Raw genomic sequence first — 54,565 nt, 5'->3', positions numbered from 1 at the left:
CGTCCTCGGTCGTGGCGTCCGGCTTCTTGTCTTCGGTGTTCATTGGATCAGTCCCCCGCGGCCGAATGCGCCGTTCCGGTCATGTCTCGCTTGGAAAAAGGGCCGCGCCCGGCGGTTTCGGGCACGGCCCCGGTCAGGTCGGATGCGCCACGCTGCGGGCGCATCCTGTCAGTGTGCCTTGCGGGCGATCACATCGCGCCGTGGATCATGTCGTCCGCGATGTCGGCACCGGCGTTCTCTTCGAACCAGCGGGCCGCACCGGGGTGCCACATCATGACCGTGTTGCGGTCCCAGAACTCGGGCAGGGTCGAGGCGGCGGCGCGGTGGGTGTTCACCATGCGCTCGTTGTCCGACATCACTGCGTCGACGACCGCGTAGACGAAGCTTTCGGGCAGGTCGCAGTTGGCGATGGCGAAGTTCCACATCGACACCGAGCGGGCCGGGGCCTCGAGCGTGGTGTAGGTGTTGGCTGCGATGTCGAAGCCCGCGACGGGGAAGGCCTCGATGATCTGGGCCTGCTCTTCCTCGGTGAACTCGATGATGTTGATCTCGGTCTGCACCTCGAGCTGCGACACCGCCGGAACCGGCACGCCGGCCGCGAAGGCGATCACGTCCAGAAGGCCGTCCTGCAGCTGACCGCCGAGGTCGGACCAGCCGCCGTTGCGGCGCTCGAACTCGACGCCGAGGGTTTCCATCATCTGCGGGAAGTAGGTGTCCGAGGTGGAACCCGCGGGGCCGAAGCCGATGCGCGCGCCGGCCGGGATCTCGGCGACCGAGGTGATGCCCGAGGAGGCCAGTGCCGTGATCGAGAAGGGCGTCTGGTACATCGGGAACATCGCGCAGGCGTTGGTCATCTGCAGGCCGGGCGCGATCGGGTTGGTGCCGTTGATCGATTCGGCGGCGGGGCCCATGGTGGTCATGCCGAAGGGCAGTTCGCCGGTGTGGACCAGCGCCATGTTCTGCATCGGGCCGCCGGTGACTTCCGCGCCGCCCGAGACGCCGAGAACCTCGGACACGATGCCGGCCCAGCCGGAGCCGTAGCCGAAATAGGTGCCGCCCTGCGAACCGGTGCCGACGGTGAAGCTTTCCGGCCAGCCGGTGCGGTCGGCATGGGCGTCGGCGAAGGCCGCGGTTGCGGTCAGCGCGGTGGTCGCAGCAAAGGCAGCGATACGGGTAAAGGTCATTGGTCTCTCCCTGTTGAAAGATAAGCGCCCGGCTCCCTCCGGGCCGCTTGGAGCAGGTCTGTGCGGCGCGAAACCCCGCCATGCAAGCACTGCATGGCCGGTTTGCGCTAACAGGAAGGGTTTATTCGCGGGCGATGGGTGGAAACCGACCCAAAGCGGCCCGCGGCATGTTCCGGTTTCGACACATGGGCCGGCACGGGGCCGGCACTGGATTGGAAAGGGGCCGGCACTGGACCGGAACGGGGCGGGCGCGAGTCACTCTTCGCGGAAGGCGTCGCGATTCAGGCCGTGTTTCTGCATCTTCTCGTAAAGCGCCTTGCGGCTGAGGCCGAGCGCCTCGTAGCTCGCCTTGAGGCTGCCGCCATGGGCCGCGAGCGTCGCGGCGATCAGGGCCTTTTCATGGGCGGCCATGCTGTCGGCCAGCGTGCCGCTTGCGGCGGCCTCGGGCGTGGGGGTGGGTGCGCTGCCCGCCTCGAGGCCCAGCGCCATCCGCTCGGCGGCGTTGCGCAGCTCGCGCACGTTGCCGGGCCAGTTGCGCGCCGCGAGCCGCGACAGGACCGCGCCCGGCACCTCGGGCACGGGGCGGCCCGCGCGCCGCGCGGCGGCCTCGAGCAGGGCGAGGAACAGCATCGGGATATCCTCGGACCGCGCCGAGAGCGGCGGCAGGCGCAGGGTGACCACGTTCAACCGGTAGAGCAGGTCGGGGCGAAACGTGCCTTCGGCGGCGGCGGCCGTAAGGTCGCGCTTGGAGGCCGCGACGACGCGCAAATCGAGCGCGACCGCGTCGTTCGAGCCAAGCCGCGTGACCGCGCGTTCCTCGATCACGTGCAAGAGCTTGGCCTGCAGCCCCATCGGCAGGCTGTCGATCTCGTCGAGGAACAGCGTGCCGCCGCGGGCATGTTCGAACTTGCCGTAGCGAGCGCGGGTGGCACCGGGAAAGGCGCCCGCCTCGTGGCCGAACAGCTCGCTCTCGATCAGCTCGGCGGGAAGGGCCGCGCAATTGACCGCGACGAAGGGCCGTTCGGCCCGGGCCGAGGCCGCGTGAAGCGCGCGCGCGGCGACCTCCTTGCCGGTGCCGGTCTCGCCCTCGATCAAGAGGTCGGCATCGGTCCCGGCCACGGCGCGCAACTGCGCCCGCAACCCGGTCATCACCTCGGAGCGGCCCAGAAGCCGCGCGCCGATCGGGTCGTCGCCCGGCGCGACCGTGCCCGCCCGCAGGCGGCGGTTCTCGAGCGTCAGGCGGCGCTTTTCCTGCGCGCGGCCCACCGCCTCGACCAGCCGGGCGGGGGCATAGGGTTTCTCGAGGAAATCATAGGCCCCGTCGCGCATCGACTGCACGGCAAGGTCCACGTCGCCATGCCCGGTGATCAGGATCACGGGCAGTTCCGGGTCGCGCGACAGGGCTTCGGCCATCAGGCCGAGACCGTCCATGCCGGGCATGCGGATGTCGGTGACAAGGATGCCGGGAAAGTCGCCGCCGAGATGGGCCAGCGCCTCGGACGCGCTGGCGCAGGCGATGACCTCGAGCCCGGCGAGCATCAGCGCCTGTGTCGCGGCATGGCGCAGCGCGGCCTCGTCATCGACGAAGAGGACGGGGGCGGGGGCCTTGGCAGGGGCCGTGGCAGGGGCGTGGGCGGGGGCGGTCATTCGGCGGCCATCTCGGTGGGGGGATCGGTCAGGTCCAGCTCGACCGTGAAGATCGCGCCGCCACTGTCGTGGTTCGCGGCGGTCAGGCGGCCGTTGAAGTCGCGCACGATGTTGTAGGAGATCGACAGGCCAAGCCCCAGTCCCTGTCCGGGGGCCTTGGTGGTGAAGAACGGGTCAAAGGCCTGCGCCAGCGCCTCTTCGCTGAGGCCGGGGCCGCGGTCGCGCACCGACAGGCGGCAGCGCGCCCCCTCGGTCTCAAGCGCCAGCGCGATCTCGGGCGCGTCGCGGCCTTCCATCGCGTCCAGCGCGTTGCCGATCAGGTTCACGATCACCTGTTGCAGCCGCACGCGCCCGCCGGTGACCCAGATCTCGCCCTCGGGCGGGGTGTAGTCCAGCTGCGCGCGCGCGCCCTGAAGCCGCGGGCGCATCAGCTCCAGCGCATCCTGAACCACGGCCAGCATCGGCACCGGCCCGGTGCGGTCCATCGGGCGGCGGGCGAAGTTGCGCAGGTGCTTGGAGATCGACGCCATCCGGTCGGCCATGCCCGAGATCAGGCGGATGTTCTCGCCCGCCTCCTCGGTGCGGCCAAGCCCGAGAAACGCCTCGGCATTGTCGGCATAGGCCTTCACGGCGGCGAGCGGCTGGTTGAACTCGTGACTGAGCGCGGCCGACATCTGGCCGAGCGCGGCGAGCTTGCCCGCCTGCACCAGCTCGGCCTGGGTCTTGCGCAGCTGTCCTTCCGTGCGAGCGCGCTCCTCGACCTCGGCGCGCAGTTGCGCGTTGGCGGTGTCCAGGTCGCGCGTGCGCTCGCGCACCCGCGCCTCGAGCCGGGCCTGGTCCTCTTGCTGCCGGGTAAGGCGTTCGACCAGCCGGATGCGCCGCTGCCAGATCGCCGCGGCGGTGAGCATGAGCGCCAGCGCCGCAAGCGCCGCGATGCCCAGCGCCGTCAGCGCCTGCGTCCGCGCCGGGGCGGCGGGCGACAGGATCGACACGCGCCAGCCCGCCGCGGCGACAAGGTCGGTCTGCATCACGAAGACCTCGCCGCCCTCGGCGGGGTCCAGCCGGATCAGGTCGTAGCCCGTGTCGCCCAGCGCCGTGCGGCGGGCGGGCAAGGGGGTGAGACGGGCGATCGGGTATTGCCGCGTGGTGGCGATGGCCTCGAGCCCCACCTCGGGGACGGGGCCGAGGGTGCGGAAATGCCACTCGGGCCGGTCTGACATGAAGATCACGTTCGAGCTGTCCTGCACGATGATCGTCGCGGCGCTGTCGGCCCATGTCGCCTCGAAGGCGTCGAGGGTGAATTTCACCGCCAGCACGCCGGTGATCTCGGTTCCGTCGATGACGGGGGCGGCGAAGAAGTAGCCCCGCTCGCCCGAGGTGGTGCCAAGCGCGTGGAACCGCCCGAGGCCACCGGCCAGCGCATCGGTGAAATAGGGCCGGTAGGTGAAGCTGCGCCCGACGAAGGACCGCTCGCTGCGATAGGAGGAGGCGGCGATGGTCAGCCCGCGCTCGTCCATCAGGTAGACATCCGACAGGTCGAGCGCCAGCGCGGTCTGGCGCAGCTGCTCGTTGACGAAGGGCACGAGGCCCGAATTGTCGGGGTCGCGCAGAAGCTGGGCGAGGATCGGCCGCTCGGCCAGCAGGCCCGGCAGCGCCTCGGTCCGGCTGAGCGCGCCGCGCAGGATCTGCGTGGCAAGGTCCAGCGTGGCGCGGTCGCGGTCTCCGATGGCCGCCTGGTAGGCGCGTTCGAGCCGCGGAAAGGCCAGCGCGGCCAGCAGCACCAGCAGCGAAAGCCCGAGGCACAACGCGATGTGCAGGCGCCGACGCTGGGCTGCGGCGCTGGTGCGGATCGCGGGATGCGGGGCGGGTTTGGCGCGTGTCATCGGGTCGGCAGTATGCGCGGCAGCGCGGCGCGTGACCAGAGGCTCCGCGCGGCGGCGCGCGCCGCCGGCTGTCCCGTCACGGGCGCGGCGCGCCATTTCGCTGGCCAGCCGGGCCTCCGCCTGTCTAGGATCGCGGGCAAACGCCCCCTTTCGCCGGGGCTGTGCCCGAGGACATTGTCATGCGTAACCCGTTGCCCGCCACCGCCGTTCCCGTCATCCCCGCCCCCCGCGCGCCTGTCGCCGTTCTCGCCCTGCTCGCAGGTCTTGCCGGGCCTGCCGCCGCGCAGGGGATTTCCTGCGGCGGGGTGGGCGACGGCGCGCCGTGGCTGGGCCAGACGCGGGCCGGTTCGGATATCGCGGCGGCCAGCGGGCCGCTGGCGCTCGGCGCGGTCGACGTGCAGCCGGGCACGCGCTTTGCCGCGCTCTTCACCCTCGGCGCGCCGATGGCCCTGCGCCTCGAGGCCGCGCCTGCCGATGCCGCGGGCGACACGGTGCTGGAGCTGTTCGACGCCACCGGGCGGCTGGTGGTGGTGGATGACGATTCGGGCGGCGGGCTGGCCAGCCGGGCCGAGCCCGATCTGCCCGCGGGCGACTACTGCCTTGCCGTGACCGGCTTCGGCGGCGCGGGCGTCCGGGCCGATCTGCAGGTCAGCCGCCTCGAGATGGCGGCGCTGACGCCGGGGCTTGCAGGCGGTTTCGCGGGGACCGAGGGGCTTGCGCCCTTCGTCGGGGTGCAGCCCTGCCTGCCCTCGACCCCCGCCGTCACCCTGGGCCAGGGGCCGGTCGATGCGCAGCTTGCGCAGGGGCTGCGCGCCGTGGAGACGGCCGCGGCCGCCCCCTACTACCGCTTCACGCTGGGCAGTGCGCAAAGCCTGACGGTGCGGGCCGAGAACCCCGCGGCCGATCCCTATATCTACGTCTTCGACGCCTCGGGCGCGCTTCTGGCCGAGAACGATGATCATGACGGCCTCGACAGCCGCATAGATTTCGCCACGCCGCTGCCGGCGGGGGACTATTGCATCGGGGTGCGCGCCCTGTCCGACCCCGGCCTGCCGGTCACGCTGACGCTGGGGGGCACCGATGCGCGCGCGATGCTGGCCGAGCAATATGCCGCCGGAGAGGTGCCGCCGCCGCTGGACGGGTCATGGCCGGTCGAGGATCTCGGCCTTTTGCCGCCGCAGCTGACGCGCGATCTGCGCGTGTCGGGCGACAGCGCGACATGGGTCGCCATGGAGGTGCCGGTGGCGGGCCTGATCCTGATCTCCGCGGATGAGGTCAGCGACAGCGACCCGGTGATCTCGTTCTTCGATGCGGAGGGCGAGATGCTGGGCTTCAACGACGATGCGAACGGCACGTTGAACGCGCAGCTGTCCGCCCCGGTCGAGCCGGGGCGCTACATGCTGGCCGTGCAGCAATACTCGGCCGACTACCAGGGCGTGATCCGCGTCGGCATCGGCCGCTACGTCCCCGCGACGGAGTGATCCGCCGCCCGCCTCAGGCCGCTTCCAGCGCCGCGATGATGCCCGAGAAATCGGCGGCCTTGAGCGAGGCCCCGCCGACCAGCGCGCCGTCGACATTGGCGATGGCGAAGATCTCGGCGGCATTGCCGGGTTTGACCGAGCCGCCGTAGAGGATCGACATCGCCCCCCCCTCGGGGCCGAACCGGTCGACCAGCGCCGCCCGGATGGCGTCATGCACCTGCGCGATCTGCGCGATCTCGGGCACGCGCCCGGTGCCGATGGCCCAGACCGGTTCATAGGCGACCGTCAGCGTTGCGCCCGTGACGCCGTCGGGGATGGAGCCCGCAAGCTGGCCGCCAACCACCTCGAGCGTCACGTCGGCATCGCGCTCGGCCTCGGTCTCGCCGACGCAGAGGATGACATGCAGCCCCGCGGCCATCGCCGCCTCGGCCTGTGCGCGGATCGTCTCGTTGCTTTCACCGTGATCGGCGCGGCGCTCGGAATGGCCGAGGATCACGTGGCTCGCCCCCGCCTCGGCCAGCATCGCCGCCGAGATGTCGCCGGTATGCGCGCCGCTTGCGGCGGTGTGGCAGGTCTGGCCACCGACCGCGACCGGGCCGCCCGCGATGCGGCGGGCCATGCGCTCGATCAGCGTGGCGGGCGGGCAGATCAGGATGTCGACGCCCGGAGCGGGATGGGCAGCCAGAAGCGCGTCGATCTCGGCCAGCGAGGCCCCGTCGCCGTTCATCTTCCAGTTTCCGGCGGCAAGCTTGCGGGGCATTGGGTGTTTCCTTCGGCCTATCTGTCGTCCCCGAGGCTTTGCAGGGGCGGGTCGGAAGGTCAAGGCGCGGCGGCACCGGCACCCTTTGGTTCAGGAGCCGAACGCCACTAAAATAAGGTCAATCGTGCCGTCAGGACGAAGGCCGCACCGATGATGATTGTCCATACAATCGCAGATAAAAAGGCCGCGACCTTATTAAAGTAAATCCTGTCGATATACAGAAAATCCAGGATCGAGAGAAAGAATCGTCTCAACAATTGCGCTTCTCCAACTCTGCTACCCTTATTGAGGCTGTGTCCGGGCCGCGAATCCTGTCAAATCACGGAAAAGTCTCAAGCTTGGAGATGGCGGATAATCGGTGCAGTTGACGAGCAAGGCCATGACCTTGGGCGGTCGGTCCACAACAACTCTCCATTATTCTCCAATTTCCGCTTCAAGCGCCGCCAGCGCGCGCCGTGCCCAGTCGCAGGCGATCTCCGGGTCGTCAAGCGCCGCGTCGGGCAGGGTCCAGTAGGGCATCCGCGTAGGCGTGTCGCGCCCCTCGCGCTGGTAGGACCATTGCGTGCAACCCGCGGCCTCCAGCTCGGCCACGACGGGACCCGCGCCCTTCAGGAAAAGACCGCCGTCACCCATCATGATCGCGAAGATCGTGCCCTCGTGATAGAGGCAGAGGCCCCCCATCATCTTGCGCGTGGTGATCTCGCCCAATCCCGCGAAGAGGTCGCGCGCGGCCTCGATCTCTTCGGCTGAGACGCTCACTGGCCGGTCGCGGCGCGTTCGGCCTCCAGTTCCTCGACATCCTTGAACTTGATCGACTCGCCGCAGCCGCAGGCGTCGGTCACGTTGGGATTGCGGAACTTGAAGCCGGATTCGAGCAGCGTGGTCTCGTAGTCGATTTCCGTGCCGAACAGGAACATCTGCGCCATCGGCGCGATCATCACGCGCGCGCCCTCGACCTCGACCACCTCGTCATGGGGGTCGACCTCGGTCACGTAATCCATGGTGTATTCCATGCCCGCGCAACCGCCCTTCTTGATGCCGATGCGCAGCCCCTGGTGCCCGTCCTTGTCCATCAGCCGGGAAATCTGGCGGATGGCGGCGGGGGTGAGGGTGACGGCCTGCTTGCCGGGAATGCCGAACATGGGTCTGGTCCTTCGGGGGCTTGGGTCCTTGTCGTCAATGTAAGACTGGCGGTCCGCTGTCTCAAGGACGTCTTGAGGTCGCGGTCGCGGCCGTCTTGCGGGGGCCGGGTCACATGAAACCCAGCTCCAGCCGTGCCTCGTCCGACATCATGTCCATGCCCCAGGGCGGCTCCCAGGTGAGGTCGACATCGACATGCTTCACCCCTTCGAGCGGCTCGACCGCATCGGCGACCCAGCCGGGCATCTCGCCCGCCACGGGGCAGCCCGGCGCGGTCAGCGTCATGATCACGCGCACCTCGTTCTCGGGGTTGATGTCGATCGTGTAGACCAGCCCGAGGTCGAAGATGTTCACCGGGATCTCGGGGTCGTAGACCGAGCGGCAGGCCTCGACCACCTTGTCGTAGAGCGGGTGATCGGTGCTGGATGGCTGGATGAGGGGTGTGCCCTCCAACTGCGGCTGCGCGTCTGACATCGGTCCGTCACCTTCGGGTTATTCCTGAGCGAAGATATAAGGAAAGCGGGCAGGGGCGTAAAGGGCGGGCCGGCCGCGACAGGCTCGCCATGCGGGCAGAAAGCTGGCAGCCTCGGGGCCGTCCCGGCCTCAGGAGTGTGCAGGATGACGTATGTTCAGGGGTTTCTGCTGGCCGTGCCCGAGGCCCGCAAGGCGGAGTATCGCCAACATGCCGCGGCCAGCTGGGCGGTGTTCCGGCGTCTTGGCTGCCTCTCGGTGCAGGAGAACTTGGGCGTGGACGGGGAACCGGGCAAGCTCACCTCCTTTCCCCAGGCGGTGAAGCTGGAGGAGGGCGAGGCCGTGGTCTTCGCCTGGATGATCTGGCCCGACCGTGCGACCCATGACGCCGCATGGGGGCGGATCATGTCCGACCCCGCGCTTCGGGCCGAGATGGGCGAGGAGATGCCCTTCGACGGCGCGCGGATGATGTGGGGCGGGTTCGAGCCGCTTTTCGTGGCCGGCGACGGGGGCCAGCCTGTCGCCTGCTGACTAGGGCAGGGCGCGGGAGAGATCGACGCCGGCACTCCGCAAGGCCTCGATCACCTCGTTCAGCTCTCCCACGAAATTGGCCCGCGACAGCAGGTTTCGGACAGTCGGGTCGTAGATCGGCGTGTTGGGCGAGTCTTCCGCCAGCAGCGCGATGGACATGCCCTGATAGTGCCGGAACGCCTCGCGCCAGCCTGTCCCCCCGCTTCGCGTTTCGAGATCGGCGAGGATTGCATAGGTGTAGGCGGTCACGAGGTCCGGACGATCCGTGGTCACGGATTCGAGCCGTTCGGCGAGTTCCTGCGTGTAGCCGAGGGCGCGATTGCGCTCGGCCATGTTCGCCGCCTGCGAATAGACCTGCGTCTGGGACTCCATCCCGGCCGAACCCACAAGGAGCAGCATGGAGTTCCATGCTTCGCTACGCACGGTCTCGCGCGGGGCGTCGTCGCGCACCAGCACTCCGCTTTCGATGCGATACCTGATGCCGAACATGTCTTCGCTGGCCAGCATCGTCGCCCGATGGTCGGGCGTGGGCCTGAGGCTGAAGGCGATGGTGCGCAGCTTTGCGGCTTCCGCTTCGAACCCCATGCGCGAGGCGATGATGCCGGAATTGAACACCTCGTTCGGGTCCATGCTTTCCTGCAAACCGGCATCTATCGCGCGCTGCAGGAGAACGGCCGCCTCGAAATACTGCTCGTCGGCGGGGCGGTCGACACCATCCGTCGCGCTTTCCCCCCAGAAGCCGTCCTCCAGCTCGCTCAACCGCGCGTAGATCGCGGGCGGAACCTCGTCGACGGGGCCTGTCGCGGTCTCGAAGAAGCTCAGGCGCTCGAGCGTCGCCTGCAATTCCGCGAGATCCTCGGTCGCTCGTCGGAAGGAAGACGAAAGTTCCTCGATATCCTTGAATCCTTGGGTCCCCTCGGTGATGACGCTGTTCACGTATATCGTAACAGCTTCGCGCAATTCGACCCGGATCGCGTTCAGGCTGCCGTTGAAGACAAAGGCCAGCACACCGCCGGCGATGACGACCAGCGTGAACCCGAGCGATGCCGCCCAGCGGAAAAACCGGATCTGGGTTTCGTTGCGCTCGCTGAGCTCGCGCATCATCATCTCGTAGCGATGCTCGACCGAGGTCATCTGCGGTTTCGAACCGGGATCGTCGCCCATGTCGGCCCCCTCTTGCGAAGGATTACCCTACGTCAAGACTACCCTGCCGAGGGGTTCTACGGTCAATGCAAGGGGGCTGCCTGATGGCTGAGGCGTTGCACCTGCGCCATGGACATGGCTGTGGTCGTGGGGTCACGCCCCGCCGCGCCGCTTCCTGACCGGGGCGGGGCGGACGCGTTTCTCGATGGCGTCGTAGAGCAGGGCGGCGATGTTCTTGCCCGTCGCCTCTTCTATGCCCTGCAGACCGGGCGAGGAATTGACCTCCAGCACCTTTGGCCCGTCATGCCCGCGCAACAGGTCCACCCCCGCCAGCCCGAGGCCGAAGACGCGCGCCGCGCGGACCGCGGTCTCGCGTTCCTCCTTGGAGATGCGGACGGCCTGCGCGGTGCCGCCGCGGTGCAGGTTCGAGCGGAAATCGTCGCCGCCCGCGGTGCGCTTCATCGACGCGACCACGCGCCCGTCCACCACGAGGCAGCGGATGTCCTCGCCCGCGGCCTCCCGCACGAAATGCTGCACGAGGAAATTCGCGCGCAGGCCGCGGAAGGCGTCGATCACCGATTGCGCGGCCTTCTTCGTCTCGGCCAGCACCACGCCCTTTCCTTGCGTCGATTCCAGAAGCTTGATGATCAGCGGCCCGGACCCCACCAGCCCGATCAGGTTGTCGGTGTCCTTGGGGCTGGCGGCAAAGGCCGTCTGCGGCATGCCGATGCCCTTGGCGGCAAGCATCTGGTGGGCGTGCAGCTTGTCGCGGCTGGCGGTGATCCCCGCGCTGCCGTTGATGCAAAGCGTGCCCAGCGTCTCGAACTGGCGCAGCACGGCGGTGCCGTAGCTGGTGACGCCCGCGCCGATGCGCGGGATCACCGCGTCGTAGCGCGGCAGGCGTTTGCCGTCGTAATGCACCTCGGGGGCCAGCGCGTTGATCGCCATGTAGCAGCGGGTGGTGTCGATCACCTCGACCGTGTGGCCGCGGGCCTCGCCCTCGGTGACGATGCGGCGGGTCGAGAAATTGTCCTCGCGGCTCAGGACCGCGATGCGCAGGGACCGGTGCGGGGCGGCAAGCTTGACCTCGGCGGTATGGTAGACCTCGTAGCTCAGGCGCGGCTGGCAGAAGCTTTCGGTGGGGCTGACACGCCAGTCGGGCTGGATCGCCTGCCGCCCGATCAGCATCCGGTAGGCCATGTTGGTGCGGTCGGTCAGCGTGACCTCGACCGGCACCTCGGCCTCGCCGATGCGCAGCGCGGTCTCGATGACGTAGCGCAGCTCGCTCTCGCCGTTGGACGAGGTCACCTCGCGCCGGTCCTTGATCGGGGCCGAGCAGGCGATGGTCAGGTCGGTGCGCCCCGGCACCGGATGCACGGCAAAGCGCAGCTTGGGCCGGTTGGCGGGGCCGAAGGGTTCGATGTCGAAGGCATGCAGCGCCGAGGTGCGCGCTCCGGTGTCGACCTTGGCCTTGAGCGCAGGCAGGCCGAGACCGGGCAGGGCGATCCATTCCTCCCAGCCGAGGATCAATCCTTCGGTCATCTTCAAGCCTTCCGTGTGCCTGTCATCGGACCCTGTCGGTCCTGTTGGTCCTGTTGGTCCGTGCGCCACCGCTATGGGCGACTCGCGGGTGTTCAGCGCGGCGCGTAGCACGGCTTCGTGACGGTTTGACAGGGGCGTTGCCGCGTCAGCCGTCGTGCCCCGCGGCGGGCGGGGTCAGCCTGACCGGGGCAGGCGCGGGCGCGATCCGGTCGGCCAGAAGCCGGGTCAGGGACAACCCGATATCGGGCTGCGTGTGACACAGGCGCAGGATGGTGTCGCGCTCGATCAGGCACAGCGTGCCCGCCCGTTTCATCACCGCGCTTGCGACCCGCCGACCCTCGCGGTTGAACAGCCCCACCTCGCCGAACAGCTGGCCCGGCGCGATCTCGGCCGCGAACTCGGGGATTTCCACGAGGCCGCTGGCCACGAAATAGAGGCAATCCGCCCGGTCGCCCTTGCGGAACACCTCAGCGCCCTCGGCCATGGGGCGTTCGCGCATGTGGGGCAGCAGGGTCTCGACCTGTGGCGGTGTGCTCAGGGCGGTCTCGATCCGCCGTCGCAGGCGCAGTTGCTCCCACGCCCGATAGAGGTTGAGCGGCAACAGCAGCAGGTGCAGCACCACGATGGGCATCAGTTCGGCGATCACGCCATAGCCCGCGAAGGCGATGTTCGAGCCGATGGCCACGAGGCGCAGCGCGATCAGCGTCTTCATCCAGAAGGTCAGGAAAACCAGCCCTGCGGCCAGGAACCCTATGGCATCGACGACAGTCATGTTGATCCTTTCGTCTCGCCCAAGCCTACCCCGGCAGGGCGCGAGGTCAATCACCTGCGCTTGCGCTGGCTTCGCTCAGGCTGTAGCGCCGTGCCCATGAGCGCGCGTTTCTCCTTCACCCTCTCCGCCACCTCGGGCAAGGCCCGCACCGGCGTCATCTCGACCCCGCGCGGCGAGATCCGCACGCCCGCCTTCATGCCCGTGGGCACGGCGGCGACCGTCAAGGCGATGTTGCCCGAAAGCGTCCGCGCGACAGGCGCCGACATCCTGCTCGGCAACACCTACCACCTGATGTTGCGGCCCACGGCGGAACGCATCGCGGCGCTGGGCGGGTTGCACCGCTTCATGAACTGGGAGCGGCCGATCCTGACGGATTCGGGCGGCTTCCAGGTGATGAGCCTGGCCGATCTGCGCAAGCTGACCGAGGAAGGGGTAAGTTTCCGCAGCCATATCGACGGCTCGCGGCACATGCTTACGCCCGAGCGGTCTATGGAGATCCAGAAGCTTCTGGGCAGCGACATCGTGATGTGTTTCGACGAATGCCCGGCATTGCCCGCCACCCGTGACCGCATCGCCGAGAGCATGCGCCTGTCGATGCGCTGGGCCGAGCGGTCCAAGGACGCTTTCGGCGACCGGCCCGGTCACGCGCTTTTCGGCATCCAGCAAGGTGGGCTTGAACGGGATTTCCGCGAGGAAAGCGCCGAGGCGCTCAAGGCCATCGGCTTCGACGGCTACGCGGTCGGCGGCCTTGCCGTGGGCGAGGGGCAGGAGGCGATGTTCGGCTGCCTCGACCATGCGCCAGACATGCTGCCGGTGGACAAGCCGCGTTACCTGATGGGTGTGGGCAAGCCCGACGACATCGTCGGCGCCGTGGCGCGCGGGATCGACATGATGGATTGCGTCCTGCCGTCCCGCTCGGGGCGGACGGGGCAGGCCTTTACCCGGCGCGGTGTCGTGAACATCAAGAACGCGCGCCACGCGGACGACCCGCGCCCGCTCGACGAAGAGTGCAGCTGTCCCGCCTGCACGGGGTATTCCCGCGCCTATCTGCACCACGTCTTTCGCGCGGGAGAGATCATCTCGTCCATGCTGCTGACCTGGCACAACCTGCACTATTACCAGGAGCTGATGCAGGGCATGCGCGAGGCCATCGCGGCGGACCGCTTCGCCGAGTTCGAAGCCGGGTTCCACGCGGCCCGCGCCGAGGGCGATATCGCGCCGATCTGAGACGGGTGGCACGCGACCTGCAACGCAATCCACAATATTTCGTGGGGTCCGCGGCGTGCGCCGCCATCCCTCCCTTGCACGTGGCCCGTGGCGGGCGCATGTTCATCCCGAGCACCGGGGCTGCGGGCGTGGTTGAAACACCCCGCTGCGCGCCCCAAGTTAGGACATCCTTACCCGGAAGGGGCCAATGGTGGCTGCCGAGCAGGGCCCGGCCCCTTTGCCAAGACCAAGGAAGGCAGAGCTGAATTGACCCAAGATACCTATCCCGTCCTTCCCCTGCGCGACATCGTGGTGTTTCCCCACATGATCGTGCCGCTCTTCGTCGGCCGCGAGAAATCCGTGCGCGCGCTGGAAGAGGTGATGCAGGACGACAAGCAGATCCTGCTGTCGAGCCAGATCGACCCATCGGTCGACGATCCCACCACCGACGGGATCTACCGCACCGGCGTTCTGGCCAATGTGCTGCAATTGCTCAAACTGCCCGACGGCACCGTGAAGGTGCTGGTCGAGGGCCGCGTGCGCGTCACGATCGAGGAGTTCACGGCGACCGACAGCTATTTCGAGGCGCGCGTCGCCCCGCTGGAAGAACGGCCCGGCGACGAGGCCTCGACCCGCGCGATGATCGGCGCTGTCGCCGAGGAGTTCGAGAAATACGCCAAGGTCAAGAAGAACATCCCCGAAGACGCCCTGACCTCGGTCGGCGAGGCGACGGACCCGGCGAAGCTTGCCGATCTCGTCTCGGGGCATCTCGGCGTGGAGGTGGGCCAGAAGCAGGAGCTTCTGGAAACGCTCGACATCTCCGAGCGGCTGGAAAAGGTCTACGGCCTGATGCAGGGCGAGATGTCGGTCCTGCAGGTCGAGAAGAAGATCAAGAGCCGCGTCAAGAACCAGATGGAGCGCACGCAGCGCGAATACTATCTGAACGAACAGATGAAGGCGATCCAGCGTGAGCTGGGCGATGGCGACGAGGGCGGCGAAGTGGCCGAGCTCGAAGAGCGCATCAACGCCACCAAGCTGTCGAAAGAGGCGCGCGAAAAGGCCGATGCCGAGCTGAAGAAGCTCAAGAACATGTCGCCCATGTCGGCCGAGGCGACGGTGGTGCGCAACTACCTCGACTGGATGCTGTCGATCCCGTGGGGCGTGAAGTCGCGCGTGAAAAAGGACCTCGGCCGCGCCGAGAAGATCCTCGATGACGACCATTACGGTCTGGAAAAGGTCAAGGAGCGGATCGTCGAATACCTCGCCGTGCAACAACGCTCGGCCAAGCTGAAGGGGCCGATCATGTGCCTCGTCGGCCCGCCCGGCGTGGGCAAGACCAGCCTCGGCAAATCGGTCGCCAAGGCCACGGGGCGCGAGTTCATCCGCATCTCGCTGGGCGGCGTGCGCGACGAGAGCGAGATCCGCGGCCACCGCCGGACCTATATCGGCTCGATGCCCGGCAAGATCATCCAGGCGCTGAAGAAGGCCAAGACGACCAACCCGCTGATCCTGCTCGACGAGATCGACAAGATGGGGCAGGATTTCCGCGGCGACCCGGCCTCTGCCATGCTGGAGGTGCTCGACCCCGAGCAGAACGGCACCTTCGTCGATCATTACCTCGAGGTGGAATACGACCTCTCGAACGTGATGTTCCTGACCACGGCGAACTCCTACAACATGCCGGGGCCGCTTCTGGACCGGATGGAGATCATTCCGCTGGCCGGTTACACCGAGGACGAGAAGCGCGAGATCGCCAAGCAGCACCTTGTCGAGAAGCAGATGAAGAACCACGGGCTCAAGGCCCGCGAATTCGAGCTGACCGAGGCCGCGCTGACCGACGTCATCCGCTACTACACCCGCGAGGCGGGGGTGCGGAACCTCGAGCGCGAGATCGCCAAGCTGGCGCGAAAGGCCGTGACCACCATCGTGAAGGGCGAGACCGACAAGGTTGTCGTCACGCCCGACAAGCTGGAGGACATGCTGGGCGTGAAGCGCCACAAGTTCGGCCTTGCCGAGAAGGAGGACCAGGTCGGCGTGGTGACCGGTCTTGCCTGGACCAGCGTCGGCGGTGACCTTCTGTCCATCGAGGCGCTGCGCCTGCCGGGCAAGGGCCGGATGAAGACCACCGGCAAGCTGGGCGACGTGATGAAGGAGTCGATCGACGCGGCGGCCAGCTATGTCCGCTCGGTCGCGCCCGCCATCGGGGTGAAGCCGCCGCGGATCGAGAAATGGGACATCCACGTCCACGTCCCCGAGGGCGCCACGCCCAAGGACGGGCCGTCGGCCGGTATCGCCATGGTGACCTCCATCGTGTCGGTGCTGACGCAGATCCCGGTGCGCAAGGACATCGCCATGACCGGCGAGGTCACGCTGCGCGGCAACGTGCTGCCGATCGGGGGTCTCAAGGAAAAGCTTCTCGCGGCGCTGAGGGGCGGCATCACCACGGTGCTGATCCCCGAGGACAACGAGAAGGACCTGCCCGAGATCCCCGACAACGTGAAGGAGGGGCTGACGATCATTCCGGTCGCCCATGTCTCCGAGGTGCTGGCCCTTGCGCTGACCCGTCAGCCCGAGGGGATCGACTGGGACGAAGAGGCCGAGGAAGCCGCCGCCGCGGCCCGTGCCGCCGGAACGGCGGGCGAGGGTGCCGTGGCGCATTGATCCACGGCGGCCGGTCCCCGGCCCCCGCATGATATGAAAAGCCCCCCGCGATCCCGTCGCGGGGGGCTTTTGCATGGAGCGACGGCCGCGCGACACGCAGCTGCCGGGGCATTGCCCCGGCGTGCCGCCGTCACTTCAGCGGCGTCTGGCTCGACGTGCTGGCGACCATGAGCATGATCATGGTGAAGATCGGAACGATCAGGTGGCTGTGATGCAGGCTTGTCTCGGCGGCCACGTCCTGCGCCGACATCTGCGGCTGCAGCGTCTGGGCCTGTGTCTGGGCGTGTGTCTGGGCGTGTGCCGTGGTCGTTGCGACCAGGGCGCCAAGCGCCGCGGCGAGTGCGATTTTCGTCATGTTACTTCCCCAACTGGTAATGGCAGACCGACAAAAGGCACCCGCCTCGGCGGGGCGGGTCAAGGGCCAAATCCCTGAAAAATCCCGACCGTGTTCGGTTCGGCGCGCCCAGCCGATGCGCGCGGCCCGCCGGGCGTGAGGGCTTGGGCGGCCGGGTCTTGGTGCATGCTGTGGACGGGCGGGCAAGGACCGCAAGATCTGGGTTCGGGAACGGGCGCGGGGCCGGGGGCTGTTGCGCGTCTGCTGCGGTTGCGAACGTGTCATCATTCCTGTGAGTAAATTCGCTTGGGTTCTCCGGCGCGGGCGTCACATTGGGCCCAACACGTCGAACGCAGCGGAATCGCGCCATGTCCAGACCCACCGGCCCCACCCGGCGCGCCCTGCTGCGAGGGGGGGCAGCCGCGCTGACGGTGCCCTTTCTCGCCCCGAGCGCGCTGGCCCAGACCGCGGCCGACCGCGCGCGCATGCCCGCCGCCCCGGTGCCCGACACCATCACCCGCGTGATGACGGCGCGGCCCGTCGTGGCGATGACCTTCGACGACGGCCCGCATCCGACGCTGACGCCGATGCTTCTGGACATGCTGGCCTCCCGCGGCATCCGGGCGACCTTCTACGTCATCGGCTGGCGGGTCGAGCGCGAACCCGCGCTGATGCGCCGGATCGTCGCCGAGGGGCACGAGATCGGCAACCACACATGGTCCCACCCCAGCCTGTTCGGCTATTCGGACGCCGCCGTGCTCAACCAGCTCGACCGGACCTCGCTGGCGATCCAGGACGCGGTGGGCCGGCCGCCTGTCACGATGCGGCCGCCCTACGGCAACCTCTACCCGCGCCAGCGCCGCATGGTGCTCGAGGCACGCAACATGCCGACCGTGCTGTGGTCGGTGGACCCCGAGGATTGGCGCAGGCCGGGCTCGGGCGTCGTGGCGAACCGCATCCTGTCGCGCGCCCATCCCGGTGCGGTGATCCTGTCGCATGACATCATCGGGGCGACCATCCGGGCGATGCCCGCCACGCTCGACGGGCTGGTGGCGCGCGGCTACGAGTTCGCCACCATGTCCGAGCTGATCGGCTGGCCGCGCTGGGACAGCCGCAACATCCGTCTGGCGCGCAGCACGTGACCCTCCGCATCGGGCTGGAAGCGGCCCGGCAGGCCGGGTAAGCTGATCGCGTCCCGAAGCAGGGACCGTGCCGGATCGGGACATCCGGCATGATGTCGAGTATCGAGTGGGGAGCAGTTTCATGAGTGGCACCAAGGACGAGGCGCGCGACGGCGCGGCCGCCCGCAAATCGACGCCGGCCGGACGCAAGCGGCGCAGCGCCGCTGCGATCAAGAAAACGGCCGGCAAAAGCGCCGCGGCAGACACCGCGCCGGGCGGCGCGCAGCGCGGACATCTGCGCGCCGTGACCATCGAGCCCGTCGAACCTGCCGAGGGGCAGGCCAGCACGGGCACCGCGGAAACCGGGGCCGAAGGGGGCAACGACTCGCGGTTCAAGCGCCCCGACCTGATCGAGGCGATCAACAAGCGCACCGCGCTGAAACGGTCGGACGCCAAGATCGTCCTCGACCTGGTGCTCGACGAACTGGGCAAGGCGCTGGACCGCAACGAAGAGCTGGTCCTGCCGCCGCTGGGCAAGCTGATGGTCAAGTCGCGCAAGCCCGACGCCGATGGCCCCGACATCCTGACCGTCAAGATCCGCCGTCCGCGCGATGCGGGTGAGGCAGGTGACGAAGCCGGTGACAAAGAAGCTGGCGAAGCGGGCGATAACCCCCTTGCAGACCCCGGCGAGGATGGCTAAAGACGCGCCACCCGGAGGGTGATTAGCTCAGTGGTAGAGCGCTTCGTTCACATCGAAGATGTCGGGAGTTCAAATCTCTCATCACCCACCACCTTTCCCGCCCGGCGGACTTGATCGGACTTGAGCGAGCGGTTAAGCCCCGGTCGCCCGGCGGGTGGTTAGCTCAGTTGGTAGAGCGCTTCGTTTACACCGAAGATGTCGGGGGTTCGAGTCCCTCACCACCCACCAGTGCCCCGGCCAAGGCGCAGCGCGAAGCGTCCCGGCCCCTGAGCGGCGAGGATCAGAAGGCCGCCGGCAATCGCCCAGTTCTTCACCACGATCGTCACCTGCCAGGGGTCTGCGCGCAGCTGCCAGTGAAACCAGCTGGTTGCTATGCAATATAGCGCGAGCGCCACGGCCCAGGCCCGCACCCCCGGCCCGAGGACCAGGCCGATCCCCATCACGAGATTGGCCGCCGCGAGCGGCCAGATCAGCAGGGGCGGCAGACCGAGACCGGCAATCATCCCCGACACCGGGGCCGGGTCGACGAGCTTCTGCACCGCCCCACCGATGAACAGAAGGGCGATCAGGACACGACCCATGAGGTTGAGAGTGTCGGACATGCCCTCACCCTCAAGGCATTGCCCGCAGGGTGCAATGCTGGTGCGAATTTGCACATTCAATGCGTGTGTATTTGTATTTTGTGCGCATAATAACAAACTAGGTTAAGGTTATCTCAGTGAGAGTAGACCCCGCCGATGAGCTGGAACCCCGCCCTCGACCCGCAGTGCCCGACCGGCGACGATGTGGACGCCATCGAAACCCTGATCGTGCCGCGCGCCCGTGATCTCGGCGCGTTCGCGGTGCGCCGCGCGCTGCCCGCCCCCCGGCGGCAGATGGTCGGCCCCTTCATCTTCTTCGACCAGATGGGCCCAGCCGAATTCGTCACGGGGCAGGGGATCGACATCCGCCCGCATCCCCATATCGGGCTGGCGACGGTCACCTATCTCTACAAGGGCCGGTTTCACCACCGCGACAGCCTCGGCACCGACCAGTGGATCGACCCCGGCGCGGTGAACCTGATGACGGCGGGCCATGGCATCACCCATTCCGAGCGGGTGGACGGCGAGATGCTGAAACAGCCCTACAGCCTGTTCGGCATCCAGACCTGGATCGCGCTGCCCAAGGATGCCGAGGACAGCCCACCCGCCTTTGTCCATGCGCCGAAGGACGCGCTGCCGATGCTGGAGGGCGAAGGCAAGCGCCTGCGCCTGATCCTCGGGACGGCCTATGGCGAACGCGCCCCGGTCGCGACAGCCTCCGAGATGTTCTATCTCGACGCGATGCTCGAGCCGGGCGCGACGCTGCCCCTTCCCGACGATCACGAGGATCGCGGCGCCTATGTCACGCAAGGGTCGGTCGAGATCGCGGGCGAGCGGTTCGAGCCGGGAAAGATGATGGTCTTCCGCCCCGGCGACCGGGTGTCGATGACCGCGGGCCCCGAGGGCGCTCGGGTGATGCTTCTGGGCGGGGCGACGCTGGAGGGGCCGCGCCACATCTGGTGGAATTTCGTCGCCTCCTCGAAGGAGCGGATCGAGGAGGCCAAGGAGGCCTGGCGCAAGGGCGATTGGGCGCATGGCCGCTTCCAGCTGCCGCCGACCGACAACGCCGAGTTCATCCCGCTGCCCGAGCGGTGATCGCTTCGGCCTTGCCCCGGTCACCGGCCGGGGGCAGGGTCGGCGCATGACGATCCGCCCCGCCACGCCCGCCGATCTGCGGGCCATCCACGACCTGCACCTGTCGAACTGGCGCGCGGCCTATCGCGCCCTGCTGCCCGATGCGACGCTCGAGGGCGAGGCCGCACGCTACCTCGCCGCCCGCTGGGGCGGGGGCGCGTTGCAGCGTGACAGCGTCTTCGTGGCCTGTGACGGCGGCGCGCTTGCGGGGTTCGTCGCGCTCCTCTTCGCGCCCGAGGGGCATGTGTATGTCGACAACCTCCATGTCGCGCCCGAGGCACGGGGGCGCGGCCTGTCGCGGGCGCTCATGGCGATGGCCGCACGGCTGGCCGCGGCGCGGCCGGTCCGGCTGACGGTGCTGGACGGCAACACGCAGGCGCGCGCGGTCTATGCCGGGTGGGGTGGGTCCGAAAGCCCCGCCTATGCGGCCGAGTTCCTTGGCGTCCGCGTGCAGGAGCGGCAGGTCGACTGGCCCAGCGGCACCGCGCTGGCGCAGGCGGTGGCGGAGCGCGCGCCATGACCGGACAGTCGCGCGCGATCCTGTTCATCCTGCTGGGGATGCTCTGCATCTCGGTCAATGACATGGGTATCAAGCTTCTGTCGGGCGATTACCCGCTGCACCAGATGGTGTTCGTGCGCTCGGGGATCGGGCTTGCGATCTGCCTCGTGCTGTTGCGGGCCGAGGGGGGCGTGGCGCTGTTGCACACGGACAGGCCGCTGTTGCACGGCCTGCGCGCAGGCTTGATCGTGACGGCCAACATGCTGTTCTTCGCGGCGCTGTCGGTCATGCCGCTGGGGGTGGCGACGGCGCTGTTCTTCGTCGCGCCGCTGTTCATCACGCTTCTGGCGATCCCCGTTCTGGGCGAGCCTGTGGGCCGTTACCGGATGGGCGCCATCGTGGTGGGCTTCGTGGGGGTCGGCGTGATGATGGCCCCCGGCGTCGACTGGGGCGAGATCGGGCGGGCGAGCCTGCTTTTGCCGGTCCTCGCCGCGGCCTGCTACGCGGGAATGCAGGTGCTGACCCGCAAGCTCGGGGCGCGCTCGGCGGCCTCGGCCATGGCGATCTACATCCAGTCGGCCTTTCTGCTGGTGTCGCTGGGGTTCTTCGTCGTCGCGGGCGACGGGCGTTTCGCCGATGGGGTCGAGCACCCGGCCGCCGTGTTCCTGCTGCGCGCATGGGTCTGGCCCGCGGCGGGGGATTGGTGGCTGTTCGGGCTTCTGGGGGTGATGTCGGGGGCGATCGGCTATTGCCTGTCGATGGCCTACAAGCACGGCACGGCCTCGGTGGTGGCCTCTTACGAATATGTCGCCTTGCCGCTGGCGATCTTCTGGGGCTGGGCGATCTTCGGCGAGGTGCCGCGCCCCGTCGTGTGGCTGGGCATCGCGCTGATCGCGGGGGCGGGGCTTTACGTCTTCGCGCGCGAGCGGGCTCAGGACCGCGCGCTGGCCTCGGCCCGGCCGATCCGCCGCGGATGAGGCGATGCGGAAAATCTCGGGAAAGCGGCCAAAGCCGCTTGACGCCGCCCGCCGGGGGCCATATCCCCCGCTCCAACGCGGTTGTAGCTCAGTTGGTTAGAGTACCGGCCTGTCACGCCGGGGGTCGCGGGTTCGAGCCCCGTCAACCGCGCCACTTGCTTCAGACGCCCCGCGGCATCCGCTGCGAGAGCGTTCCGAAACGGCCCCTGCCTCGGCGGGGGCCGTTCGCGTTTCGGAGACCGGGGCGGCGACAAGGGCGGGCAGGGGGCATGGCGTGATCCGGGCGCTTCTTGTCCCCGCGGCCCTGCTGGCGCTGGCCTATGGCGCGGTCTGGACGCTCAGGCCCGTGTCGTGGACACGCTCCGCCATCAAAACTGGCGCGACCGCGCTTTTGGCGCTGGCCGCGCTCTGGGCCGGGCTGCCGGGCCTTGCTCTGGCGCTTGCCCTTGGCGCGGTCGGCGACTGGTTCCTGTCCCGCCCGCACGCGACCGGGTTCTTGCCGGGGCTCGGCGCCTTTGCCCTCGGCCATGTCGTCTACCTTGGCGTGCTCTGGCCCCTGGCAGGGCCGCCGGGCCTTGTCCCGTCCGCGATCCTGTTCGCGGTGGCCCTTGCGCTGATGCTGTCGCTCTGGCCGCGCCTCGGGCCGTTGCGTTTGCCCGTGACGGCCTATACCGCGCTGTCGGTGGCGCTTGGCCTTGTCGCGCTGGGGCTGCCCGCGGGCGCGCTTGCGCTGGGGCTGCTGGCCTTCATCCTGTCGGATATCGTGCTGGCGGTGGCGCTGTTCCTGCTGCCCGAGGGGCACCGGGCGCAGCCGGTCCTGTCGCGGTTTCTCTGGGCGCTCTACTGGGGCGGGCAGGCCGCGATCCTGATCGGGGCGATAGATGTGTTTTCGGCCATTGACGGGGTCTCGGGGATTGCCTAAAGCACCCCCCACGCGCGGTTGTAGCTCAGTTGGTTAGAGTACCGGCCTGTCACGCCGGGGGTCGCGGGTTCGAGCCCCGTCAACCGCGCCATTTATTCTCTCTTTTTGCGCTACCGCCCTTCGGGCTACTTGAGCGCGTGGAGTGTTGCGCTATCGCTCTTCGGGCTACTTGAGCGCGTGCTGTCTTGAGCTATCGCCCTTCGGGCTACTTGAGCGCGTATCGGGACCGTTCGGCGTCCAGCCGCGTTTTCTCTGGCCCCGGCGGCGGTGCGACTTACCCTCTCGTCATGCGCACGCTTGCCCTTTGCCTTGCCCTGTCCCTCGGTCCCGCCCATGCGCAGGACACCGGGCCGGTGACGCTTGACCCGGCCGCCGTGCTTTCCCTGGGGGCCGAGCCTTGGCTTGACCGGGCGCAGTTCCGCGTCCGTCTCGACCTTGCGCTTGGCGGCATCACCCTCGACATGCCCCGCCTGCCCGAGGAGCTTCGCGTCGCGGACCCGTTCCTGTGGTCGCTGACGGGGCGCTTCGGGGCGCCGCTGGCCGGATCATCCGTGCCCGGCGGCCTGTTCGCCTGTTCGCGCTACGGCCTATCGACCCGCGACCTGATGGCCGAGACCAGCCTGACCGATCCGCGCGCCTTTGCCCTCTTCGGCGCGACGCAGGCCGCCCATGACGATGCCGAGGCCTGGCCCGAGGCGGGGCTTGCGCGGCTGGCCTGCACGATCACCTGGGACGACACGCGCCGGGTTGCGATCATCCCCGAAGGCCCCGCCACCGCCGCGCTGCAGGCGCGCTTCGACGAGGTTCTGCGTCTGGGAGATGCCGAGATGCTGGGCGCGGACTGGCAAAGCCAGCCGCCGCGCTACGGCGAAGACGGCTACCGGCTCGAGGCGCGTTTCGGCACCGTGAGCAGCGTGCTGGTCCAGGACAGCGCGCTGATCGAGCTGACGGTGGGCCACCAGGCGATCCGCTTTCGCGCCTTCCTGCTGAACAGCGGGGTCTGAGGTGGGTCTGGGGCGGGGGCTTCAGCCCTTCCAGATCCAGCCGCCGCCGAAGATGCGGCTTCCGTCGGGTGCATAGAAGACGCAGGCCTGACCGGGGCTTACGCCCTCCTCGGCGGTGAACAACTCGACCTCGGCGGTTGTCTCCGACAAGGGCCGGATCACCGCGGGCCGCGGCGGGCGGGTGGAGCGGATCTTGACCTCCATCTCCCACACCTCGCGCGAGGTGAAGGGCGCGTCGCCCAGCCAGTTGATCTCGCGCAGCGGGACGGTGCGGGTCGAAAGTGCGTCTTTCGGGCCGACGACCACGCGCCGCGTGTCGGGGTCGAGCTTGACCACGTAAAGCGGATCGGCAAGCCCGCCGATGCCAAGCCCCCGGCGTTGGCCGATGGTGTAGTGGATCACGCCCCGGTGCTCACCCAGCACGGTGCCGTCCATGTCCACGATCTCGCCCGGCTCGGCGGCACCCGGCCGCAGCTTCTCGATCACCGCGGCGTAGTTGCCGTTGGGCACGAAGCAGATGTCCTGGCTGTCGGGCTTGTCGGCGACGGAGAGGCCATACTTGGCCGCAAGCGCCCGCGTCTCGGCCTTGGACGCCAGGTGCCCCAGCGGGAAGCGCAGGTAATCCAGCTGCTCCTGCGTGGTGGAGAAGAGGAAATAGGACTGGTCGCGCGCGGCATCGGCGGCCGAGTGCAGCTCTGCCCCCCGCGCCCCCATCTTGCGCTGGATGTAATGGCCCGTGGCCATGCAATCTGCATCGAGATCCTTGGCCGTTTCCAGCAGGTCCTTGAACTTGACCCGCTCGTTGCAGCGGATGCAGGGCACCGGCGTGGCCCCCGCGAGGTAGCTGTCGGCGAATTCGTCGATCACCGCCTCGCGGAAGGTGTTCTCGTAATCCAGCACGTAATGCGGAAAGCCCATCGCCTCGGCCACGCGGCGCGCGTCGTGGATGTCGCGGCCCGCGCAGCAGGCGCCCTTTTTCGCCAGCGCCGCGCCGTGGTCGTAAAGCTGAAGCGTGACGCCCACCACGTCATAGCCTTCCTCGGCCAGCATGGCCGCCACGACCGACGAATCGACCCCCCCCGACATGGCCACGACCACGCGGGTTTCGGACGGGGGCTTGGGAAACCCGAGCGAATTCAGCATGTCCGGCCGGTCGAGCGCCATAATCGGTGGCTCCGTCAAGTTCAGGGGAAACGGGGGATTCCCGCGAATATAGGAAAAATTCGGCGCACCACAACCTCTGCGCTTACCTGGAATTAAGCAATCGCGGTGCAGGACTGTCGGTGTCAGACGGCAAGAGGAGGCGGAAAGGCATGTTCATCCGGCGCACGCAAGGCCCGACCCACGTGACCCTCGCGGATGGGCGACGCATGAGCCGGGCGGATCTTCCCCCGCCCGATACGCGGCGCTGGGTCGCCAGCCGCAAGGCGGCGGTGGTGCAGGCGGTGGATGCCGGCCTGATCTCGCCGCAGGAGGCGGTGAGCCGCTGGGACCTGTCGGAGGAGGAACTGGACGGATGGCGCGCCGCCGCGGCCCGGCACGGCTTTGCCGCCCTCAGGGCGACCGCGATCCAGCACTACCGCGATGGCGGCGCGGAAAGATCTGGCCCTTCGGAAACCTGTCTGAAAAGGTAACTTGAAATTAACCATTGTGTTCGAATCTGGACCAAGTTGACGAGATTCGGAGTTGCCTGATGCGTGTATTGCTAGTCGAAGACGATCCCACCACGTCCCGCAGCATCGAGATGATGCTCAGGCATGCCAATCTCAACGTCTATTCCACCGACCTCGGGGAGGAGGGGATCGACCTTGCCAAGCTCTATGATTACGACATCATCCTGCTGGACCTGAACCTGCCCGACATGAACGGCCATGACGTGTTGCGCCAGCTGCGCAGCGCGCGGGTGACCACGCCGATCCTGATCCTGTCGGGGCTCGACGACCCCGAGAACAAGCTCAAGGGCTTCGGCTTCGGCGCGGATGATTACCTGACCAAGCCCTTCCACCGCGACGAGCTGGTCGCGCGCATCCATGCCATCATCCGCCGGTCCAAGGGGCACGCCCAATCGGTGATCCGCACCGGCAAGATCTCGGTCAATCTCGACGCCAAGACGGTCGAGGTGGGGGGGCAGACCGTGCATCTGACCGGCAAGGAATACCAGATGCTCGAGCTGTTGAGCCTCAGGAAGGGGACCACCCTGACCAAGGAGATGTTCCTCAACCACCTCTATGGCGGCATGGACGAGCCCGAGCTGAAGATCATCGACGTCTTCATCTGCAAGCTGCGCAAGAAGCTGACCACGGCGACGGATGGCGAGAACTATATCGAGACCGTCTGGGGCCGCGGCTACGTGCTGCGCGATCCGATGCCGGGGCAGGGTGCGCTCGGGGTTGCGATGAACGCCTGAAAGCCGCTCCGGCGCGGTGTGCTTGGGCTGGAAATCCGTCCCGCCGCCTCCTAAACCCAAGGGAACGCAACCGGGCAGGGGGATGGGCGCGCGATGGCCGAGGAACTGGAGCGTGCAGCGGCGCAGGCCGCGGCCCTGACCAAGGGCGAGGCGCAGGCGCGGCTGACCGAACTGGCCGACCTGCTGGCGCAGGCGAACCGCGCCTACTACCAGGAGGATGCGCCGTCGCTGGAGGATGCGGCCTATGACGCGCTCAAGCGCGAACTGGCCGCGATCGAGGCGCGTTTCCCCGAGCTCAAGCGCCCCGACAGCCCCAGCGAACAGGTCGGCGCAGCCCCCGCCGAAGGCTTCTCCAAGATCACCCATTCCCAGCGGATGCTGTCGCTGGCCAATGCCTTCGACGACGCGGATGTCGCCGATTTCGTTGCCGGCATCCGCCGCTACCTCGGGCTAAGCCCGGAGGCGGAGCTTGCCTTCACCGCCGAGCCCAAGATCGACGGCCTGTCGCTCTCGCTGCGCTACGAGGGGGGACGGCTGGTTTCGGCCGCCACCCGCGGCGACGGCCAGGTGGGCGAGAACGTGACGGCCAACGCGCGCACCATCTCCGACATTCCGCTGCAGCTGACAGGTGCGCCCGAGGTGCTGGAGGTGCGCGGCGAGGTCTACATGAGCCACGCCGATTTCGCCGCCCTGAACCAGCGGCAGGAGGCGGCGGGGGCCAAGACCTTTGCCAACCCGCGCAACGCCGCCGCGGGCTCGCTCCGCCAGCTCGACGCCGAGGTGACGCGCGCGCGCCCCCTGCGCTTCTTCGCCTATTCCTGGGGGGAACTGTCCGAACCGCTCGCCGCGACGCAGATGGGTGCCATCGAACGGCTGCGCGCGTTGGGCTTCGCCACCAACGACCGCACCCGGCGCTGCGAGACGGTCGAGGAGATGCTGGCCCATTACGCCGGGATCGAGGCGGACCGCGCGACTTTGGGTTATGACATCGACGGTGTCGTCTACAAGCTTGACGATCTCGCGCTTCAGGCCCGCCTCGGCCTGCGCTCGACCACGCCGCGTTGGGCCATCGCGCACAAGTTCCCCGCCGAGCTTGCCTGGACCCGGCTCGAGGGGATCGACATCCAGGTCGGCCGCACTGGTGCGCTGTCGCCGGTCGCACGTCTGGTGCCGGTCACGGTGGGCGGTGTCGTCGTCTCGAACGCGACGCTGCACAACGAGGATTACATCGCCGGGCGCGATGCCAACGGCCAGCCGATCCGGCCGGATGAAAACGGTATCGGCAAGGACATCCGCATCGGCGACCGGGTGCAGGTCTACCGCGCGGGCGACGTGATCCCGAAACTGGCGGACGTGGACCTGTCGAAACGGCCCGACGACGCGAAACCCTACGTCTTTCCCACGACCTGCCCCGAATGCGGCTCCGAGGCGATCCGCGAGGAGGGTGACGCCGTGCGCCGCTGCACCGGCGGATTGATCTGCCCCGCGCAGGCCGTTGAAAAGCTGAAGCATTTCGTCAGCCGCGCGGCCTTCGACATCGAGGGGCTGGGCGCGAAACAGGTCGAGGCGTTCCACGCCGATGGCTGGATCACGGAGCCTGCCGATATCTTCACGCTCGAGGACCGCTACGGCAGCGGCCTCCAGCAGCTCAAGAACCGCGAGGGCTGGGGCGAGAAATCGGCGCGGAACCTCTTCGACGCCATCGCCGAACGGCGGCGGATCGGGTTGGGCCGGGTGATCTTCGCCCTTGGCATCCGCCATGTGGGCGAGGTGGCCGCCAATGACCTCGCGCGGCATTTCGGCAGCTGGGCCGCGCTGGCCGACACGGTCGACGCAGCCGCCCCGGCGGCCCATGCCCATCGCGCGGCGGAGGCCGCCGAACTGGCCGAACGCCGGGCTGCCGCCGACGCGGGGCGGCGCGCTTCGCTGGCGAAAGCGCGGGAGGCCGCCTGGGCCGACGTGCCCGCGGCGGCGCGCGCGGCCTGGGAAGACCTGACCGGCATCGACGGGATCGGCGCGACGGTGGCGGTGTCGCTGGCCACGACCTTCGAGCAGGTGGCCGAGCGCGCCTCCATCGACCGGCTGATCGCCCTGCTGGAGATCGAGGCCCCCGCCGCGCGGGCGACGCAAAGCCCCGTCGCTGGCAAGACCGTGGTCTTCACCGGCAGCCTCGAGAAGATGACCCGCGCCGAGGCCAAGGCGCGGGCCGAGGCCTTGGGGGCCAAGGTCTCGGGCAGCGTCTCGGCCAAGACCGACCTTCTGGTCGCGGGGCCGGGCGCGGGGTCCAAGGCGGCGAAGGCCGCCGAGCTTGGCATCGAGACCATCGACGAGGACGCGTGGCTCGCGCTGGTCAACGACGCCCCGGAGGGGGCGGTGCATGGTGATGGCTGAGGGCGAGCACCCGAAAGGCCGGCCCGAGGAGCTTTGGCCGCTCTTCGCGCCGCTCGAGGTGCTGGACGGGGTCGGGCCGAAGACGGCGAAGCACTACAAGGGGTTGGCGGTCGAAACGCCCAAGGATTTGCTGCTGACCCTGCCGCTTGGCGGCGTGGATCGCAGCCGCAAACCCTCGATCCGCGACGTGGCGCTGCCCGGCATGGCGACGGTCGAGGTGACGGTGGGCCGGCATCGCCCGCCTTCGGGGCGCGGTCGGCCCTACCGGATCGAGGTGGAGGATGCCGCGACGAGCTTTCAGCTCGTGTTCTTCCACGCCCGCGACGAGTATCTCACGCGCATCCTGCCCACGGGCAGCCGCCGCGTGGTTTCGGGCAAGGTCGAGCTTTTCGACGGCATCGCGCAGATGCCGCACCCCGACCATATCCTGCCGCCCGAGGAGGCGGACGAGATCCCTGCCTTCGAGCCGGTCTACCCGCTGACCTCGGGTGTCACGCAAAAGGGCATCCGCAAGGCCACGGCCTCGGCGCTGGAGCGGGTGCCGATCCTCGGCGAGTGGATCGACGGGCATTTGATGGACGAGAAGGGCTGGCCCTCCTGGGAGGAGGCGCTGCACATGGCCCATGCGCCTGCGCGCCCCGAAGACCTGTCGCGCGGCGCGCCCGCGCGCGAGCGGCTGGCCTTTGACGAGCTGTTCGCGCACCAGCTGACGCTGGCGCTGGCCCGCGCGACGCTGAAGCGCGGCAAGGGGCGGGTGACGCAAGGCGACGGGCGGCTGCGCGCGCGCGTGCTGGCAAGCCTGCCCTACAGGCCCACGGGCGCGCAGGCTCGCGCGGTCGAGGAGATCGCCGCCGACATGGCCCGGCCCATGCGGATGAACCGGCTGCTTCAGGGCGACGTGGGGGCCGGCAAGACGCTGGTGGCGCTGATGGCGCTTCTGGTCGCGGTCGAGGCGGGCGGGCAGGGGGTGCTGATGGCACCGACCTCGATCCTTGCGGGGCAGCATTACGCGAACCTCAAGCCGCTGGCCGAGGCGGCGGGGGTGGTCGTCGAGATGCTGACCGGCGCCGACAAGGGCGCGGAGCGGCGCGCCAAGCTGGCGGCGCTGAAGCGCGGTGATATCCATATCCTTGTCGGCACCCACGCGGTTTTCATGGATGACGTGGAATTCGGCGACCTGCGGCTGGCCATCGTGGACGAACAGCACCGTTTCGGCGTGCGCCAGCGCATCCGGCTGGGCGAAAAGGGGCAGGGGGCGGATGTGCTGGTGATGACGGCCACGCCCATCCCGCGGACCCTGAGCCTTGCCACCTATGGCGACATGGATGTGAGCGTGCTGGACGAGAAGCCGCCGGGGCGCACGCCGGTGACCACGGCGCTGGTCTCGGCGGGGCGGATGGACGAGGTGGTGGATCACCTGCGCCGCGCCGTCGCCGAGGGGCGGCAGGCCTATTGGGTCTGCCCGCTGGTCGAGGAGAGCGAAAGCTTCGACGCGACCGCGGCGGAGGAGCGGTTCAAGATGCTGCGCGCAGCACTTGGCGAGGGGGTGGTCGGGCTGGTCCATGGCCAGTTGCCGCCCGACGCGAAGACCGCCGCGATGGAGGGCTTCGCCCGTGGCGAGACGCGGGTGTTGGTGGCGACCACGGTGATCGAGGTGGGGGTGGACGTGCCCAATGCCTCGATCATGGTGATCGAACAGGCCGAGATCTTCGGGCTGGCGCAGCTGCACCAGCTGCGTGGGCGCGTGGGGCGCGGGGCGGCGGCCTCCACCTGCCTGTTGATGTATCGCCCGCCGCTCGGCGAGACGGCGCGGCGGCGGTTGATGGTGCTGCGCGACACCGAGGACGGGTTCCGCATCGCCGAAGAGGACCTGGCGATCCGCGGGGCGGGCGACCTGATCGGGACGGCGCAATCGGGCCTGCCGCGGTTCCGCATCGCGGATCTCGAGGGCCAGACCGGGTTGATGGCGCTGGCCCAGAACGCCGCGCGGGCGCTGCTGGCGCGCGATCCGGGGCTGGAAGGGCCGCAGGGCCTGTCGGCGCGGACGCTGCTGTGGCTGCTGGAACAGGACAAGGCGATCCGTCTGATTTCCGCGGGCTGACGCGGTTTGTTCTCGGATGTTCTCAAAAAGTTCTGGACTTTGGGGTGAGGATATGAGAACAAATCGGCAACACTCGATCAGAGGAGGCTCCGGCCATGACCCGCATCGCTGACATCCTGACCCGCTCGCGCGACACGATCCTGACCGACGCGCTGGGGGTCTTGGCGATCATGGGCTTCACCATGGGGATGCTGCATCTGCCCGGCCTGATCTGAGGTTCACCTTTCTGCCTGCGGTCCGGCAGGGCCCAGTGGTGTGGGATCTGTCCCCGACTTGCCCGCACCGATCCTTGCCCCGCCCGGTTTGCCTCCCGGGTCGGGCCTTGCCGAATGACACGCTGACTGCCGCCGCCTCCTCCCACGGAGCGCGGCGGTTTTTTTGTCCCTGACGGGACCCGGCAGGATTTTGGAAAATCCTGGGGGCCTGGGGCTGGCGGCGCGAGAGGGTGGCGCGCATGGCGCGTGCGGGGTCGGATCTGGCCCCCCGTGACAGGCGGATCAAGCCTTGGCTGGTCGACAGGCAGGGTGACGGTTTTCCCTGACGGGACCCGGCAGGATTTTGGAAAATCCTGGGGGCCTGGGGCTGGCGGTGCGAGAAAGGCCTGCGGTCAGGCGCAGGGGGTCTGTAGTGTGCCTGCGGTCAGGCGCAGGCGGCCCGTTCGGCCTCGGCCATGGCTTCGGCGGTCGCCTCCAGCGACAAGAGGATCGAGGCGTGGCGGTTGCGATAGTCGCGGGCGGGTTCCAGCACCTCGTAGCCATGAAAGGGCGCGCCGGGGGGTGTGGCCCCGTCCCTGAGCATGGCGCGAAGCTGGTCGCGCGCGGCCACCACCTCGGCGCGGGTGCGCCCCACGATCTCGGCCCCCATCAGCGCGGCGGCGGCCTGGCCCAGGGCGCAGGCCTTCACGTCCTGTCCGAAGCGCGTGATCCGGCCGCCCTCCATGTCGAGATCGACCGTCACGGTCGAGCCGCACAGCGGCGCGCGTTTCCGGATGCTGGCCTGCGGGGCCTCGAGCCGCCCGCGGTGCGGGATGTCGGCCGCCAGCGCGAGGATGCGCTGCGAGTAGAGCTTGATCAGGTCGCTGTCGCTGGACATCGGGTTTGCCTCCGCTCGGTCTGGCCTATAGGTAGCCGCGGTATCCCGATTTGCAAAGAGCCCGCCATGCCCGGTTTCGATCCTTCTACCCTTCGTTACGACGCCAACGGCCTGATCCCCTGCATCGCGCAGGAAGCGGCGACGGGCGAGGTCCTGATGATGGCCTGGATGAGTGCCGAGGCGGTCGCGCGCACGCTCGAGACGGGGCGGGTGACCTATTGGAGCCGGTCGCGGGCCGCGTTCTGGGTAAAGGGCGAAAGCTCGGGCCATGTGCAGGAGCTGGTCGAGCTGCGCGTGGATTGCGACCGCGATTGCCTGCTGGCGCTGGTGCGGCAGACCGGTCCTGCGTGCCATACCAACCGGCGGTCCTGTTTCTACACCGGCCTGCGGGACGGGCAGGAGGTTGAACTGATGTCGCCCGAGTGAGCGGCCGGTCGCCATCCGTATTTGGGGGAAGATGAAGGGTCAGAGGCCGGTCCTGCGGCACATCTCCTGCGGGGTGACGCCTTCGGAGCGGTAGAGGCGCAGCGCGCGGGCGTCGTCGCGTTTGGCGAGACGCTTGCCGTCTTCGTCGCGGATCAGGCGGTGGTGGTGGTAGAGCGGCGTGGGCAGGTCCAGCAGGCGCTGCAGGATGACGTGCATCCGCGTCGCCTCGAACAGGTCTTCGCCGCGAGTCACATGGGTGATCTGTTGCGCCGCGTCATCGACCACCACCGACAGGTGGTAGGAGGTGCCCATGTCGCGGCGGGCGAGCACGATGTCGCCGATCTCGTGGCGCGCGGCCGTCGGGTCGATGGGAAACCGGCCGGCATGGGTGGGGCCGGTTTCCGTGAAGCCGGGGTCTGGTCCGAGACGCGCCATGGCGCGGGCCATGTCGAGGCGCAGGTGCCGGTCGGTGGGGCGCGGGCCCGAGGGCGGCGCGGTGGAACGGCAGGTGCCGGGGTAGACCGGGCCGTCTGGGCCGATGACAGGCTCCGCGCCTTCCTGCGGGGCGGCGAGCGCCTCGGCGATGTCGCGGCGGCTGCAGCTGCAGGGGTAGAGCAGGCCCATGGCCCAGAGCCGGTCGAGCGCGGCCCGGTAGGCCGGCATGCGGTCGGACTGGCGCATCACCGGCCCGTCCCATGCCAGGCCGAGCCAGGCGAGATCCTCGAGGATCAGCGCCTCCCACTCGGGGCGGGCGCGGCTCTGGTCGATGTCCTCGATCCGGAGCAGGAACTGCCCGCCTGCCGCCCGCGACATGTCATGGGCGAGGAACGCCGCGTAGGCGTGGCCCAGATGCAGGGGCCCCGTGGGCGAGGGCGCGAAGCGGGTGCGGATCATGCGGCCCTATCGCTTGCGCAGAACGTAGACGGTGGAACCCATGTCCTTGGCCGCCAGGTGCGGGCCGTAGGCCTCGGAGAGGAGATCGGCCCTGGCCTTTGCGCCCTCGAGCGCCTGCATGTAGCGGGGATCGGCGAGCGTAGCGTCATTGTAGCTGAAGGCGAGCACCCCGCCGGGGGCGAGCGCGCCGAGCAGCGTGTCGAGCGTGTCGGGCGGGGCGGCGCCGAGGCTGACGACGCCCGTCGCGGTGATCGCGGCATAGCCCGCGGGTGGGGCCGTGCCCGGTTCGCTGACGGTGAGTTCGCGGTAAAGACCGAGGGCGCGGGCCTGCGCGACCATCTCGGGCGTGATGTCGGTGCCGTCGATCGTGGTGAAGCCCGCGGCGGCAAGCGCCTTGCCCGACAGGCCCGTGCCGCAGCCGAAATCGAGGATCGGGGCGGTCAGGTCGGCGCTTTCGGCGGCAAGCGCGGCGGCCAGGCGGGCGGGTGTTTCATAGCCCGCGCCGGTCACGTCGGCGTCGTAATCCTTGGCCCAGCCGGAATAGAGCGCGCGGGTTTCCGCGACGCTGCGGGGTTTCCAGAGCTGGGTGTCGAGCGTGGGTCCGGTGTCCTTGGTCATGGCGCAAGGCTAACGCGGGCGTCTTGCCCGCGTCCAGATCATTCCGCGGCGGCGGCGGGGCGGCCGAGCCAGTCGGACCAGGCCGCCTTGGCGCGGTCGGTATAGGCCTTGTAGCGGTCCTTGCGGCCGCGGCGGCCGGCCTTCAGGCCCTCGACCGGGGGGAAGAGGCCGAAGTTCACGTTCATCGGCTGGAAGGTCTTTGCCTCGGCCCCGCCGGTGATGTGATGGATGAGCGCGCCCATGGCGGTGACCTGCGGAACCTGCGGCAGGGTGTGCCCCTGCAGCTCGGCGGCGGCGAGGCGGCCCGCCAGAAGCCCCATGGCGGCGGATTCCACGTAGCCCTCGACGCCCGTGATCTGGCCCGCGAAACGGATATGCGGCCTCGAGCGCAGGCGCATCTGCGCGTCGAGCAGCGTGGGCGAGTTGATGAAGGTGTTGCGGTGGATGCCGCCGAGCCGGGCGAAGCTGGCATCCTGCAGACCGGGGATCATCCTGAACACATCGGTTTGCGCGCCATACTTCATCTTGGTCTGGAAGCCCACGATGTTGTAGAGCGTCCCCAGCGCGTTGTCGCGGCGCAGCTGCACGACCGCCCAGGGCTTCACGTCGGGCTGGTGCGGGTTGGTCAGGCCGACGGGTTTCATCGGCCCGTGGCGCAATGTCTCGCGGCCGCGTTCGGCCATGACCTCGATCGGCAGGCAGCCGTCGAAATAGGCCGCGGTCTCACCCGGTTTGAACTCGGTCTTCTCGGCGGCGATCAGCGCGTCGATGAAAGCCTCGTATTGCTCGCGGGTCATCGGGCAGTTGATGTAGGCGCGCTGTTCCTCGAGCGTGTCGCCCTTGTCGTAGCGCGACTGTTCCCAGGCGACGGACATGTCGATCGTCTCGGCATAGACGATCGGGGCGATGGCGTCGAAGAAGGCGAGGCTGTCCTGCCCGGTTTCGGCGGCGATGGCCTCGGCCAGCGCGCCGGAGGTCAGCGGACCGGTGGCGATGATCGTGGCTCCGTCCTCGGGCAGGGCGGTGATCTCGCCGGGGACGACGGTGATGTTGGGATGGGCGTGCAGCCGCGCGGTCACGGCCTCGGCGAAGGGGTCGCGGTCCACGGCCAGCGCGCCGCCCGCTGGCAGGCGGTGGGCATCGGCCATCTCCATGATGAGCGAGCCCGCGGCGCGCATCTCCCAATGCAGCAGGCCCACGGCGTTCTGCTCGTCGTCATCCGAGCGGAAGGAGTTGGAGCAGACCATCTCGGCCAGCGAGCCGGTGCGGTGCGCGAAGGTGCCGACCTCGGGGCGCATCTCGTGCAGGATGACGCGCGCGCCGGCGTTGGCGGCCTGCCAGGCGGCTTCGGAGCCGGCCATGCCGCCGCCGATGATATGGAGCGTGTGTGACTGCGTATGTGACATGGCCGGGGTTTAGGATGTTTGCGGGACCAAGAAAAGGGGCGGAGAACCCGCCCCTGTCCCGGTCGGCTCAGGCCGCGGCCTTGTCGAGGGCGAAGCGGCCCGCCCCATGGGCGGCATACATCAGCGCGCCGCCCGCGATGGCGAGGTTCTTGAGGAACATGGCCATCTGCAGCTGGTCTGCGGGGGCGAAGTGGTAAAGCGCGCCCGAGACGACGCAGAAGGCCGCGATCAGAAGGGCGGCGATGCGGGTCTGGTAGCCGATGATCAGCAGGGCCCCGACGACGATCTCGAAGATCACGGCAGGCCATGCGAGAAAGGCCGGAAGGCCGCCCGAAGCCAGATAGCCCGAAAAGCCCTGCACGTCGGGCAGCTTGCCCAGCCCGGCCAGCAGAAAGAGCAGGCCGATCAGAACGCGGCCCGCCAGCGGGCCAAAGGTGGTAAGTGCTTGCATCACGTGGTTTCCTGTTCCTGTGCGCTCAAGCGGCACGGTGTCATGCGCTTGCGTGACAGGGGATTACACTTGGCGCTGACGCGCAGATACGTGAGGTTTCGCAAGGTGTCTGTGCGAATTTGCTGAGATGGGCTGCCCGCGGCCGCGCCCCGACACCCGGCCGGGGCGTGCCGCAACCGGGATCAGGCCCCGTCGCTCTCGGCCTCGCCTTCGGCTTCGGCTTCGCCCTGGTCGGCGATCCAGGCGACGCTCACGACCTCTTCGCCCTTGGACGTGTCGAAGACCTTGACCCCGCCCGCGCTGCGCGAGCGGAAGGAGATGCCCTCGACCGGAACGCGGATCGACTGGCCGGTGGAGGTGGCGAGCATGATCTGGTCGTCCATCTCGACCGGGAAGGAGGCGACCAGCGCGCCACCGCGCATCGCCTTGTCCATCGCCATGACGCCCTGGCCGCCGCGCCCGCGCACCGGGTAGTCGTGGCTCGACGACAGCTTGCCCGAGCCCTTGGCGGTGATCGTCAGGATCAGGTCCTCGGCCGCCGACATCTCGGCGTAGCGGTCGGGGGAAAGCTGCCCCTCGGCCACGGTGACCTCGTCCTCGTCGGCTTCGACCTCTTCCTCGGGGGCGCCTGCCATCAGGCGGCGCTGCTTGAGATAGGCGGCGCGTTCCTGCGCCTCGGCCTCGAAATGGCGGATCACGGCCATCGAGACGACGCTGTCGCCATCGGCCAGCCGGATGCCGCGCACGCCGGTCGAATCGCGGCCCTTGAAGACGCGCACGTCGGTGGTGGGGAAGCGGATCGCGCGTCCGCCCGCGGTGACCAGCATGACGTCGTCGCTTTCGGAACAGATGCGCGCGTTCACGAGGCTGACGCTGCCGTCGTCCGGCAGGCGCATGGCGATCTTGCCGTTGCGCATGACGTTGGTGAAATCCGACAGCGCGTTGCGCCGCACGTCGCCCGCCGAGGTAGCGAAGACGATCTGCAACTCGTCCCAATGCGCCTCGTCCCGGTCGACGGGCATCACGGCGGCGATGCCGGTGCCCGGCTCGATCGGCAGGATGTTGACGATCGCCTTGCCGCGGCTGGCGCGGCTGCCCAGCGGCAGGCGCCAGGTCTTGAGCTTGTAGACCATGCCGGAGGTCGTGAAGACCAGAAGCGGCGTGTGCGTGTTGGCCACGAAGAGCGAGGTGACGACATCGTCTTCCTTGAGACCGCCGCCCGACAGGCCCTTGCCACCCCGGCGCTGCGCGCGGAAATCGGCCAAGGGCGTGCGCTTGATGTAGCCGCCCTGGGTGATCGTGACGACCATGTCCTCACGCTCGATCAGGTCTTCGTCTTCCATGTCGCCGGACCAGTCGGTGATCTCGGTGCGGCGGGGGACGGCGAATTTCTCGCGCACCTCGGCCAGCTCGTCCGAGATGATCGACAGGATGCGCTCGCGTGAGGCGAGGATGGCGAGGTAATCCTTGATCTTGCCCGCAAGCTCCTCCAGCTCGTCGGTAACCTCCTTCACGCCCAGTTGCGTCAGGCGCTGAAGCCGCAGGTCGAGGATCGCGCGGGCCTGCGTTTCCGACAGGTTGTAGGTGCCGTCGTCATTGGCCGTATGCGTCGGATCGTCGATCAGCTTGATGAAGGGCAGGATCTCCTCGGCGGGCCAGCGCCGCGTCATCAGCTTTTCGCGCGCTTCCGCCGCGTCGGCAGAGGCACGGATCGTGCGCACCACCTCGTCCACGTTCGACACCGCGACGGCCAGACCGCAGAGCACATGCGCGCGGTCGCGCGCCTTGCGCAATTCGAACGCCGTGCGCCGCGCGACCACTTCCTCGCGGAAGTCGAGGAAGGCGGTCAGGAACCCCCGCAGCGTCAGCTGCTCGGGCCGCCCGCCGTTCAGCGCCAGCATGTTGCAGCCGAAGCTTGTCTGCATCTGCGTGAAACGGAAGAGCTGGTTCAGCACCACCTCGGGCGTCGCGTCGCGCTTGAGCTCGATCACCACGCGCACGCCGACGCGGTCGGACTCGTCGGCCACGCCGGAAATCCCCTCGAGCTTCTTCTCACGGACAAGCTCCGCGATGCGCTCGATCATCGAGGCCTTGTTCACCTGGTAGGGGATCTCGTCCACCACGATGGCGTAGCGATCCTTGCGGATCTCTTCGACATGGGTTTTCGCGCGGATGATGACGCTGCCGCGCCCCTCCAGATAGGCCTTGCGCGCGCCGGAGCGGCCAAGGATCAGCGCGCCGGTCGGGAAATCGGGGGCGGGGATATACTCGATCAGATCTTCCGAGCTGAGGTCGGGCTGCCTGATGAGCGCCTGGCAAGCGTCGATCACCTCGCCCAGGTTGTGGGGCGGGATGTTGGTGGCCATGCCGACGGCGATGCCGCCCGCGCCGTTGACCAGCATGTTGGGAAAGCGCGCGGGCAGAACCGTGGGTTCCTGCTGCTTGCCGTCGTAATTGTCCTGGAAATCGACCGTGTCCTTGTCGATATCGGCCAGCAGGTAGGCCGCGGGCGCGTCCATCCGCACCTCGGTGTAGCGCATGGCCGCGGGGTTGTCCCCGTCCATCGAGCCGAAGTTGCCTTGCCCGTCGAGAAGCGGCAGCGACATGGAAAACGGCTGCGCCATGCGCACCAGCGCGTCGTAAATGGCCGAGTCGCCATGCGGGTGATACTGGCCCATCACGTCGCCCACGGGGCGGGCGGATTTGCGATAGGCTTTCTCGTGGGTGTTGCCCGTCTCGTGCATGGCGAACAGGATGCGCCGGTGCACCGGCTTCAGCCCGTCGCGCAGGTCGGGGATCGCGCGCGAGATGATGACGCTCATCGCGTAGTCGATGAACGACGTCTTCATCTCGGCAGCGATGTCGATGGAGGGCCCGTGGTAGGGCACCCGCTCGGGGCCGGATTCCGTATCGTTTTCAGGGGGTTCGGGCGTATCGCTCACGTGCTCGGCCTGTCTGTCTCGGACGCTCTATATCTTGTTGTGGCGCAGTATACGTGGCCCGGATATGGGGTGCAATGCCGGAAGCCCGCTGTGTCTGGCAGCCAGTGCACGGGACTGCCAACATACTCTTTTCATTGATTTTTAGGAAATCGAAGGCACTCTGGAGCCGTGGAAGAGGCAACATGAGAGGTGCCCCATGCGCGAAACCGAGACCGAGACCGAGCTGCTGCTCAAGGGATACGGGCTGACCACGGCCGAGATGATCTACCGCATGCCCGATTACCGCAGCGTCCTGAACACCTTCGTCTGGCAGGAGTATGATCTTGCCCCCGATTACCCCAAGCTGTTCGAGTTCATCGAGTTCTGGCAGGACGCGATCGAGGGGCCGCTGCATTCGGTCCGTTTCGTCCATCGCAAGATGATCTCGCCCGGCGAATGGCGCAACGTGACGGGGGAATTCACCTATCACTAAGGCTGTTTTGGCGCGCTCAGGCGGTCGCCCGGGCGCGCGCAGCGGCGATCCAGATGGCCATCAGCACAAGGCTTGCGATGCCGTTCCATGACGCCATCGACAGGCCGAACATCTGCCACGCGACCTCGTCGCACATCACGATGCCGGTTCCGATCTCGGGGTTCAGCAGGTCCGCCGCCGACATCGCGCCGAGGTCCTCCGAGCCGCTCGTGCAGCTCAGGTTCAGCACCCACCACCCTCGCTCGACGCCCGTGTGCGTCAGCGCGATGCCCGCGTTCACCGCCATCGACAGCGCGCCGAGGGCTGCGAGGGCGACATGGGGCAGGGCAAGGCCGACCGCACCCAGTACCATGGCCGCCGCATGCGGCCACCGCTGCCACAGGCACATCGCGCAGGGCGCGAGCCCGCCGAGATACTGGAACCCGAAGGCGGCCAGCAACATCGCCGCCGAGCCCAGCCCGGCCAGCGCGATCAGGGTGCCCCGTGTCATGCGTGTCATGCGGTCCTCGGCCTGTTGCGGCCCGCGCGGGCCCTTGCCCCTGCGATGTAGGCAAGCGCGCCGCGATGCACCAGCCTCAAATGCCCAGCCAGCCGCGCAACAGGCTTGTCAGCGTCGCCCCCGCGACGATCAGCGTGGCGATCCACGCACTGCCCAGCATCCCGCCGAGGATCACCATCAGACCGTCGCGCTGCAACAGCCCCATGGCCACGATCACCACCGCGATCCCCGGCACCGTGTTCGTGCCCGGAAGCGGCACGAGGATCGAGGCGCTGAAGACCACCAGCGCCAGCCCCACCAGCTGATCGAGCGGCCGGTGCGTCAGCACGGCCAGCCGCGGGCGGCTGACCGCCTCGATCCGCACCAGCCAGGGCGCGGCGCGCTGCGACAGGCTCTGCAGCGACCCGGTCGAGACGCGGCGCGCGGCCAGCCGCGCGGGCAGCCATGGAAGCCGCCGCCCGATCATCACCTGCCCCGAGACGAAGAGCAGCGGCAGCGCCACGACCTGCGGCACGCCGTAGAGGAAGGGGATGCAGCAGGGCAGGGCGAGCACCAGCAGGAACAGGCCGAAGGCGCGTTCGCGCAACTGCCCGAGGATCCAGCCCAGCGTCACGGTCTTGGCCCCGGTGTCGGCCTCGGCCCTGGCTTCGGTTTCGGCCTCGGTTTCGGCGTCACGCGCCAGCCGGGCCAGCCGTTCCGAGGTGGTCAGCGCCTCGATGCCATGTGCCGTCATGGGCGGCTCTCCTGTCGCGTGGCGCATGTGCCGCCGGGGGCCGGCGCGTGATTGCCCCGGCCCGTCGCGCATGCGCGTAGCAAATCCGGGCGCGGGCCACCAGCCGTTGCAGCGCATCCCCGATTGACGCGCCCCGCGTCCCGGCGTAGGCAACATGCAGTGCCCGTGTGGCGGAATTGGTAGACGCAGCGGATTCAAAATCCGCCGCCGCAAGGCTTGCCGGTTCGAGTCCGGCCACGGGCACCAGACCACACCCGAACCTCGGTGAAACATGATCGGATCCCGCGCGGCTGCCGTGATCAGGTCCGCGACGGGTGCGGCAAGACCCTGCCGCGCCTTGGCGCATATCCGGGGCATGGCAGATGGGGCAGCCGACGGTTCAGGTTCATGGCGCGTTTCCACGAAGGCGTGCCCCCGGTCTGGCCCCCCGTTTCCGTCGCGGTTTTTTCCTGCGCTCTTGTTTGCCAAGGGACGCAACCGTCGATCCTCGGAAAACGTGCACAGCTGCGGCCCCGGTGCGCAGTCAGGAGGCCGCGGAACCGGCCGACGGCAAGGACTAGCGTGCGGCCGCAACATCTTCCGGCATGGCGGCCCCGAATTCGCCGCCGACGAAGTCGTTGCCGAAATGTGAGCGGATGTAGTTCACGACCTCGGCGATCTGCGCATCGTCGAGCACCCCGCCCAGGGGTGGCATCGCGGCTTGACCCTTGAGGACCAGGTAGATCGGATAGGCTGGCGCTTCGAGCAAGGCGTTGTCGGCCAGTGTCGGATAGGTGCCGGCACCGACCGCACCGGTGCCATCCGGCATGTGGCAGCCGGCACAGATCGCGCGGTAGATTGCTTCGCCCTCCCGATGCGGGATCTCGCCCGCTGTGCTGAAGGTCATGCGCTCGGCGTCGCTCGGCGCAAAGGTGCGAAACCCGGAGGCAGGAGGCCCTGCTTCCATGGTGTCGGGCGACGGGTTTTCCTGGGCCGTGGCCGGTGCAAGCATCGCAAGACCCAGCACGAAGGGTGCAGCAACAAGCGTTTTCATCTCATGTCTCCTCAGCTCTGGGTCACCCGGTCATGGAGTTGCGCGATTGCATCGAGTGCCGAAAGAACGGCCCCTTCCTGCCAGCCGGGGAGATATGACAGGTGCTCGCCGGCCAGCACGATCCGTTCGTCGTCATGCATCCGGGCCGTGTCCGCGTAGTCTCGCTCCCGATCCTCCCAGATGCCGTAGCATCCGAGCACCCAAGGCACCTTGTGCCAGGGCACGCTGACGGCGCTCTTGAACTCGTCGGTATATTGGGGGTGGATGCGGGCGCCGTATTCGACGACCCATTTCGTGCGGTCCTCAGGGGGCATGGCGTTGAACTGATAGGCCTCTGCGCCCCAGCAATACGCCCCGAGCAACACGCCGCCGCCGCGGCTCAGGTAATCGTTCGAGGGATAGCTGATGAGCGCGATGGGCAAGTCGGTATAGGTGATCCCCCCATAGATATTCTCGTCCTCCTCCCAGAAGCGTCGGTTGAACTCGAGCCCGGCCTTGAAGCCGCCGGCGTAATACATCGACGAGATCGCGCGTGACTTGGCCCCCGCCAGGTTGTGCTCTGTCTGACCGAGGATCGAGAAGGGCAGGGTGCAGACGCACCAGTCCGAGCGGAGCTCTCGGATGTCGCCGGGATTGTCGGAGTCGACATAGCCTACGGTCACGCCCTCCGCGTCCTGCAGCACGGAAACCACCTTGGCGTTGTAGGTGATCAGGTCGCCCACTTCGCGCTCGAAGGCGCGGGCGATCATGTCCATGCCGCCGACCGGCTGGAAGATCGCCTGCTGGTGGTGGACCGTCTCGGCATCGGACAGCCACCGCCAGAGGTCCGATCCCAGAAGATCCTCGAGCGGGATCAGCTCCGACGGTTCGCCTTCGCCGTTCCGGCCGCCGCCCGGCCAGCGCGCGTAGCCGCGATAGTCGCTGACATGGTCGCTCCGGGTGTAGCGGTTGTTCCCGTCGAGCGCGCCGTAGTCGCGCAGCGCCTCGAGGAGGCGCTCCCGGTCGTCCGCCGAGACCTCCTGATCGAGTGCGCCCTGATCGGTGACCTTGGCCAGAAGCTCGGCGACATGGCCGCGGAAATCGGTGGCGATCTCACGGTAGCGTTGGGGCTGGCCGTCGAAGGCCGTCGATCTGTGCAGGTAGGCGTTGTGGTTTTCCTGGACAAAGGGCTGAAGCTCCACGCCGAGGCGTCGGCAATAGTCGAGTATCGCGTAGTGGTTGTAGGGAATGCGCCATGGGCCGGGATTGAAATACAGGCCTTGTGCGAATTCGACCGTCTGGGTCTCTCCACCAAGCTCGGTGTAGGTGTCGCCACCGCGAAGCGTCCAGCAGCGCCCGCCGGCGACTGCGCGGTATTCGAGGATGCGGACCTCGTAACCGGCTTCGCGCAATTCGAGCGCCGCCGTCATCCCGGCCAGCCCCGCGCCCAGGATCAGCACCGAGGCCCCGTCGGGGTCGCCAGCAAGGCGGACGGGGCCGGTATAGCTCGAGTCCTGTGCAAGCCCGAGGCGGGTCATCGCCATGTACATCGCGGCCGCCCCCCCGGTGAAGCCGATCCGCTCGAGAAGATCTCTCCGTGTGATGGTCATCCTTACCTCCGATCTGGATCCCGCCGTTCCGCCGCAATCGCTGCGCCGTCGGGAGGGGTGGCCGAACCTGTGTGTCCCGAGGGAACAACGCTGCTCGGTGATCGTCGTTGCGGTCATCGGATCCGCCGTCCGTGCCGGGGCGGCCGCCGTCGGTGCCGCCATGTCCGCAGTTGTCCGTCGCCTTGGCCGGTGCAGGCCCACGGTTGCGCTTGGTTTTCGTGCAACGGAACCGGAGCCCCGTCGTTGACATGCTGAACCCCGCGATGGCGGCAGCCCGCCGCCGCGCAATGACGAGAAAGGAGATCGACATGCGATATCGAGAGTTGATTCTTGCCGTGGCCGGGGTCTCGGTCTGCGGGCTTCCAGCCGCAGCGCAGGATGTCGTGGACGCCGGCACCGTCGTGCCGGAAGGGTGGCCCGACCAGAACCTTTATGTCGAGAACGCCTGGAGCGTGGACCGGTTGTTCGGCCGCGATGTCATGGGACCGGGCGGAGAGCGGATCGGCGATGTCGAGGATGTCGTGATGAACGACGACGGCATGGTCGTGGCGCTGATCGCCGAGGTCGGCGGGTTCTGGGACATCGGCGACACCCATGTCAGTGTCCCGTGGGACATGGTCGAGATCGGCCAGGACGGGTCGGTCACGATCCCCGTGACCCAGGACACGATCACCGACTATGACCTGTTCGACAGCTCCGGCCTGCCGGAGGGGGCCGAGATTTCCGCGGAGGTGGTCGAAGGCGTCGATGACGCAGAGCTTGGCGTCGGCCTCTGGCGCGCGTCCGAGCTGATGTCCGACTACGTGCGCGTGGTGGGCGATGACGCGACCTGGGTCAATTTCGGCTACGTGTCGGACCTGATCGTGCTGGACGGGGCAATCGACGCGACGATCGTGTCGACGACGGCGCGCTACGGGCCGGCGACCTATGCCTATCCCTACCGCGGTGGCACGGTGGATGGCTACGGGATGTGGCGCCCGGCGGCATCGACCTATGATCTGCCGATCCTCGAAAGCGATGCGACATCGCTGCCGGAATTCGACGGCGACGGAATGTAGCGGCCTGGTCCGCCGATGCGGCGGAGCCGGGCAGGGCGCGGGCGGCCGCCCCGAGGGGCGCGCCGTGTCCGCGCCGTGTCCGCGCCGTGTCCGCGTCAGGCCCTCAGATCGGCCCGCGTCCGCGAAAGGCGGCTGCGGACCGTTCCTTCCGCCACCCCGAGGCGACGGGCGATGTCCCGGTTCGACAGGGCGGAAAACACGCTGAGAAGCAGGATCGCCCGATCGACGGCGCGCATCCGTGACAGGCTTTCCTCGCATTCCTTCAGTTCCATCCAGTCGTCCTGCGATGCCGGTTGCCCGAGCCCGTGGGACGGGCAATCCTCCAGCGGGACATGGTGGCCGCGACGGCTGCGCTTGCGCCAGCCGTCGAGAAAGCGGTTGCGCAGGATGGTGAACAACCAGCGCCGCATCTCGCTGCCGGGAATGAACCGATCCCGCTTTTCCAGCGCGCGCAGGACGGCATCCTGAACCAGGTCGCCCGCATCCGCGGCATCGCGCGTCAGCGAGATGGCGTAATTCCGCAGATGTGGGATCTCGTGCAGGAGATCGTCCTCGAACTCCTCGTGCCCGGCCGCGTCGTCCACGGCCAAGGGCTTGCAGTCATGTTCGGGGTGTGGGGTCTTCGCTGAATGGGTCATGCGCGCATCATCGCATCCGCATCCGGCGCGGTCCTTATCATCGAGTCGTGGGACGTCTGCGAACGGAGGAACGGCAAGAGGGCCGTGCGCGGGCCGGGGGCCGGATCGCATCGACGGCGAGGCTGGCGTGCCGTGCGGGCCGTCCTGCCGCCTTGCCGTCCTGCCGACCGGCTCAGTCCCTGTTGTCGATCTCGGCCGGTGGCGATGTCGCCTCGACCGCGGTAAAGGGTTCGTCGATGTGGTAGAGGTGTTCGGCCCCCGCCGGAACCAGCCAGCAATCGCCGGGTTCCAGCGTGATCTCCTGCCCCTCCAGCTCCAGCCGGGCCTTGCCCTTGATGGCATAGCCGATGGTTTCGTAATCGCGGTGGGCATAGGGCTGCGCGGCCTCGCCCTCGGGCACGGCCTCCCAGAGCCGCATCGACATGGTCTTGCCTGCGACGAGGAATTTCTGCCCCATCGCGCCGACCGGGGAATGGGCTGCTTGGACCTTCTTGATGGTGGTGTCGCGTGTCATGGTTGTGTCCCTTTCTGTCGTGGTTCGGTGGGGGCTGCCCGCCCCCGTCATGGAGCGCGGTGCGGTCCCGTGATGGACGGACACCGCCTCCGGCTCGGCTTGCGTTTCGGGCGCCCGGTGCCGTGGCCACGCTAACGGCGAAAGACACCGCGAAGCCGGGCGAGAAGGCGGCGCAGGCCGTAATCCCTGAGATTTGAGCGTGCGACCCCTCCATAGGTCGTTGTGCCGGGCTGCTCTTCGGGCGTGTCGATCTTGAGCTTCGAGCGCGCCTCAAGCGCAAGGATGGCCCCCTCGATCTCGTCGCGCGACCCGCGCGCGGCCGCCCCGTCGGCAAGCCGCGACAGCCATGTCTGCAGCATGTCGAGCCGCGTCTCGTAGGCGATCTCGTCGCGGTCGACGAGGGTGAGGGGATCCTCGAAATGGCGGTCCGGTTCATGCCGAACCCGGTCTGTCGGCGCTGCTTTGGTCATCGGTCATCGTCTTTGGCGGTTTCACCGGATCAACGCGCCGACCCGTGCTTGTGTTGCCGCACCGGAACAGCGCATTGCGCAACGCGGTGGCCGCCGGGGCGTTGATGCGCCGAGATGGAGACGGTGCTGAACGAACTGGCGGGCGATCCCGTCATGGCCTGGCAGGTGATCGCGCTGCGGCTGGCCGGGGCCATCGTGCTGACCGGCCTGATCGGGATGGAGCGCGAGCTTGTCGACAAGTCGGCGGGGCTCAGAACGCATATGCTCATCGGGCTGGCGGCCTGCCTCTACAGCCTCGTGATGCTGTCGGTCCTCGACATGACCCGAGAACATGGCGCGCATATCCGGGCCGATCCGATCCGCCTTATCGAGGCGGTGACGCAAGGGGTGGCCTTTCTGGCCGCCGGGCTGATCATCTTCGCACGCGGAGAGGTGAGGGGCCTGACGACCGGCGCGGGCATGTGGCTGGCCGGGGCCGTGGGGCTTGCCTGCGGGCTTGGCCTATGGCTGCTGGCGGCCATGGCGACGGGGCTCGCCCTTGTCATCATCCGGTTTCTCAAGGCGCTGGAGCGCGCGCTCGGGACGCGGGCGGGCCGGGGGGATCGCGGGTAGCCGACTTGACGCATGTTAGCGACCTCGGCGCGCCGGTCTGGTCGACTCCGCCACATGATACAGCACACGGACCCAAGAACCGCCCAGCTCTACCGCATGGTGATGCCCGATCATCTCTGCCCTTACGGGTTGAAGTCGAAGGACCTTCTGGAACGGCAGGGCTACGAAGTGGAGGACCATCCCCTCCGCACCCGCGAGGAGACCCAGGCCTTCATGGACCGCCTCGGGGTCGAGACGACGCCCCAGACCTTCATCGGCGGCGAGCGGATCGGCGGCCATGACGATCTGCGCATCCATTTCGGCATCGACCCGCCGGAGGAGGAGCAGAGCGACACGCGTTACACGCCCGTCATCGCCATCTTCGCGGTCGCGGCGCTGCTGGCGCTGGGGCTGTCGTGGCACCAGTATCAATCCCTCCTGACCCTGCGCGCCGCGGAGTGGTTCGTGGCGCTCTCGATGACCTTTCTCGCCCTGCAGAAGCTGCAGGATGTCGAAAGCTTCTCGACCATGTTCCTGAACTACGACCTGCTCGCGCGGCGCTGGGTGCCCTATGGCCGCATCTACCCTTTCGCCGAGGCCGCGGCGGGTATCCTGATGACGGCGGGCGTGTTGGTCTGGCTGTCCGGCCCCATCGCGCTGTTCATCGGGACGGTGGGCGCGGTCAGCATCTTCAAGGCGGTCTACCTCGAGGGGCGCGAGTTGAAATGCGCCTGCGTGGGTGGCGATTCCTCGGTGCCGCTGGGTGCCGTGTCGCTGACCGAAAGCCTCATGATGATGCTCATGGGGATCTGGATGCCGCTGAAGGCGCTTCTCGCGGTCTGACCGGCAGCGGCACGGGCCCACCATGGCAAGGAAAGGAGACCAAGATGGCCGCCACGCTCAACCCGCTCGTCTGGATCGCGCCGATCGTGCTTCTGGTGCTGTTCTGGCCGATCTCGCAGCAGATCAAGCACGACAGGCTGAAGCCCGTCGCGGCCTACCTGCTGTTCACCTCGGTCTTCGCGCTGGTGGGCGGCGTGGCGTTCATGCTCGCCCTCTGGGCGGGTGCAACGCTTCTGCCGCAGGGCACGATGGCAGGGCCGCTGGCCGCCGGGGTGACCGTTCTGGTCGCCGTGCTGCCCGCGCTGGGCGCCGCGGTCTGGATCATCCGCAAGCCGCAGAAGCGCCGGATGCCGCGGTAGGGCGATCGGCCCGATGCTGCAACGCACCCGGCAAGGCCGACGTTGCTTTCCCGTCAGAGAATGGAGGACAGGGCAATGACACCCATGAGCTTTCAAGACATGTATCTGAGCGAGTTGTCGGAGATGGCATCGGTCGAGGACCAGATGGCCCGAAGCCTCGGCCGTTTCGCCGACAAGGCCACGGACAACGACCTCGTGGACCTGATCCGCGCGCACCGGGACAGGACCGAACAGCACCGCGACCGGTTGGCCGATCTGTTGCGTGCCCATGACGCGGACGCCGACGCGCATTCCGACAGGTCGATGGCGGCGCTGATCTCGGAAACCGGGAAATGGGCGGAGACGATCGAGGACGGCACGCTGAGGGACGCGGGGCTGATCGCGTCGCTGCAGCGGATGGAGCATTACGAGATGGCCGTGCTCGGCACGCTGGCCAGTTGGGCCGAGCAGTTGGGGCACAAGCATGATGCGACCACGCTTGCCGCGATCCTCGAGGATGACAAGGACACCGACGCGCGGTTGACCGACCTTGCCGAGCGGACCGTGAACCGCGCCGCTGCCTGAAGTGGGTCGCACTGGGCAGGACGCGGCGCATCGGGGTAAGCGGATGCACCGGCCGGACGGCATCCGCACCGTGTTGGGCGACACCGGACTTCGCCTTGGCCAGACCGTCCGGCCGATTGCCGATGCGGCGTTTGCTCGGGGCGCGAGCCTGCCCTGAGGGGCGGCGTTGCCACCATCTGCCCGGATGGCGGTCGCAGGGTGCAGGATCGAAAAGGAGAAAGACCATGGGTGCCGTCTGGTTCTGGTTGTTCGTCGTGCTGCTTGTCCTTGCCGTGGCAGGCTGGCTCGCTTGGCCCCACACCCGCGGGCGCGGGTTCTACCGCAGGGGCGGGGGGTGGTCCTGCGCGCCCAGCGGCGTGGCAGCGACGCTCGCCTTGCTGATCCTCGTGCTGTTCTGGCTGGGCCTGCTGGCCGTTGCCTGGCCCCGGTATCCCGCCGCGTATCCCGCCGCGCCGATGTGATCGCGCGGATGCTCGCAGCAAAACCCGGAGGGAGCGGTGACATGTCCGACACGCCGGATGCGCAAGAGCGGATCGCGGAGTTGCGCGCGGCCATCATCCGGCATGACCGGCTCTACCACGTCGAGAACGCGCCCGAGATCTCGGACGCGGAGTATGACCGGATGCTGTCCGAGCTGGACGAGCTGGAGCAAGACCACCCCGACCTCGTGACCGAGACATCGCCCACGCAGCGCGTGGGGGCAAAGGCGGTCTCGGACCTTGAAAAGGTCGACCATGTTTCGCCGATGCTCAGCCTGCGCGCGGTGCGCGAGGAGGACGAGATCGCGGCGTTCTTCGACCGGCTCCGCGACGAGACCGGCGCGGCGGTCGTCCTGGCCGAGCCGAAATTCGACGGGCTGTCGGTGGAAGTGGTCTACCAAGGTGGCCGGTTCCTGCGGGCCTCGACCCGCGGGGACGGGCAGACCGGCGAGGAGATCAGCCACACGATGCGCACCATCCGCGCCCTGCCGCTGCGCCTCGACAGGGCCGCGGACCCGCCGGAGCATCTTGCCGTCCGGGGCGAGGCGATCTTGCCGAACCCTGCGTTCCAGAGGCTCAACAAGGCGCGTGTGCAGCGTGGAGAGGAGCCTTTCGCCAATCCGCGCAACGCGGCGGCGGGGCTTTTGCGGCGGCACGACCCCTCGGCGGCCGAAGACACCCGCCTTGCCGTGACCTTCTACGACGCAACCGGCATCGACACCGACGCGGCGCCGACGCAAGGCGACCTGCTGGACCGGCTCGCGGCCCTCGGCCTGCCTGTCATGGGCGCGCGCAAGCGTTGCGAGACCGCGGCGGAGGCGGCGGCGTTTCATGACGCGCAGGCCGGCTTGCGCGACGATTTCGAGTTCGAGATCGACGGGATCGTCCTGAAGCTCGACCGCCGCGACACCCGCGCGGCGCTGGGCACGCGCAGCCGCAGCCCGCGCTGGGCTATCGCATGGAAATTCGCGCCCCGCACCGGCGAGACGCGCATCACCGATATCGTCGTGGGCGTCGGGCGCACCGGGGCGCTGACCCCGGTGGCGCTGCTCGACCCGGTCGATGTGGGCGGGGTCACGGTGGCTCGCGCCACGCTCCACACCATCGAGGAGGTGCATCGCAAGGACCTGCGCGTGGGCGACACCGTGCGGATCGAGCGGGCGGGCGACGTGATCCCCGAGGTGGCGGAGCGCGTGCCCAAGCCCGGCGTCGAACGCTCCGATCCCTTCGAGATGCCCGAGCGATGCCCCTCCTGCGGGGCCAAGGTGGAGCGGCATGGGCCGCGGGCCTATTGCCCCGCCGGCATCGCCTGCCCGGCGCAGGTGACGGCCCGGCTGGTGCATTACGGGTCACGGCAGGCGATGGATATCGACGGGCTTGGTGAAAAGACCGCCGCACAACTGGTCGCGCGCGGATTGGTCGAGGATGTCGCGGACCTTTACGATCTTACGGTGGACGAGATCGTCAGGCTGGACGGGGTCGCGGAGACCTCCGCCACCGCGCTTGTCGACGCGATACACCACCGGCAGCAGGTGCCGCTTGACCGGTTCCTCGTGGCGCTGGGCATCCGCCACGCGGGCCATGACGTTGCGCGGCGTCTTGCGCGGGCCTTCGGCACGCTTGAGGCGCTGCGGGCGGCCTCGACGACCGACATCGCGGAGATCGAGGGGATCGGCCCCGAGACAGCGGAAAGCGTCGCGGCCTTCCTTGCCGAGGCGCGCAACGCCGGGGTGATCGACCGCATCCTTGCGGCGGGTGTCAGCCCCCAACCCCTGCAGCGCGAGAGTGACGCCCTCGAGGGCAAGAGTTTCGTCCTGACCGGGGCGCTGGAAAACTGGACCCGCGCGGAGGCCACCGAGGAGATCGAACGCCGGGGCGGGCGCGTGACATCGCGCGTGAGCGGGCAGACCGATTTCGTGGTCGTCGGTTCCGATCCCGGCTCGAAACGCGATGAGGCCCAAGAGGCGGGCGTCGAGATGCTGGACGAGGCGGGCTTTCGCCAGATGCTGGACTGAGAAAGGGGGCGCGGATGCCGGTGCATAACAGCGAGATCGCGTCGATCTTCGACCATGTCGCAGACCTGCTCGAGGTGCAGGACGCCAACCGGTTCCGGGTGCGGGCCTATCGCAACGCCGCCGCCACGATCCGCGACCAGAGCCGCGCGATCGCCGACCGGGTCGAGGAGGGGGAGGATCTGTCCGACCTGCCCGATATCGGCGAGGACCTTGCCGGCAAGATCGCCGAGATCGTCCGGACCGGAGAGCTGCCGCTGCTCGAAGACCTGTCCGGAGAGGTGCCCGAGGCCATCGTCGAGGCCACGCGCATCCCCGGCATCGGGCCGAAACGCGCCCGTGCGCTGTTCGAGGCGCTCGGGCTCGCCTCGCTCGACGAGTTGGCGGAGGCCGCCGAGGCGGGGCGGGTCGCCGATGTGGACGGGTTCGGCGACAAGACGCAGGCCAGGATCCGCGACGCGCTGGAAGAGAAGGATACCGGCGAGCGCCGTTTCCGGCTGGACGTGGCCGAGGATTTCGCCGAGCCGCTCGTGAAGTGGATCAGGCGGATCGACGGCGTGGACAAGGCCGAGATCGCGGGCAGCTACCGCCGCCGCAAGGAGACGGTGGGCGATCTCGACATTCTCGCCGCTGGCGAGGACGGTGGCGCGATCATCGACCGGTTCGTCGACCATGACGAGGTGGAGGAGGTGATTTCGCAGGGCAAGACCCGCTCGACGGTAAGGTTGCGTTCGGGCCTGAACGTGGATCTGCGCGTGATCCCGAAGGCCAGCTGGGGCGCGGCGATGCACTATTTCACCGGCTCCAGGGCGCATAACATCGCAGGCCGCAGACGGGCGCAGGACCGTGACCTGAAACTCAACGAATACGGGCTGTTCGACGGCGAAACCCGCGTCGCGGGCGACACCGAGGAAGAGGTCTACGACCGGATCGGCCTGCCGTGGATCGCGCCCGTCCTGCGCGAGGACCGCGGCGAGATCACGGCGGCGGAGAAGGGCGAATTGCCCGCGCTGGTCAAGCTGGACGACCTGAAGGGCGACCTGCATTGCCACAGCGATGCCTCGGACGGGAAGAACACGCTCCGCGAGATGGCCGAAGCGGCGCAGGAGCGGGGTTACGATTACCTCGCCATCACCGACCATTCGAAACGCCAGACCCAGGCCGGCGGGTTGAGCGAGGGGGATCTGGACGCGCAGATCGAAAGCATCGCCGCGTTGAACGAGAGGTTTGACGGCTTCCGTCTGCTGGCGGGCTGCGAGGTGGACATCCTCGAGGACGGCACGCTGGATTTTTCGGACGATCTGCTCGACAGGCTCGATCTCGTGGTCGCGTCGGTCCATTCCCATTTCGACCTCGACGAAGAGGACCAGACCGAGCGCATCCTGCGCGCGATGGAGAACGCCCACGTCCATGTCATCGGCCACACGACGGGGCGACAGATCGGCCAGCGAAAGGGGATAGCGTTGGACATGGAGCGGATCGTGAAGTCCGCCGCCGACCAGGGCTGCGCGCTGGAATTGAACGCCAACCCGATCCGGCTTGACCTGAGTGACGTGCATTGCCGGATGGCGGCAGACCACGGCGTGAAGATCGCGCTTTCTACCGACGCCCATTCAACCGGAGGGCTGGGCAACATCCGCTACGGCATGGATCAGGCCCGTCGCGGCTGGCTGTCGGCGGACGATATCCTCAACACGCGGGGCTGGAGCGCCCTGTCCGCCCTGCTCGCGCGACGCTGACCGGTGGCGGTGTGGCTCAGGGGCTGCCGCGCGCCGTCTCCAGCCGGATGTCGAGCGCGGGATCGGCTGCGAGGATCTCCAGCTCGGCCCTTCGGCCTTCCTTGCGCCGGAACCTCAGCCGCGCGCAGCAATCCCCGACGCGCAGGTCGGTCACATCGAGCCAGTCGATATCCGCGGGCAAAACCGGGTCGGTGATACGGATCTGCCGGGCTGGCCCGTCGATCTCTATCCCGAGACAGGCCTGCAGGCACAGAAAGGGCGCGCCCGCCGCCCAGGCCTGCGGCGCCCAGGCCGAGGGGAAGGCCACGGGCTGCGCGGTCTCCCTGCGCGGCAGGCCGCACCACAGCTCGGGCAGGCGATCCAGCCGCTGCGGCAGGGCGGCCCCGAAACAGGGCAGGTGGCCCGCGTTCGAGGTCGAGACCCGGACCGGCACATGTTCCGCATCGAGCGCGATGCAATAGGGGCCCGGGTCGTCGTCCCAGAAAGCGGCGTCGACCCTGTCGACCAGCGCATCGGCCAGCCGCCGCAAGGCGGCGGCGTAATGGCCTTGAACCTCGACGAGGGCGACAGGGCTCGCGCAGAGCGCACCATCGGCATGGAAGACGGCATCGTCGGAAACCTTCCATCCCTGGTTGCGCAGACCGGTTTCGGCGGAACGGGCGTATTCGATCAAGCCGTCGCCGTCCCTGTCGCCATACTCGGCGGCCCAGACCAGCGTGGCGCGGATCGCGGGCAGAAGTCGCTGCAGGCGGTCCCTGTCGCCGGTGCGTGTCCAGTGGGCATGGGCCAGCACGACGAACAGAAGCGTCTGGTCGATGCCGCCGTAATAGTGGTGGAACGGCACCGCCCCGGTGCGGGCCAGCTCGCCGTTGCGATGCTCGTGCAGGATCTTGCCGGGTTCCGCGTCGCAGAAGGCATCGAACGTGCGCGCCTGCGTTGCGGCCAGAAAGTCGAGCACGCCGCCCGCCAGCTCGGCATCAAGCCACAGCGTCTGCAGCGCGGTGATCAGCCCGTCGCGCCCGAAGGGCACGGAGAACCAGGGAACCCCGGCATGGATGTAGGGGCCGGTCGGCAGGTCGGCGGTCAGGATCGCCAGATCGGCCGAGGACCGCGTCAGCCAGGCGTCGAAGGACGGCCGCGAGGTCCTGATCCGCGCGGTGCGGTCGATCCGGCTCTGCATCCGGGCGGCGACGGTCCGTATTGCTTCGTCGAAAGTCGGGGTCGCTTGCCTCGGGGCGGGCGCGCCGTGATCGGCATGAACGCCTTCGTCGGGATCGGCGCGCGCGACCGGTCGCTCATCGATCTGCACTGTGCAGAGGATCTCCTGCCGCGCCTTGGGGGGCAGCGACAAGCCGATATGCGCGCGTCCGCGGTCGAAACGCGGGGCCGGGTCGAGCGTCACCCGCGTGGTCAGCCGCCGACCGTCGGCAGTCTCGTAGCCGAAGCGGAGTGTGCCCCCGTCGAATTCCGGGGGCAGGGTGCTGCCCCGGTCCCACGGGTCCGCGCCGCGCACCTCGAAGATGTCGCGGAAATCCGCCCTGCACTCGATCACGAGATCGAGCTCGGCCATGCGCGTGCCGAAGTTGGTGATCTCGACCCGGTCGAACAGCCCGTCGAACAGCCCGTCGAACAGCACGCGCTCGCGCCGGACATGCAGCTCGAAATCGAGGAAATCGGTGCCGAGGCTGTCGACGAGCCGCAAGTTGGCCAGATCGCTGCGAAAGCCCGCGTCGTCGTCGCGCGTGTCATGGCCCAGTTCGATCAGGCCGGTGCCGTTGATCGAGAGCGACAGGCGGGAAAGGTAGCGGGTATCGCGATAGAACAATCCGTCCTTGGAATGTGCCTCGCCCATGGTGGCGTCGCGGGCATTGATCTCGCCGCTGGCGGGAAAGACGGCGAAGAGATCGCCATCCTTCAGAACATGGAAATCGTGTCGGGTGTCGGGCCCGAAGCGGTTGGGGTTGGACGTCCTCGATCGTCATGGCACCCCCTCCGTGTCTCTGCCTGCACGGCCTCAGTCCGTCCGGGCCGCGGGATCGGCCGGATCGGGACGCAAGGCCAGCCCGAGGCCGGCAGCCTGCATCGAGCGACCCGGCGCGCCCGTAGACTTGCGGCGAGGGATGCGTTGCGGGCGCGCAGTTTCGCGGCCGGTGAGAAGCCGTCTGTAGAGGTCGAGATGCGCCTCGGCCATCCGGTCGCTCGAAATCCATGTTCGAAACGGCACCTTATGGTGGCCCGGTCCAGCTGTCCGACCGCAGCCAATGCCGAGACCGCGTCGTCGATGCTGCCGACGATACGCCCGGTGACGCCATCTGCGATGACCTCGGGCACCGCCCCGCAGGGATAGCCGATGACGGGGGTTCCGCAGGCCATCGCCTCGATCATGACCGGTCCGAAAGGTTCCGGCCACCGGATCGGGAAGAGCAGCGCGCGAGCGCGTCCGAGGAATTCCGATTTCTTCGCGTCCGAAATCTCGCCCACGTATTCGACCTGGCGTCCATCGACATGGGGCCTGATCTCCTGTTCGCAATATGGCCGGTCGAACGCGTTG

General features: G+C 68.3%; 54 protein-coding genes and 5 tRNA genes (2 of these 59 running past the window's edge). 30 read left to right on the top strand and 29 right to left on the bottom strand.

Features of this window, described 5'->3' with window-relative positions:
* The 4 genes from QQK83_RS02150 to QQK83_RS02135 all read right to left on the bottom strand — a co-directional run.
* Positions 1-43 carry the beginning of a TRAP transporter permease gene (locus tag QQK83_RS02150; RefSeq protein ID WP_284261236.1) on the bottom strand. The gene continues 2,297 nt to the left of window position 1, outside the view, so 43 of the gene's 2,340 nt are visible here — the first part of the coding sequence; it begins with the start codon at positions 41-43; the stop codon falls past the left edge of the window.
* Positions 44-188: 145 nt separating this feature from the next.
* Positions 189-1,184, bottom strand: coding sequence for a TAXI family TRAP transporter solute-binding subunit (locus tag QQK83_RS02145; RefSeq protein ID WP_284261235.1), 996 nt, complete (start codon positions 1,182-1,184; stop codon positions 189-191).
* A gap of 255 nt (positions 1,185-1,439) precedes the next feature.
* Positions 1,440-2,831: a sigma-54-dependent transcriptional regulator gene (locus QQK83_RS02140; protein WP_284261233.1), complete on the bottom strand. Its 1,392-nt coding sequence runs from the start codon at positions 2,829-2,831 to the stop codon at positions 1,440-1,442.
* Positions 2,828-4,714 carry an ATP-binding protein gene (locus tag QQK83_RS02135; RefSeq protein ID WP_284261231.1) on the bottom strand — a complete coding sequence of 629 codons (1,887 nt, stop codon included), beginning with the start codon at positions 4,712-4,714 and terminating at the stop codon, positions 2,828-2,830. Before QQK83_RS02135 ends, QQK83_RS02140 begins: the two co-directional genes overlap by 4 nt.
* A gap of 179 nt (positions 4,715-4,893) precedes the next feature.
* On the opposite strand from QQK83_RS02135, the gene QQK83_RS02130 reads away from it, so the two are divergent.
* Complete coding sequence (locus tag QQK83_RS02130; protein ID WP_284261229.1) at positions 4,894-6,195, top strand: DVUA0089 family protein; 1,302 nt, start codon at positions 4,894-4,896, stop codon at positions 6,193-6,195.
* Positions 6,196-6,208: 13 nt separating this feature from the next.
* On the opposite strand, the gene tpiA is transcribed toward QQK83_RS02130, so the two are convergent.
* The 4 genes from tpiA to QQK83_RS02110 all read right to left on the bottom strand — a co-directional run bounded on the left by tpiA (position 6,209) and on the right by QQK83_RS02110 (position 8,569).
* Positions 6,209-6,955, bottom strand: a complete 747-nt coding sequence (gene tpiA, locus QQK83_RS02125) for a triose-phosphate isomerase (protein ID WP_284261228.1) — start codon at positions 6,953-6,955, stop codon at positions 6,209-6,211.
* Positions 6,956-7,369: 414 nt separating this feature from the next.
* Positions 7,370-7,714 carry a TfoX/Sxy family protein gene (locus tag QQK83_RS02120; RefSeq protein ID WP_284261225.1) on the bottom strand — a complete coding sequence of 115 codons (345 nt, stop codon included), beginning with the start codon at positions 7,712-7,714 and terminating at the stop codon, positions 7,370-7,372.
* On the bottom strand, positions 7,711-8,097 hold the full coding sequence (locus QQK83_RS02115; RefSeq protein WP_284261223.1) for a HesB/IscA family protein: 387 nt from the start codon (positions 8,095-8,097) through the stop codon (positions 7,711-7,713). The genes QQK83_RS02120 and QQK83_RS02115 overlap by 4 nt, the downstream gene beginning before the upstream one ends.
* A gap of 109 nt (positions 8,098-8,206) precedes the next feature.
* A complete protein-coding gene (locus tag QQK83_RS02110) occupies positions 8,207-8,569 on the bottom strand; it encodes an SUF system Fe-S cluster assembly protein (RefSeq protein WP_284261220.1) in 363 nt (120 codons plus the stop codon).
* Positions 8,570-8,713: 144 nt separating this feature from the next.
* Here QQK83_RS02110 and QQK83_RS02105 point away from each other — a divergent pair, with 144 nt between their 5' ends.
* Entirely contained in the window at positions 8,714-9,097 is a 384-nt protein-coding gene (locus QQK83_RS02105) for a DUF1428 domain-containing protein (protein WP_284261219.1), read from the top strand.
* On the opposite strand, the gene QQK83_RS02100 is transcribed toward QQK83_RS02105, so the two are convergent.
* From QQK83_RS02100 to QQK83_RS02090, 3 genes are all read right to left on the bottom strand, one after another.
* Positions 9,098-10,261 (bottom strand): hypothetical protein, encoded by a 1,164-nt coding sequence (locus QQK83_RS02100; protein WP_284261217.1) that lies wholly within the window; start codon positions 10,259-10,261, stop codon positions 9,098-9,100.
* 132 nt (positions 10,262-10,393) lie between these two features.
* Complete coding sequence (rimK, locus tag QQK83_RS02095; protein WP_284261215.1) at positions 10,394-11,782, bottom strand: 30S ribosomal protein S6--L-glutamate ligase; 1,389 nt, start codon at positions 11,780-11,782, stop codon at positions 10,394-10,396.
* Between the two features lie 145 nt (positions 11,783-11,927).
* Positions 11,928-12,554, bottom strand: a complete 627-nt coding sequence (locus QQK83_RS02090) for a cyclic nucleotide-binding domain-containing protein (protein WP_284261213.1) — start codon at positions 12,552-12,554, stop codon at positions 11,928-11,930.
* A gap of 96 nt (positions 12,555-12,650) precedes the next feature.
* Between QQK83_RS02090 and tgt the strand changes: the two genes are divergently transcribed.
* Both tgt and lon read left to right on the top strand, forming a co-directional pair.
* Positions 12,651-13,781 (top strand): tRNA guanosine(34) transglycosylase Tgt, encoded by a 1,131-nt coding sequence (gene tgt / locus QQK83_RS02085; protein WP_284261211.1) that lies wholly within the window; start codon positions 12,651-12,653, stop codon positions 13,779-13,781.
* A gap of 303 nt (positions 13,782-14,084) precedes the next feature.
* Positions 14,085-16,421 (top strand): endopeptidase La, encoded by a 2,337-nt coding sequence (lon, locus tag QQK83_RS02080; RefSeq protein ID WP_284261256.1) that lies wholly within the window; start codon positions 14,085-14,087, stop codon positions 16,419-16,421.
* Between the two features lie 130 nt (positions 16,422-16,551).
* On the opposite strand, the gene QQK83_RS02075 is transcribed toward lon, so the two are convergent.
* Entirely contained in the window at positions 16,552-16,776 is a 225-nt protein-coding gene (locus QQK83_RS02075; RefSeq protein ID WP_284261209.1) for a hypothetical protein, read from the bottom strand.
* Between the two features lie 347 nt (positions 16,777-17,123).
* Here QQK83_RS02075 and QQK83_RS02070 point away from each other — a divergent pair, with 347 nt between their 5' ends.
* From QQK83_RS02070 to QQK83_RS02055, 4 genes are all read left to right on the top strand, one after another.
* The gene (locus tag QQK83_RS02070; protein WP_284261207.1) at positions 17,124-17,897 is read left to right on the top strand and encodes a polysaccharide deacetylase family protein; all 774 of its coding nucleotides are present in this window, start codon (positions 17,124-17,126) and stop codon (positions 17,895-17,897) included.
* Positions 17,898-18,018: 121 nt separating this feature from the next.
* Positions 18,019-18,576: an HU family DNA-binding protein gene (locus QQK83_RS02065; RefSeq protein WP_284261205.1), complete on the top strand. Its 558-nt coding sequence runs from the start codon at positions 18,019-18,021 to the stop codon at positions 18,574-18,576.
* A 16-nt stretch (positions 18,577-18,592) separates the two neighbouring features.
* A tRNA-Val gene (locus QQK83_RS02060) sits at positions 18,593-18,667 on the top strand.
* 61 nt (positions 18,668-18,728) lie between these two features.
* A tRNA-Val gene (locus QQK83_RS02055) sits at positions 18,729-18,804 on the top strand.
* Here the strand turns inward: QQK83_RS02055 and QQK83_RS02050 are convergent.
* Positions 18,792-19,178, bottom strand: a complete 387-nt coding sequence (locus QQK83_RS02050; RefSeq protein ID WP_284261203.1) for a DoxX family protein — start codon at positions 19,176-19,178, stop codon at positions 18,792-18,794. The two genes, QQK83_RS02055 and QQK83_RS02050, sit on opposite strands and share 13 nt — an antisense overlap.
* A 135-nt stretch (positions 19,179-19,313) precedes the next feature.
* Here QQK83_RS02050 and QQK83_RS02045 point away from each other — a divergent pair, with 135 nt between their 5' ends.
* The 7 genes from QQK83_RS02045 to QQK83_RS02015 all read left to right on the top strand — a co-directional run bounded on the left by QQK83_RS02045 (position 19,314) and on the right by QQK83_RS02015 (position 23,693).
* Positions 19,314-20,252, top strand: a complete 939-nt coding sequence (locus tag QQK83_RS02045) for a pirin family protein (protein WP_284261201.1) — start codon at positions 19,314-19,316, stop codon at positions 20,250-20,252.
* A gap of 46 nt (positions 20,253-20,298) precedes the next feature.
* A complete protein-coding gene (locus QQK83_RS02040; protein WP_284261199.1) occupies positions 20,299-20,811 on the top strand; it encodes a GNAT family N-acetyltransferase in 513 nt (170 codons plus the stop codon).
* A complete protein-coding gene (locus QQK83_RS02035; RefSeq protein ID WP_284261197.1) occupies positions 20,808-21,767 on the top strand; it encodes a DMT family transporter in 960 nt (319 codons plus the stop codon). Before QQK83_RS02040 ends, QQK83_RS02035 begins: the two co-directional genes overlap by 4 nt.
* Positions 21,768-21,844: 77 nt before the next feature.
* A tRNA-Asp gene (locus QQK83_RS02030) sits at positions 21,845-21,921 on the top strand.
* A 120-nt stretch (positions 21,922-22,041) separates the two neighbouring features.
* Complete coding sequence (locus QQK83_RS02025) at positions 22,042-22,689, top strand: lysoplasmalogenase family protein (protein ID WP_284261195.1); 648 nt, start codon at positions 22,042-22,044, stop codon at positions 22,687-22,689.
* Between the two features lie 14 nt (positions 22,690-22,703).
* A tRNA-Asp gene (locus tag QQK83_RS02020) sits at positions 22,704-22,780 on the top strand.
* A gap of 196 nt (positions 22,781-22,976) precedes the next feature.
* Positions 22,977-23,693, top strand: a complete 717-nt coding sequence (locus QQK83_RS02015) for a hypothetical protein (RefSeq protein ID WP_284261193.1) — start codon at positions 22,977-22,979, stop codon at positions 23,691-23,693.
* 21 nt (positions 23,694-23,714) lie between these two features.
* On the opposite strand, the gene mnmA is transcribed toward QQK83_RS02015, so the two are convergent.
* Positions 23,715-24,857 (bottom strand): tRNA 2-thiouridine(34) synthase MnmA, encoded by a 1,143-nt coding sequence (mnmA, locus tag QQK83_RS02010; RefSeq protein WP_284261191.1) that lies wholly within the window; start codon positions 24,855-24,857, stop codon positions 23,715-23,717.
* A gap of 149 nt (positions 24,858-25,006) precedes the next feature.
* Here mnmA and sciP point away from each other — a divergent pair, with 149 nt between their 5' ends.
* The 4 genes from sciP (at position 25,007) to recG (ending at position 30,592) form a co-directional block, all read left to right on the top strand.
* Positions 25,007-25,327 (top strand): CtrA inhibitor SciP, encoded by a 321-nt coding sequence (gene sciP / locus QQK83_RS02005; protein WP_284261190.1) that lies wholly within the window; start codon positions 25,007-25,009, stop codon positions 25,325-25,327.
* A 59-nt stretch (positions 25,328-25,386) separates the two neighbouring features.
* Positions 25,387-26,100: a response regulator transcription factor CtrA gene (ctrA, locus tag QQK83_RS02000; RefSeq protein WP_284261188.1), complete on the top strand. Its 714-nt coding sequence runs from the start codon at positions 25,387-25,389 to the stop codon at positions 26,098-26,100.
* Between the two features lie 93 nt (positions 26,101-26,193).
* Entirely contained in the window at positions 26,194-28,491 is a 2,298-nt protein-coding gene (gene ligA / locus QQK83_RS01995; RefSeq protein WP_284261187.1) for an NAD-dependent DNA ligase LigA, read from the top strand.
* Positions 28,484-30,592 carry an ATP-dependent DNA helicase RecG gene (recG, locus tag QQK83_RS01990; protein WP_284261186.1) on the top strand — a complete coding sequence of 703 codons (2,109 nt, stop codon included), beginning with the start codon at positions 28,484-28,486 and terminating at the stop codon, positions 30,590-30,592. Before ligA (QQK83_RS01995) ends, recG begins: the two co-directional genes overlap by 8 nt.
* A 639-nt stretch (positions 30,593-31,231) precedes the next feature.
* Here recG and QQK83_RS01985 read toward each other — a convergent pair.
* Positions 31,232-31,684: an iron-sulfur cluster assembly scaffold protein gene (locus QQK83_RS01985; protein ID WP_284261185.1), complete on the bottom strand. Its 453-nt coding sequence runs from the start codon at positions 31,682-31,684 to the stop codon at positions 31,232-31,234.
* Positions 31,685-31,750: 66 nt separating this feature from the next.
* Here QQK83_RS01985 and hisI point away from each other — a divergent pair, with 66 nt between their 5' ends.
* A complete protein-coding gene (gene hisI / locus QQK83_RS01980; protein ID WP_284261184.1) occupies positions 31,751-32,110 on the top strand; it encodes a phosphoribosyl-AMP cyclohydrolase in 360 nt (119 codons plus the stop codon).
* 39 nt (positions 32,111-32,149) lie between these two features.
* On the opposite strand, the gene gluQRS is transcribed toward hisI, so the two are convergent.
* The 5 genes from gluQRS to gyrA all read right to left on the bottom strand — a co-directional run bounded on the left by gluQRS (position 32,150) and on the right by gyrA (position 38,421).
* A complete protein-coding gene (gene gluQRS, locus QQK83_RS01975; RefSeq protein WP_284261182.1) occupies positions 32,150-33,004 on the bottom strand; it encodes a tRNA glutamyl-Q(34) synthetase GluQRS in 855 nt (284 codons plus the stop codon).
* Between the two features lie 6 nt (positions 33,005-33,010).
* Positions 33,011-33,622 (bottom strand): class I SAM-dependent DNA methyltransferase, encoded by a 612-nt coding sequence (locus QQK83_RS01970; RefSeq protein ID WP_284261180.1) that lies wholly within the window; start codon positions 33,620-33,622, stop codon positions 33,011-33,013.
* Between the two features lie 38 nt (positions 33,623-33,660).
* Positions 33,661-35,028 carry a methylenetetrahydrofolate--tRNA-(uracil(54)-C(5))-methyltransferase (FADH(2)-oxidizing) TrmFO gene (gene trmFO, locus QQK83_RS01965; protein WP_284261178.1) on the bottom strand — a complete coding sequence of 456 codons (1,368 nt, stop codon included), beginning with the start codon at positions 35,026-35,028 and terminating at the stop codon, positions 33,661-33,663.
* Between the two features lie 67 nt (positions 35,029-35,095).
* Positions 35,096-35,479 (bottom strand): DoxX family protein, encoded by a 384-nt coding sequence (locus tag QQK83_RS01960; RefSeq protein WP_284261176.1) that lies wholly within the window; start codon positions 35,477-35,479, stop codon positions 35,096-35,098.
* Between the two features lie 182 nt (positions 35,480-35,661).
* Positions 35,662-38,421 (bottom strand): DNA gyrase subunit A, encoded by a 2,760-nt coding sequence (gyrA, locus tag QQK83_RS01955; RefSeq protein WP_284261173.1) that lies wholly within the window; start codon positions 38,419-38,421, stop codon positions 35,662-35,664.
* Positions 38,422-38,617: 196 nt separating this feature from the next.
* Here gyrA and QQK83_RS01950 point away from each other — a divergent pair, with 196 nt between their 5' ends.
* Positions 38,618-38,893: an usg protein gene (locus tag QQK83_RS01950; protein ID WP_284261171.1), complete on the top strand. Its 276-nt coding sequence runs from the start codon at positions 38,618-38,620 to the stop codon at positions 38,891-38,893.
* Positions 38,894-38,909: 16 nt separating this feature from the next.
* Here QQK83_RS01950 and QQK83_RS01945 read toward each other — a convergent pair whose 3' ends face one another.
* Positions 38,910-39,383: a disulfide bond formation protein B gene (locus QQK83_RS01945; protein WP_284261254.1), complete on the bottom strand. Its 474-nt coding sequence runs from the start codon at positions 39,381-39,383 to the stop codon at positions 38,910-38,912.
* A gap of 85 nt (positions 39,384-39,468) precedes the next feature.
* On the bottom strand, positions 39,469-40,125 hold the full coding sequence (locus QQK83_RS01940) for an exopolysaccharide biosynthesis protein (RefSeq protein ID WP_284261168.1): 657 nt from the start codon (positions 40,123-40,125) through the stop codon (positions 39,469-39,471).
* Positions 40,126-40,286: 161 nt separating this feature from the next.
* On the opposite strand from QQK83_RS01940, the gene QQK83_RS01935 reads away from it, so the two are divergent.
* Positions 40,287-40,371: transfer RNA gene (locus QQK83_RS01935), tRNA-Leu, on the top strand.
* A gap of 310 nt (positions 40,372-40,681) precedes the next feature.
* Here QQK83_RS01935 and QQK83_RS01930 read toward each other — a convergent pair.
* Both QQK83_RS01930 and QQK83_RS01925 read right to left on the bottom strand, forming a co-directional pair.
* The gene (locus QQK83_RS01930) at positions 40,682-41,158 is read right to left on the bottom strand and encodes a c-type cytochrome (RefSeq protein WP_284261166.1); all 477 of its coding nucleotides are present in this window, start codon (positions 41,156-41,158) and stop codon (positions 40,682-40,684) included.
* Positions 41,159-41,169: 11 nt separating this feature from the next.
* Positions 41,170-42,747 (bottom strand): flavin monoamine oxidase family protein, encoded by a 1,578-nt coding sequence (locus QQK83_RS01925; protein WP_284261164.1) that lies wholly within the window; start codon positions 42,745-42,747, stop codon positions 41,170-41,172.
* Positions 42,748-43,055: 308 nt separating this feature from the next.
* Here QQK83_RS01925 and QQK83_RS01920 point away from each other — a divergent pair, with 308 nt between their 5' ends.
* A complete protein-coding gene (locus tag QQK83_RS01920) occupies positions 43,056-43,805 on the top strand; it encodes a PRC-barrel domain-containing protein (protein ID WP_284261162.1) in 750 nt (249 codons plus the stop codon).
* Positions 43,806-43,900: 95 nt separating this feature from the next.
* Here the strand turns inward: QQK83_RS01920 and QQK83_RS01915 are convergent, their stop codons facing one another.
* From QQK83_RS01915 to QQK83_RS01905, 3 genes are all read right to left on the bottom strand, one after another.
* Positions 43,901-44,443: an RNA polymerase sigma factor gene (locus tag QQK83_RS01915; protein WP_284261160.1), complete on the bottom strand. Its 543-nt coding sequence runs from the start codon at positions 44,441-44,443 to the stop codon at positions 43,901-43,903.
* A 172-nt stretch (positions 44,444-44,615) separates the two neighbouring features.
* Positions 44,616-44,957, bottom strand: coding sequence for a cupin domain-containing protein (locus QQK83_RS01910; RefSeq protein ID WP_284261157.1), 342 nt, complete (start codon positions 44,955-44,957; stop codon positions 44,616-44,618).
* Positions 44,958-45,088: 131 nt separating this feature from the next.
* On the bottom strand, positions 45,089-45,427 hold the full coding sequence (locus QQK83_RS01905; protein ID WP_284261155.1) for a hypothetical protein: 339 nt from the start codon (positions 45,425-45,427) through the stop codon (positions 45,089-45,091).
* A 114-nt stretch (positions 45,428-45,541) separates the two neighbouring features.
* Between QQK83_RS01905 and QQK83_RS01900 the strand changes: the two genes are divergently transcribed.
* The 7 genes from QQK83_RS01900 to polX all read left to right on the top strand — a co-directional run bounded on the left by QQK83_RS01900 (position 45,542) and on the right by polX (position 52,014).
* Positions 45,542-46,039: an MgtC/SapB family protein gene (locus QQK83_RS01900; RefSeq protein ID WP_284261154.1), complete on the top strand. Its 498-nt coding sequence runs from the start codon at positions 45,542-45,544 to the stop codon at positions 46,037-46,039.
* Positions 46,040-46,093: 54 nt separating this feature from the next.
* Complete coding sequence (locus tag QQK83_RS01895; protein WP_284261153.1) at positions 46,094-46,861, top strand: MauE/DoxX family redox-associated membrane protein; 768 nt, start codon at positions 46,094-46,096, stop codon at positions 46,859-46,861.
* Between the two features lie 44 nt (positions 46,862-46,905).
* Positions 46,906-47,220, top strand: coding sequence for a hypothetical protein (locus QQK83_RS01890; RefSeq protein WP_284261152.1), 315 nt, complete (start codon positions 46,906-46,908; stop codon positions 47,218-47,220).
* An 84-nt stretch (positions 47,221-47,304) separates the two neighbouring features.
* Complete coding sequence (locus tag QQK83_RS01885; protein WP_284261151.1) at positions 47,305-47,784, top strand: YciE/YciF ferroxidase family protein; 480 nt, start codon at positions 47,305-47,307, stop codon at positions 47,782-47,784.
* Between the two features lie 224 nt (positions 47,785-48,008).
* Positions 48,009-48,245 (top strand): hypothetical protein, encoded by a 237-nt coding sequence (locus QQK83_RS01880; protein ID WP_284261150.1) that lies wholly within the window; start codon positions 48,009-48,011, stop codon positions 48,243-48,245.
* Between the two features lie 41 nt (positions 48,246-48,286).
* Positions 48,287-50,278 (top strand): NAD-dependent DNA ligase LigA, encoded by a 1,992-nt coding sequence (ligA, locus tag QQK83_RS01875; protein WP_284261145.1) that lies wholly within the window; start codon positions 48,287-48,289, stop codon positions 50,276-50,278.
* A gap of 14 nt (positions 50,279-50,292) precedes the next feature.
* Positions 50,293-52,014 carry a DNA polymerase/3'-5' exonuclease PolX gene (gene polX / locus QQK83_RS01870; protein ID WP_284261142.1) on the top strand — a complete coding sequence of 574 codons (1,722 nt, stop codon included), beginning with the start codon at positions 50,293-50,295 and terminating at the stop codon, positions 52,012-52,014.
* Between the two features lie 16 nt (positions 52,015-52,030).
* Here the strand turns inward: polX and QQK83_RS01865 are convergent, their stop codons facing one another.
* Together QQK83_RS01865 and QQK83_RS01860 are read right to left on the bottom strand one after the other, a co-directional pair.
* Positions 52,031-53,887 carry an amylo-alpha-1,6-glucosidase gene (locus tag QQK83_RS01865; RefSeq protein ID WP_284261252.1) on the bottom strand — a complete coding sequence of 619 codons (1,857 nt, stop codon included), beginning with the start codon at positions 53,885-53,887 and terminating at the stop codon, positions 52,031-52,033.
* A 41-nt stretch (positions 53,888-53,928) separates the two neighbouring features.
* Positions 53,929-54,565 carry the 3' portion of a glycosyltransferase family 4 protein gene (locus QQK83_RS01860; RefSeq protein ID WP_284261140.1) on the bottom strand. The gene runs 632 nt beyond the window's last position, so 637 of the gene's 1,269 nt are visible here — the last part of the coding sequence; the start codon falls outside the window, past its right edge; the stop codon is at positions 53,929-53,931.

The sequence above is a fragment of the Roseicyclus amphidinii genome, assembly GCF_030163755.1.
Lineage (GTDB): Bacteria > Pseudomonadota > Alphaproteobacteria > Rhodobacterales > Rhodobacteraceae > Roseicyclus > Roseicyclus amphidinii.
Note: the sequence above shows the minus strand (reverse complement) of the source record. Positions and strands in the feature narration are given on the sequence as shown.

What these genes read in the sequence shown, in the direction of transcription:
- QQK83_RS02070 (WP_284261207.1), top strand. Translation starts at nt 17,124, where the DNA reads ATGTCCAGACCCACCGGCCCCACCCGGCGCGCCCTGCTGCGAGGGGGG.
- QQK83_RS01945 (WP_284261254.1), bottom strand. Translation starts at nt 39,383, where the DNA reads ATGACACGGGGCACCCTGATCGCGCTGGCCGGGCTGGGCTCGGCGGCG.
- hisI (WP_284261184.1), top strand. Translation starts at nt 31,751, where the DNA reads ATGCCCGGTTTCGATCCTTCTACCCTTCGTTACGACGCCAACGGCCTG.
- QQK83_RS01905 (WP_284261155.1), bottom strand. Translation starts at nt 45,427, where the DNA reads ATGACCAAAGCAGCGCCGACAGACCGGGTTCGGCATGAACCGGACCGC.
- QQK83_RS01900 (WP_284261154.1), top strand. Translation starts at nt 45,542, where the DNA reads ATGGAGACGGTGCTGAACGAACTGGCGGGCGATCCCGTCATGGCCTGG.
- mnmA (WP_284261191.1), bottom strand. Translation starts at nt 24,857, where the DNA reads ATGGCGCTCGACCGGCCGGACATGCTGAATTCGCTCGGGTTTCCCAAG.
- rimK (WP_284261215.1), bottom strand. Translation starts at nt 11,782, where the DNA reads ATGACCGAAGGATTGATCCTCGGCTGGGAGGAATGGATCGCCCTGCCC.
- QQK83_RS01925 (WP_284261164.1), bottom strand. Translation starts at nt 42,747, where the DNA reads ATGACCATCACACGGAGAGATCTTCTCGAGCGGATCGGCTTCACCGGG.
- QQK83_RS01970 (WP_284261180.1), bottom strand. Translation starts at nt 33,622, where the DNA reads ATGACCAAGGACACCGGACCCACGCTCGACACCCAGCTCTGGAAACCC.
- QQK83_RS02040 (WP_284261199.1), top strand. Translation starts at nt 20,299, where the DNA reads ATGACGATCCGCCCCGCCACGCCCGCCGATCTGCGGGCCATCCACGAC.
- QQK83_RS02015 (WP_284261193.1), top strand. Translation starts at nt 22,977, where the DNA reads ATGCGCACGCTTGCCCTTTGCCTTGCCCTGTCCCTCGGTCCCGCCCAT.
- QQK83_RS02045 (WP_284261201.1), top strand. Translation starts at nt 19,314, where the DNA reads ATGAGCTGGAACCCCGCCCTCGACCCGCAGTGCCCGACCGGCGACGAT.
- sciP (WP_284261190.1), top strand. Translation starts at nt 25,007, where the DNA reads ATGTTCATCCGGCGCACGCAAGGCCCGACCCACGTGACCCTCGCGGAT.
- tgt (WP_284261211.1), top strand. Translation starts at nt 12,651, where the DNA reads ATGAGCGCGCGTTTCTCCTTCACCCTCTCCGCCACCTCGGGCAAGGCC.
- ligA (WP_284261187.1), top strand. Translation starts at nt 26,194, where the DNA reads ATGGCCGAGGAACTGGAGCGTGCAGCGGCGCAGGCCGCGGCCCTGACC.
- QQK83_RS02135 (WP_284261231.1), bottom strand. Translation starts at nt 4,714, where the DNA reads ATGACACGCGCCAAACCCGCCCCGCATCCCGCGATCCGCACCAGCGCC.
- QQK83_RS02100 (WP_284261217.1), bottom strand. Translation starts at nt 10,261, where the DNA reads ATGGGCGACGATCCCGGTTCGAAACCGCAGATGACCTCGGTCGAGCAT.
- QQK83_RS01895 (WP_284261153.1), top strand. Translation starts at nt 46,094, where the DNA reads ATGATACAGCACACGGACCCAAGAACCGCCCAGCTCTACCGCATGGTG.
- QQK83_RS01960 (WP_284261176.1), bottom strand. Translation starts at nt 35,479, where the DNA reads ATGCAAGCACTTACCACCTTTGGCCCGCTGGCGGGCCGCGTTCTGATC.
- QQK83_RS02065 (WP_284261205.1), top strand. Translation starts at nt 18,019, where the DNA reads ATGAGTGGCACCAAGGACGAGGCGCGCGACGGCGCGGCCGCCCGCAAA.
- ctrA (WP_284261188.1), top strand. Translation starts at nt 25,387, where the DNA reads ATGCGTGTATTGCTAGTCGAAGACGATCCCACCACGTCCCGCAGCATC.
- QQK83_RS01920 (WP_284261162.1), top strand. Translation starts at nt 43,056, where the DNA reads ATGCGATATCGAGAGTTGATTCTTGCCGTGGCCGGGGTCTCGGTCTGC.
- QQK83_RS01930 (WP_284261166.1), bottom strand. Translation starts at nt 41,158, where the DNA reads ATGAAAACGCTTGTTGCTGCACCCTTCGTGCTGGGTCTTGCGATGCTT.
- QQK83_RS02145 (WP_284261235.1), bottom strand. Translation starts at nt 1,184, where the DNA reads ATGACCTTTACCCGTATCGCTGCCTTTGCTGCGACCACCGCGCTGACC.
- QQK83_RS02130 (WP_284261229.1), top strand. Translation starts at nt 4,894, where the DNA reads ATGCGTAACCCGTTGCCCGCCACCGCCGTTCCCGTCATCCCCGCCCCC.
- QQK83_RS02075 (WP_284261209.1), bottom strand. Translation starts at nt 16,776, where the DNA reads ATGACGAAAATCGCACTCGCCGCGGCGCTTGGCGCCCTGGTCGCAACG.
- gluQRS (WP_284261182.1), bottom strand. Translation starts at nt 33,004, where the DNA reads ATGATCCGCACCCGCTTCGCGCCCTCGCCCACGGGGCCCCTGCATCTG.
- QQK83_RS02110 (WP_284261220.1), bottom strand. Translation starts at nt 8,569, where the DNA reads ATGTCAGACGCGCAGCCGCAGTTGGAGGGCACACCCCTCATCCAGCCA.
- QQK83_RS02050 (WP_284261203.1), bottom strand. Translation starts at nt 19,178, where the DNA reads ATGTCCGACACTCTCAACCTCATGGGTCGTGTCCTGATCGCCCTTCTG.
- QQK83_RS01915 (WP_284261160.1), bottom strand. Translation starts at nt 44,443, where the DNA reads ATGACCCATTCAGCGAAGACCCCACACCCCGAACATGACTGCAAGCCC.
- QQK83_RS02090 (WP_284261213.1), bottom strand. Translation starts at nt 12,554, where the DNA reads ATGACTGTCGTCGATGCCATAGGGTTCCTGGCCGCAGGGCTGGTTTTC.
- QQK83_RS02035 (WP_284261197.1), top strand. Translation starts at nt 20,808, where the DNA reads ATGACCGGACAGTCGCGCGCGATCCTGTTCATCCTGCTGGGGATGCTC.
- ligA (WP_284261145.1), top strand. Translation starts at nt 48,287, where the DNA reads ATGTCCGACACGCCGGATGCGCAAGAGCGGATCGCGGAGTTGCGCGCG.
- QQK83_RS01885 (WP_284261151.1), top strand. Translation starts at nt 47,305, where the DNA reads ATGAGCTTTCAAGACATGTATCTGAGCGAGTTGTCGGAGATGGCATCG.
- QQK83_RS02115 (WP_284261223.1), bottom strand. Translation starts at nt 8,097, where the DNA reads ATGTTCGGCATTCCCGGCAAGCAGGCCGTCACCCTCACCCCCGCCGCC.
- tpiA (WP_284261228.1), bottom strand. Translation starts at nt 6,955, where the DNA reads ATGCCCCGCAAGCTTGCCGCCGGAAACTGGAAGATGAACGGCGACGGG.
- QQK83_RS01940 (WP_284261168.1), bottom strand. Translation starts at nt 40,125, where the DNA reads ATGACGGCACATGGCATCGAGGCGCTGACCACCTCGGAACGGCTGGCC.
- QQK83_RS01985 (WP_284261185.1), bottom strand. Translation starts at nt 31,684, where the DNA reads ATGTCCAGCGACAGCGACCTGATCAAGCTCTACTCGCAGCGCATCCTC.
- polX (WP_284261142.1), top strand. Translation starts at nt 50,293, where the DNA reads ATGCCGGTGCATAACAGCGAGATCGCGTCGATCTTCGACCATGTCGCA.
- QQK83_RS01890 (WP_284261152.1), top strand. Translation starts at nt 46,906, where the DNA reads ATGGCCGCCACGCTCAACCCGCTCGTCTGGATCGCGCCGATCGTGCTT.
- QQK83_RS01910 (WP_284261157.1), bottom strand. Translation starts at nt 44,957, where the DNA reads ATGACACGCGACACCACCATCAAGAAGGTCCAAGCAGCCCATTCCCCG.
- QQK83_RS01880 (WP_284261150.1), top strand. Translation starts at nt 48,009, where the DNA reads ATGGGTGCCGTCTGGTTCTGGTTGTTCGTCGTGCTGCTTGTCCTTGCC.
- QQK83_RS01950 (WP_284261171.1), top strand. Translation starts at nt 38,618, where the DNA reads ATGCGCGAAACCGAGACCGAGACCGAGCTGCTGCTCAAGGGATACGGG.
- lon (WP_284261256.1), top strand. Translation starts at nt 14,085, where the DNA reads ATGATCGTGCCGCTCTTCGTCGGCCGCGAGAAATCCGTGCGCGCGCTG.
- QQK83_RS02105 (WP_284261219.1), top strand. Translation starts at nt 8,714, where the DNA reads ATGACGTATGTTCAGGGGTTTCTGCTGGCCGTGCCCGAGGCCCGCAAG.
- recG (WP_284261186.1), top strand. Translation starts at nt 28,484, where the DNA reads ATGGCTGAGGGCGAGCACCCGAAAGGCCGGCCCGAGGAGCTTTGGCCG.
- trmFO (WP_284261178.1), bottom strand. Translation starts at nt 35,028, where the DNA reads ATGTCACATACGCAGTCACACACGCTCCATATCATCGGCGGCGGCATG.
- QQK83_RS02140 (WP_284261233.1), bottom strand. Translation starts at nt 2,831, where the DNA reads ATGACCGCCCCCGCCCACGCCCCTGCCACGGCCCCTGCCAAGGCCCCC.